This is a genomic window from Flavobacterium hauense, from assembly GCF_054457175.1.
In genome coordinates this window covers 56667-114337 of record NZ_JBTKVX010000011.1, presented here as the reverse complement: position 1 = coordinate 114337, position 57671 = coordinate 56667, and the positions used below count along the sequence as shown (strand labels likewise).

Sequence of the window (57671 nt, the reverse complement as noted above, 5' to 3'; positions counted from 1 at the left end):
TAGTTGCTGTATGAACCTGAACGGCGTATTGCTTTTGTAACGTTACCCGGACCTGCGTTATACGATGCAAGTACAAGATCCCAGTCGCCAAAAATATTGTAAAGGCTTGAAAGGTACTGGCATGCAGCTTCGGTAGCTTTAATAGGGTCGCTTCTTTCGTCTACATAGCTGTTTACCTCAAGGTTATATTGTTTTCCTGTAGGGTACATAAACTGCCAAAGACCTTTAGCACCAACCCTTGACATTGCACGCGGGTTTAATGCCGACTCAATAACCGCAAGGTATTTGATTTCGATAGGCACATTGTATTTAGCAAGGTACTCTTCGAACATTGGGAAATAATATTCTGATATTGCCATTAGTCGCTCGTATGACTTAGGCCTGTTTTTCAGGTACGATTTGATGATGTTCTCAAGGCCTTTGCTATACTCAATGTTGAATGGCGATTTAGCGTCCATTTTAGCAAGCCTTTCTTTAAGAACATCTGTAGAAAGATTGTAATCTACTTCTACATCCGGGTTCACCCTCATAAGGTCTTCCTGCATATTGGCAAAAAGCTCTTTGTTGGTCAGCTCTTTTACCCAAAGGCTGTCTACACATGCCATATCGCTATGACGGATGAAGGATGATTTAATAGAATCTAAGAACGAAATTTTAGTAAGTGGGGCAACCGGTGTAATGTCGGCCTGGGCACTCTCCTGGGCAAACGCCACAAAAGAAAAAAGTGCAAAGACTAATGACAATGTTTTCTTTTTACTCATCTAATTTACTTTTTTAATCAGTTAAATTACAATGCATTACAAAGTAACAAAGTATGATAACTTTAATTTTGGATTTCTATTGCAAACTTTAACACTACTCTCCCTGTATCGCAGCGATACCAGGCAAAGTTCGCCCTTCAAGCATTTCAAGCATGGCACCGCCTCCGGTAGACACATAGCTCATTTTTGGCTCAAGGCCAAACTGCTTAACGGCTGCTACTGAGTCACCTCCACCTACAAGAGAGAAAGCGCCTTTTTCTGTAGCTTCAGCTATAAAATTGCCAAGCTGGATTGTACCATTGGCAAAGTTTTCCATCTCAAATACGCCTAAAGGACCGTTCCAAAGAATGGTTTTAGACTCAAGGATAACTTTCTTGAAGTTTTCCAACGATTTTGGCCCTGCGTCAAGCCCCTGCCATCCGTCAGGAATCGCATCTACATCAACAACCTGTGTTTTAGCATCATTCTTGAAGCCATCAGCAGCAATAACATCTACCGGCAGGTGAATCTGTACGTTCTTCTCTTTGGCTTTTGCCAAAATCTCAAGGGCAAGTTCCTGTTTGTCGTCCTCACATATTGAGTCGCCAATCTTTCCGCCTTGTGCCTTAATAAAAGTGAAGGTCATCCCTCCGCCTATTATCAGGTGGTCTACCTTATCAAGTATGTTTTCTATAACCGTGATCTTAGACGAAACTTTAGATCCGCCCAAAACTGCCGTTACCGGTTTTTCACTGTTTTTCAATACTTTGTTCAGGCTTTCGATCTCCTTAGCAAGAAGCTCGCCAAAAACTTTATTTTCAGGAAAATAGTTTGCAATAATCGTAGTCGAAGCGTGTGCACGGTGTGCCGTACCAAAGGCATCATTCACATAAACATCGCCAAGAGAGGCCAGTTTTTTCGCAAAGCCTTCATCGCCCGCTTCTTCTTCTTTGTAAAAACGAAGGTTTTCAAGCATCAGCACTTCACCCGGTTTCAAATCCTTAGCGGCCTGCTCCACTTCAGCACCTATGCTGTCGTTTACAAATTTTACTTTAACACCCAGTATTTCAGATGTCTTATCTACTATATGCTTCAGGGAATATTTCTCTTCAACGCCTTTTGGCCTGCCTAAATGCGACATAAGGATAACGCTTCCGCCGTCTTTAAGTATCTTATCAATAGTTGGTTTGGCAGCTTCAATTCGGGTAGTATCTGTAACTTTAAAGTTCTCATCAAGAGGTACATTAAAGTCTACACGGATTACAGCTTTTTTGTTCGCAAAATTGATATCGGCAAGAGTTTTCATTAATCGGCTTTTAGTTTTTATTAAATATAGTAGAAAGGCAAATATAGGCCTTTCTGTTAATAAATAGCCAATAATTTGTTTAAAAAGATTTTTATTGTTATTATATAGTTTTGATTTTCAGAATCTTATATAGGTGTTAAAGTTTGTGTTTCAGCATGAAACGGAAGTTTTATGTAACAAAACTTTACTATTAAAATTCACGAAAACGTATTCGCTGGTGATTTATAACGCGATTTATCTTATATTAGTTCTTTGGAAAACGCCTGATTATGAAAATAGTACTTCTGTTATCGAAAAAATCAGGCTGCCAAAAAATTCTTCTTTACATCCTACTATCATTACTAACCATTAATTTTTATTGCATGTAACCATTTCATTTTTATTGTTTAACATAAAACTCCCCCCTAATTTATGAAAACAACTGCATTACTCCTGCTTTTTTGGTTTTCGGCCATAGCTCAGGAAACTCCCACTCCTCAACAGGCAAAAGCATTTCTCGATGCGCACATTAATGCCCAGCTGGATATTAGCGAATACAATAAATCCTATGATCTGCTAAAAGACCATAAACCCGGAGAGATTGTCGTAGACGGGAAGAACATCTACAAAATTATCGAGCCAATAACGGTAACCGGTTACAGCGCAGGATATATTGTTCTTGACACTAAAAAGTTTTCGGAAGAACAGATACAGCAGCTCGCCGATGATATTTTCAGCCAGTATAAAAACGGCATCCCATTTACCGAACTCATTGAAAAATTCAGCATGGATAAGAACCCCAGGGCTGCAGAGTTGAAATTTACTGACGGCCAGATGGTCGCGACATTGGAGAAAGCTGTAAAAGAACATAAAGCCGGAGAGATATTTATCGTTAAAACTCCCGAGAAAGGCTGGTTCCATATCGTTAAGAAAAACGAAGATGACAAGCAGATAAACGCCATTCGTGTTGAACATGCCCTGTATAAAAGTTAAGCCTCAATTAATTACCGTTTTTCTTAAATTAGTTCCGTAAAATTTTTATTATGAAAGCAAAAGCCCTCTTCATCATCTCTCTTTTTTCGCTTTGTGCCTATGCTCAACCTAAAATCCCTACCGAACAGGAAGCCAGGGAATATTTTGAAACTGAACACAAAACAACGTATGTAACGACTTATTTTGAGGAAGATGGCGAATTCTTTGATTTCTATTCCCGAAAAAACCCGGGTGATATTATTATAACCGGAACAGAAATCTATAAAGTTATCGGGACTAAATTTGTAACACTCTATGAGTGCTCCCTGATTATGTTTGATGAGAAGAAACAGTCAGCAGCAGAAATAGAATTACTTCAGAAAACAATTATATCCCAGTATAACTTTGGAGTCCCACTTCAGCAGCTTGGAGAGAAATATGGACTACCCGAAAGCTATGCTCCTGAAATTTCTATAGATTATGAAAATCTATCAGACGGACCGCTAAAAAAGGCATTGGAGGAACATTCACCGAACGAAATTTTTTTGATAAGTTTCTTAAACCAAATCAGTTACCTGATGGTAATAAACAATAACCCCACAAAACAAAAAAGTGTATCAGTACAACAGGCGGTTTATGAATAACAAAATTCAGTTTATGAAACTAATAATCATTTCATTGTTAATTCTATTTTGTTCCTGTTCAAAAGAATCAAATCACATTGAAGAATATGATGTTGATATACAACAGTTAAAGACACTATCTGATAATTTTTATGCCTACAGGGGTGGCAAGGTTTACATTCATGCCGAAAAATATATGATTTGGTTTAATCTTGATTGGAAAGGCGATATTTTGAATGTGTTTACTATCAATGGTGACAGTATTAGAAATGAAATACCCCTTGCCATAGCCAGATATAAAATAGATACTCTTAAACTGAAAAACGATGCACAGCATTTTATCGATTTATCACACGAATTCAGGTTTGGCCATATCCATATAGACCACAAAAATAAAATTGCTTTCTCTCATATTGAAGGTCTTACAGAACAATATGTTATGCCTTTTAATGATAGCATTAAGAATGAATACATTAAAAAACCGAATTTTATGGTTCTGCCAAACGGTTGGTTTGTAAATACAGAAACTACGCATCGGTAATAGAACAGTAGTTTTGCAACTCTGCCATTAATTCCGCTATATTTGCTCTATGCTTTTTTCAGAAATTTTAGGACAGGAACATATTAAGAGCCATTTGACCAAAAGTGCTTCTTCGGCGCGCATCCCACATGCGCAGCTGTTCATAGGCCCCGAAGGCTCAGGTACTTTACTCATGGCGATTGCCTATGCGCAATATATACTTTGTGCAAATACAGGCGGTGAAAATACCGATGGCAATGAAGCCTGTAACCTGAAATTCCGCAACCTGTCGCACCCCGATCTGCATTTTGTATTTCCGGTGTCGTCTAACAGCGAGGTGAAAAGCCATCCCGTGAGTGCCAACTTCCTGAAATCATGGCGCGAGTTTGTCGAAGAAACTCCCTACGGTAGCCTTTTTGACTGGTATAAGAAAATTGATATCCAGAATAAACAAGGTCAGATAGGTGTAGACGAAGCACTTGAGATCGTAAAATCCCTTTCGCTGAAAGCATACGAAGGCGGCTATAAAGTAATGATCATCTGGATGGCCGACAAAATGAATACGGCCACTGCCAACAAACTGCTGAAGCTTTTGGAAGAACCACCCGAAAAAACGGTTTTCATCCTGATTGCCGAAAGCCAGGACGATATACTACAGACGATACTTTCTCGCTGCCAGGTGCTTAACTTTGGGCCGTTGGGCGAAAAAGCAATTATTGATGCACTGGTTTCACGTGAAAACATGGAACCGAAAGCCGCACAAAAAATAGCACACCAGGCACAGGGCAATTACAACAAAGCATTGCATTTATTGCATAAAACAGATGATAACCAACCGTTTGAAGAATGGTTCGTGATGTGGGTTCGTGCTGCGTTCCGTGCCAAAGGAAATGCTGCTGCAATTCAGGATCTTATTGCCTGGAGCGAAGCTATAGCAGCTATTGGACGTGAAGCACAAAAGCAGTTCCTTAATTTTTGCATCGATATGTTCCGCCAAGCGTTATTGTTGAATTACAATGCTAAAGAACTGGTTTTCATGGAACCAACCGTAGAGAAGTTTAAGCTCGAAAATTTTGCGCCTTTTGTAAATGGCAATAATATCAACGAAATATTCAAAGAACTAAGCGATGCTCTGTATCATATTGAGCGTAACGGAAATGCCAAGATCATATTAACCGACTTATCTATAAAACTCACACGATTAATCCATAAAAAATAATACTATGCACACGCACGAAGCAATCATTATCACTTTAATCTTTTTAGGTATAACTTTCATACAATCAGGCTATGACAAAGTAGCTGACTGGAAAGGAAATGTAGAATGGCTTAAAGGCCACTTTGCACAAACGCCTATTAAAAACATGGTTCCGCACTCGCTGTTCTTAATTCTTGTGCTTGAAGTTTTTGCCGGAGCATTCTCGGTAATCGGCGCTATCGAAATGCTGGTAAACGGCGGAACAGAATTTGCCTATTGGGGAAGCCTAATCTCTTGCATTACTTTGCTTTTCCTTCTTTTAGGCCAGCGTATGGCTAAAGAATATGATGGTGCCCGCACTATTGTAATCTATTTTATCCCGGCAGTACTAGTGCTTACCTGGTTATAAGCGATTGTTAGATACTTCGATAATTGGATTGTTAGACAGTCCCATTAAAAATAAAAAAAGCGAACCCTCTGGTTCGCTTTTTTTATTTAATCTTCCCTCAGGCTCGATTTAAACAGCTTAAGTTCACTCCAGCTGAATTCCTCTCCGAACTTTTCTTTGAGGCCACCCAGTGCTTCGCCTTCAAATCCTTTAAATGCGGCCGCAAGAGCAATTATTCTTTCTTGAGGCAATACATCTTCAACTCTCACCTTCCCGGCCTGTATAAGGCCTGCAAAATGGCTCATAATGGTTGTTTCAGTTAGTTTTCGCGTTCTTGCAATGTCTTCTATCGACATTTTCTGTAGCCAAAGCTCATGGGTTTCTTCAAGTGTTGTCTTTTTTGGCTCAGCCGATTTTTTCTTTTTAGGCGCATAACGCTCTGTTTCATAATCTTCTTCCGGTTCCTCCATCAATGTGGCATTGTTCTGGCGCATTGTTCCACGGATAACTTCAAGCTTATTCGATTTATAGGATTGTATTTCAGGTGATACCAGATTCTCGCGGCTGATGGGCTGGCCCTCATTCACTATTTCCATAAGCAGTTTCGATTTCATCAGGCGGATAACTGCTGCTGTCTGATTCTCCTCAAGTTCAGCAAGTTCCTCATAAAACCCTTTGGCTTTGCGAATGCGTTTTACCTCCTCCATTTTTTCATAGAGACCTGACGCAATGCTGTCCATCATCGGAAAAAAATAGTTGTAGGCTGCTGTTACCCTTTCGCTTACAAACTTCATATCGATTTCCGGCTGTCTGAAAAGCCTGTCCAATTGAAGCCTGAATTTATGCGAAGCATCCAGCAGTCCGTGGATGTTATTATCCTGACGGTGCGACCATTCCCTGTATTTTGCTTTAAGCGATTTTGGCCCTTCACTCAGGTAGCTCATCTTGTGGCGCTGCCATTCGGTGGCAAGTTCAGCCCAGTCAAAGCTGTTTTTTAGGAAGTTACCAATAAAACGTTCTGTTTCCTGTTTTAACGAATTTTCAAGTTCGCCTTCTTCTGCCCTGCCCGATGCATAATCTATCACGTCAGCATCGCTCGAAATACCGTTCATTCGTATCGGAGAAAGCAAAACAAGCCCCTCTAACGAACGCAAACGTGAAAGAGCCACATAGGCCTGCCCGGGCATAAAAACCTGCGATACATCAAGCACAGCTTTGTCAAACGTTAGGCCCTGACTTTTGTGAACGGTTATAGCCCATGCTAGCTTCAACGGGTAGTGTACAAACGTGCCCAGAACATCTTCTTTGATCTCTTTGGTAACTTCGTCCACATAATAGCGTACATTCTGCCATTCATACTTTGTGGTTTCGATGGTTTCGTCTTCTTCCGGAAAATGCACAAGTATCTCTTCATCTGATAATGATTTGATTACACCAATTTTTCCGTTGAAATATTTCTTTTCAGGCGAAAGATCGTTCTTGATGAACATAACCTGAGCACCCACTTTAAGCTTCAGTTCCTGTTCTACGGGGTAGATCTTATCGGGGAAATCGCCAACAATTTCCGCGCTATAGGTAAACTGCTTTTCGTCAAGTTCCTCGAGCGAATTGGCGTTCATTGCATCAGCCTTGGCATTATGTGTGGTAAGCGTGATATAACCGGCATGTTTTGTAGAATCAAACTCAGGCTGAACAAACGTGTTTAACACCTTCAGGTCATTTTGAGTTATTACATTGTTTCTCAGATTGTTGAGTACGTCAATAAAAGTGCTGTCAGACTGTCGATAGATCTTATCCAGCTCAATGTACATTGGCGGATCCTGCTGTACCACATGCGAATGGAAAAAGAATTTACCCCTGTAATAATTACGCAGTACTTCCCACTCTTCATTTTTAACCACCGGAGGCAGCTGCAAAAGGTCCCCTATATATAAAACCTGTATCCCGCCAAACGGAAGATTTTTCTTACGAACAGAGCGCAGCATAAAATCCATCGCGTCTAAAAGATCGGCACGGAGCATACTCACTTCGTCAATAACAAGCAGCTCAAGATTATTGATAACCGATTGTTTATCAGCACGCATCCGGAAATGGCGGCGTAGTGTATCCTTGTTTTCAAACCTCACAGTATCAGAAACGTGCGGCGGCTGATTCATATCAGGAATAAAACCTGCAAATGGCAACTGGAACATGGAGTGTATGGTAACCCCCCCTGCATTAAGCGCAGCGATACCTGTAGGTGCAACAACTACAACATTTTTATGCGTGGTCCTAATGATCTCCCTCAGCAAAGTTGTCTTACCCGTGCCGGCCTTACCTGTAAGGAATACAGACCTATTTGTCTGATTAATAAAGCGTAAGGCATAAGAAGCGGCTGTAGAGAGGTTTTCCATTGGGCGAATAATTGAGCGGCGAAAATTACGGATTTTTATGCAGACTTATATCCAAAAAAAATACCCCCGAAAGTTTCAGGGGCATTTAAAATATATCGTGAAAGATTATTTTTTCTCTTCTTTAGCAGGCTCAGTTTTAGGAGCATCTTCTTTCTTAGCTGATCCTTTATAACTGCTGTTCAGTTCTTTAGTGATTTTCTCAGTGATATCATATCCATCTTTAGCATACATGATACTAACTACATCACCCGATCCAAAAATATAATCGTAACCATTTTTCTTGCCATAATCAGCAACAAATTTCTTGATTTTGCTCACAAGGCTGTCATTTTTAGCGCCAAATTCACCCTGAAGTTCTTTAAGCATGGCCTCCTGAGTCATCTGAAGCTCCTGACCTGTTTTCTGTAATTGCTGTTGCCTTAACTGTGCCCATTGCATTCCTTTAGCCTTAGCCTCTTCCGGAAAGCTTGCACGGTCAAGATCAAACTGGTGTGCTTTTGCCTGAAGTTCCTGAGCCATCACTTCTCTCTTAGTATTGCTTTGCGATTCCAGCTCTTTAAATTCTTCAAGATCCTGAACAATTTTATTAGTATCTACATAAGCCGTTTTTATCGCTGCTGCAGATGAGCCTGCTTCTTTGTTACATGAAATTACCGCAAGGGCAAAACCGAATATCAAAAGTGATTTTTTCATTTCCTGATTTTAGAATTATTTTTAAAAATTTTCGTAAAAGTAATAATTAGTTCCCAAGTACCAAAAAAAGCTGATTTTTAGGATTTTTATAACATATAAGTAGAACTTATAGAACCTCAATAAGCCTATAAGAATCCTCAATCAAAACAGGCTTTAAATAAAGCCCTCTGAGGCGCTTTCTGGTTTAGGCAACCCAAAGCCTTGTTAAGCCAAATTATAGGTAAACACACCGCTTTATTTTACTTTTTAAGCGTTTTTATAACATAAATATGCGAAGAATATTCAAAATTTCGTGATGCTTTGATATTAGAACGCAAACCGGTCAAAAAACCATTTATGAAACTCATTTTTCCGGTCTTGTATTTTTCAGACAAAAGGCTCACATAATAACTGTCAAATTTCATCGGGAAAATTTTCACGAGCTCCATACCTTGTCTTCCGAAAAGTAATTTTATAGATGTTTTAGAAAAATGCCAAAGGTGCCTCGGCACATCATACGCTGCCCAGTATTTTCCATAATGTTGTGCGTCGTATGATTTAAAATTTGGAACGGCAACTATAAGCACACCTTCCGGTTTTAATATCCTTTTCAATTCTGCAATTTGTGCTTCAACATCGGGCACGTGTTCAAGTACATGCCACATCGTTATAGCATCAGCTGAGTGATCCGGCATTTTAGAGAGGTCATCTAAAAAATTTACCCCTTTAGATTCGGCAATAGCTTTAGCTTTCGGGCTTGGTTCCAAACCAATAGTATCCCAACCATTTTTTGCCGCCATCACTAAAAAATCACCTGTTCCGGCACCAATATCAAGCAATTTTCCTTTTTTTGGCTGAAATTTGTCAATTAATTTGATTTTATCGCGTAAAGCTTTCTGTTTTACGGTGTGATATAGCCTTTCAAACAGGGAGCGCTTCCCGTCGGTATGCGAAATATAATCATCACTTTCATAATAGCTGCCCAACTTTTCTGGAGCAGGCTGCGGATATGTTTTTAGTAATTCGAGTTCTTCATCAAGCAAAAGTTCAAATTTTTCACCCGAGACAGAATAATCATTTACGGTAATGTAAACGTTGTGTTTTGAGAAATCCATTAATAGTTATAATATTCTTGTTTTAAATCTTTAAGATAATTTGTGATCAGGTTTTTAAAAAGCGAATCATCATCCAGGCAATCGTTGTTGTATTCATCAATAACCGACATTCCTATAAAATTTGCCGAAGACCCTATCACATTTGCATCAGTTTCAAAATTGGTGACCATAAACTGTCCAAGATCATAATATTTCACCAATTCGTCATTAGTGTAAAGAAACACCTTGAAGCGTTTCCCTTCGATATCTACATTGTAAGATATATCACTTGTATAGCCAATATTGTATTTAATAACCAAAAACTGCTGAAAAGGCATTTTTCTTTTATCATTTTCAAAAAAGAAGCAAGTAAGTCCCTTTTCCCGACCTAAAATTTGTTTTCCATTTTCTAAAAGAAGGTAATCACCTACTTCTACACTATGCCTTTGTGTAATACAGCTCGAAAAGAGCATAACAATCAAAAACACAAAAAACCCTTTAGCAAAAAGGGTTTTTATATATTGTTCCACGTGAAACATTTTCATTAGCGTCCCATATGTATTAAGAGCACAGAAATATCACTAGGCGAAACACCGCTAATGCGGGATGCCTGAGAAATAGTAACCGGCCTGATTTTTTTCATTTTTTCGCGAGCCTCGTATGATAATGACTTTATTTTATCATAATCAAAGTTCTCTGGTATTCTTAAATCTTCAAGCCTGTTCAGCTTGTCAGCATTGTTTTTTTCTTTTTCTATGTAACCTGAATATTTAACCTGAATTTCTGCCTGCTCTATTACTTCCCTATCCAGATTATTTTCTTTGACATATTCCTTCACTTTTTCAAATTTAAGAATATCGTTAAGGTCAAGCTGCGGACGGGAAAACACTTTGAACATTTTATCAGGCTGAATTATCGGCGACGATTCCTTTTCAATCAGAATAGGATTCGCTTCAGCAACAGTTACACTTGTTTCCTTAAAGAAATTTACAAACGCATCCGATTCATCTCTTTTCTTCTCCATCTTGCGCAAACGGTCCTCCTTAGCAAGCCCTATTTCATAAGAAAGTGGCGTAAGCCTGAAATCGGCGTTATCCTGACGAAGTAACGTTCTGTATTCGGCGCGGGAGGTAAACATACGATACGGTTCTTCGGTTCCTTTGGTAATAAGGTCGTCAATAAGAACCCCAATATACGCTTCATTACGCTTCAGTACAAAAGGATCTCTTCCTGCAACTTTAAGCGATGCATTTATCCCGGCCATCAATCCTTGCGAAGCTGCTTCTTCGTATCCGGTTGTTCCGTTAATCTGTCCTGCAAAATATAAACCTTCAACAAGCTTTGTTTCCAATGTATGTTTCAACTGCGTTGGCGGGAAATAATCATACTCAATCGCATAACCGGGACGGAAGAATTTTACATTCTCAAAACCTACGACACTGCGTAATGCTTTAAACTGAACATCCTCCGGTAGGGAGGTCGAGAATCCGTTTACATATACTTCTACCGTATCCCATCCTTCCGGCTCAACAAAAAGCTGGTGACGGTCCTTATCGGCAAAACGGTTTATCTTATCTTCTATAGATGGACAATATCTTGGCCCTAAGCTTTTGATACGCCCGTTGAACATTGGTGAACGATCAAATCCTTCACGCAAAACATCGTGAACAAGTCCCGATGTGTAGGTCATATAACAAGAACGCTGATGCACCAAAGGTTTGGTGATATCAGAATAGGAAAACTTATCCGGGTTTACATCACCGGGCTGTTCCTCCATCTTAGAATAATCCAATGAGCGTCCGTCCACACGTGGCGGCGTTCCGGTCTTCATTCTTCCCGAGGTAAATCCGGCACGAACCAAATCTTCAGTTATACCGTAGGCAGCACCTTCTCCTGCCCTTCCTCCACCAAACTGTTTTTCTCCAATATGGATGAGTCCATTCAGGAAAGTCCCATTGGTCAACACAACCGACTTCGCTTTGATTTCAATTCCAAGCGACGTTCTCACACCGGTAACTTTTCCTTCTTCGATAATGATTCCGGAAACCATTTCCTGGTAAAAATCAAGGTTCGGTGTACGCTCCAGCATCAGCCTCCATTCTTCAGCAAAACGCATCCTGTCACTCTGCACACGCGGGCTCCACATTGCGGGGCCTTTCGATTTATTGAGCATCTTGAACTGGATCGCAGTCTTGTCGGAAATGATTCCTGAATACCCCCCGAGCGCATCGATCTCACGCACAATCTGTCCTTTTGCAATTCCCCCCATGGCAGGATTGCACGACATCTGCGCAATGTTTTGCAAACTCATTGTAACGAGCAGCGTTTTCGAACCCATGTTGGCGGCAGCCGCAGCAGCTTCAGAACCTGCGTGCCCAGCACCCACCACTATAACATCATATACCTCGTTAAACATTTTATTTTCTCCTTTGTTCCACGTGGAACGCTAAAATTGCATTATAAAAATTTTGCCAAGCAGTACGTTCCACGTGGAACGTTCAATTAATTCGGCGGTATGTTTTTTGAAACGTTCCACGTGGAACGCTCGTTTTTATAAGATGTTTAACCTACTGTTCCACGTGGAACAGGGCGATTTTTTCATCTTCTTTAGATCGCATAAGAATGGAATCATCTTCAGTTTTATCTTTGAACCCACAGTAATGTAATATCCCATGAGCCATCACACGACGCAGTTCAACATCAAAAGGAACATTAAAATCCTGTGCGTTTTCTTTAACCCTTTCAACAGAAATAAAGATGTCACCGCTAAGAAGATTCCCCATCGTGTAATCAAAACTGATAATATCAGTCAGTGTGTCGTGGTCAAGAAACTCAATGTTTTTCTGTAACAGATATTCATCATCACAGAATATATAATTGATTTCACCCTCTGTCTTCTCTTCAGATTCTATCACTTCAGATATCCATTCTTCGTACCTCGCTTCATCCTGAAGCTCAAAGTCCATTTCGTAATTAAAACTAATCATCCTTTCTGAAATAGGTTTGCACCCTTTGATTAAAATTAGGGCGCAAAGGTAAGCTTTGTCTATTTAATATTTCTACACTATTCAGATATTCTTTCAAAGCATCCGGAATGGTGTTCGCATTACTATTAAACTCTTTCTTATTGGTTTGCGACTGACGCTTATTTTCTTCTCCCTGCTGCTGCATAGCTTTATCCAGCTTCAATAATTCATGCTTAAGTTTCTGCATCCTTTCGGCAGCATCACCTTTGAATCCTTTACTCAAAAGCTGCTTTTCAATCTCCTTCATTTCACGAACTGCATTCTGTCCATTGCCACCCATGCCCTGTTTCTCCATTGCTTTTTGTAATGATTCACGAAGTTGCTGCTGTTCTTTATATATTTCCAAAAGCTTTTCTGCTTCACCTTCCTGGTCGCCATCTTCACCATCTCCTTCACCACCCTGACCTTTTTCTTTGCCTTTCTGCTGACCACCCGACTGTGCTTGTCCCTCTTTGCCTTCACCTTTTTTTCCATCTTTCCCTTCTTTCCCATCCTTCATTTTCTTGGCGAGACTTTCCTGTTTCTGTATAATATCAGGAAGCTGCATATCACCCTTTCCTGACTTGCCCGGCTTAGACTGACCCATACCCGAACCCTTCATTTCCATTTGCATATTGTTAAGCGCATCGCTCAAAAAGTCGGCCAGTTTGTTAGCCGATGTTACAGCATATTGCTGGTTGGAAACACCACGCGGTACCATATTATCTGCAAGGTCTGTTATAGCCTTATCAACATAGTAATGTACATTGCCAACTTCGGCAGTAATCTCTTCCGTAATCTTTGGATTGCGCAGTGACATTGCAAAGATACTGTCGTCAACATGCCTGAACTGCTGCTTAAGATCCTGTTGCCTTTTCAGGTTTTTACTGAATGATGATGAGTGTGTAGTGCTGCCTTTAAATTTGCCCATCACATCTTCCTGAGAGAATGAATAGGCCAACAGGTTATCCAGGATCTGGCGCAGCATCTTTACATCTTCTTCCATTTGTTCCATATCACCACCGGCCATCATCTCCATCATCTGGCCACCCATTTGTTTCATCTTCTGCCCTGCAGATTTCTGCTTTGGCTTCGCTTTTTGCTTACTGTCTTTTTGTTCTTTTTTAAGTTCGTCAGATGCTTTTTGCATATCATCCTCAACACTCTTTTCTTCGTTTTTATCCGTAGGGATATCCATAGGTTTTTTCAGATCGTCATTCTGTTTTTCAAGTTCGCGAAGCTCCTCCTGTATCTGGTCAAATTCCTTATTTATCTCTTCCTGCTTTTCAGCAGAATTCTTTTCACTCTCTGCAAGCTTCTCCTGTTTATCGCCAAGATCTTTAAGTTTGTCAGCAAGCTGTTCAGCTTTCTTTTCTACATAAAAACGCTTCGTCAGTTCTACAAGCTGCTCAAGATTTTTTGTTTGGTTTTTACTGTTTTTCTTAAGTTCGTCAACTTTATCAAACAGTTCTTCCTTCTGTAGTTTATTGGTAAGGTCTTTCAACTGATCCAAAAGCTTTTTGTTTTTCTCAGCTTCTTTTTCATTTTTGTCAAGACGTTTCATAAGCTCTTCTTTAAACTCATCTTTCTTTTCAGGGTTGAATTTTTCAAGATTCTCTTCAAGCTTTTTAGAGAATTCTTTCATCATTTCATCCTGTTGCTGCTGACGGTTTATGAAGTCCTGGATCTTCTTCTGGTCTTTAAAATCCATGTTGTTCTTCTCCTTGCCCATCTTCTGCAGCTTGTCCAGTTCGCTCAGTTGTTTGTCCTGATTCTTGATCGATTTCTCCAGACTATTGATGTTGCTGTTCTGTTCCTGAAGTGCTTCTTCTCGTTTTTCTTCCTGAGTAAGTTCTTTATGTGAAAACACCGATGACTTAGCCGATTTATAATTGTGTACGGCATCATTATCAAAAACCTCAAAATAGTATTCGTAGCGAATACCTTCTTTCAGCGAAAGCCCATCAGGGAAAGTATAGTAAAAACGATCGTACACATCTTTCTTTACAGGCAATGTTCCACGTTTGGCAGCATCGGGATTATCCTGTGGATAGTAAACAATCTGTAGTTTTGTCAAACCGTAATCATCGGATAACTGACCAAGCACAATCTCCTTGTCAAGCTTTAAACTGTCTGGTGCAACAGCTACAGCGATAGTTGGATACTGATCTTTGATCGTTGTAACCTGATATTGCAGTTTTTCGTGGTTTTTGACCTTAATATTTGAAGTAAGTATTTGATAATCTGTATTATGCATTATAATTTTAGACAAAGAGAAGCCATTTTCGTTATTTACAAACGAACTTGCCTGACCTTGGCTCTGCCATTCAATAGCGTTGGTTGCTAACGCCTCTACCCTCCAGGTAACTTTAGTACCTTCGGGAACAACGGCATTCCCTGTTCCACGGATAACTTCAGATTTCTTACCAAGATAAGACGGGAAGGTAAGCACCATCTCGAAGTTTGCAATTGTTGGAACAGCAACAACATTCAGTTCATAAGGCTGAGATATAACATCATTCGCAGTCAGTTCAAATTCAATGTTTTTTGAAGGCTTTTCGAAACGGTATTGGAATACACCCGGCTTAACATTTTCTAAATAATAATTTTCCTTGCCAATGGTTATCATCGCATTTTCCGGAACCACATTTCCCTGTGTTTTTACCTGAAGTAAAAAATCGGTGTCCTGCTGGGCCGTCAACGAATTATTGATGACCACAAATTCAAAGGGTGCCGGTGGTGCGAAATGCTTGCCATAATGCACTACCCTATCCAGGCTTTGTGTGAATACTTCAGCATTACCGCTGATCATAAAAAACAAAATCAACAGTAACGGAATTGCAGCATACGGAATGTATTTTACATTCTTTTTAAAATTTATCGCATTGCTGAAAGGTACAGGCTGAAGGTTATTCGCCTTTTGCTCAATCGATGCTACTAACAATTCCGACTGTTCGCTTTGGGAAGACAGCTGGAGGAAATTGGTAAGCTTGTCATTAATTTCGGCAAAATGCTTACCGATGATGTCGGATGCCTGACGGTAATCGATTCCCTTCTGCAGTTTGAACAATTTAAATACCGGAAACAGGATAAACCTGAACAGAAGAAAAAGTTCAACAGCTATAAAGAGCCAGAACAAAATAGTACGCCCACCCTGCGGCAGCCATAAAAAATATTCTACCAGCAACGTGAAAATAAAATACAGCAGGCCAAGTCCTATAAAAAATATTGTTCCACGTAAAAGTTCGTTGGTATAATACTTCCTTATAAAGGCTTCCAGCTTGGAATAAATAACATTTTTTGCTTCCAAAATCTAGACAATTGTTAATAACTGATAAAAATACAAATTCCGCCGAACTATTAAACGTAAAAAATGCTATAATCTAATGGGTTATCAGCATCTCACACCTCTCAATTGTTAATAACTTCAAATTCCATGTTCAAATTAGCTGTGAAGGAAATTTCATAATTGTATCTTTGCATCTTAAAATTTAAGTAACAATGTCTAAGCAAGTTCGCGTGCGTTTTGCACCAAGCCCAACAGGCCCTTTACACATTGGTGGTGTAAGGACTGCCCTCTTTAATTATTTATTTGCCAAAAAACATGGTGGCGTATTCTACCTTCGTATAGAAGATACAGACCAAAACCGTTATGTTGAAGGTGCAGAAGAATACATTATCGAAGCGCTTAACTGGTGCGGTATTCCGTTTGACGAAGGTGTGGGTAAAGAAGGAAAATTTGGACCTTACCGCCAGAGCGAAAGAAAAGAGATTTATAAACAATATGCACTTAACCTGATTGAAAACGGTTGGGCCTACTATGCTTTCGATACTCCTGAAGCACTTGATGCCTTAAGAGCAACTGCCGAAGCTGAAGGAAAAACATTTATTTACAACCATACTAACCGTGAGAAGCTTGATACATCATTAGTGCTTGCTGCCGATGAAGTTCAGAAAAGAATTGAAAATGGTGAGCATTATGTTATCCGTTTCAAAACTCCGGTTGAGGAGACATTACACCTGAAAGATATTATCCGTGGTGATATTAAGTTTGAAACCAACCTGCTTGACGACAAAGTTCTGTTCAAAAGCGATGGTATGCCTACCTATCACCTGGCCAATATAGTTGATGACCACCTTATGGAAACCAGCCACGTTATCCGTGGTGAAGAGTGGTTGCCTTCCCTGCCCCTGCATGAACTATTGTACAAGGCCTTTGGATGGGAAGCGCCTCAGTTTGCTCACCTTCCGCTTATACTTAAACCGGTAGGTAATGGTAAGCTTTCTAAAAGAGATGGCGATAAATTAGGATTCCCGGTATTCCCGCTTGAGTGGAAAAACCCTGACGGAACCATTTCATCCGGCTACAGGGAGAAAGGTTTCCTTCCTGAAGCTGTGATCAACTTCCTTGCTTTGTTAGGATGGAACCCGGGTACTGACCAGGAACTATTTGACCTTGATGAACTAGTGCAATTATTTGATCTTGAAAGAGTTCATAAAGCAGGTGCTAAATTTGACCCTGAGAAAAACAAATGGTTCAATCACCAGTATTTTGGAAGACAGGATAATGAGGTATTAGCGCAACAACTACAGCATACATTGGTTGAGAAAGGAATCAACAGGCCAATAGAAATGGTTACCGAAGTTGTAGGCCTTGTTAAAGAACGTGCAAGCTTTGCAAGTGAACTTTGGGACCTTACCGACTTCTTCTTTGTTGCTCCAACTTCTTATGACGAGAAAGCAGCAAAAAACTGGAAGCCAGAGACTGCAGAAGTGATGACAAAGCTTATCGATGTTCTTGAAAACATTGCAGATTTCTCTTCAGCTAATATAGAGAGCCTTGTAAAAGCCTGGATGGAACAAAACGAGATAGGAATGGGTAAGGTTATGCAACCACTCCGTTTGAGCCTTGTAGGGGCTGTAAAGGGGCCTCATTTGTTCGATATCATTGCTCTGATAGGTAAAGCTGAAACAATCAGCAGAATACAGAAAGCTATCGCAACTTTATAATAACGAAACCTTCCCTAGCCGGAAGGTTTTTATTTTATATAAAATCGTATCTTAACACCAATCAACAAAACCTTAATTATGGGAACTATTTTTTTAGGCGTAATCCTCTTTTTCGGATTGCTAATTCTTCTTTCATCATTCTTTACCGTTAAACAGCAGACAGCTGTAATAGTAGAACGTTTCGGGAAATTCCTGAGCATACGTCAGGCCGGGCTTCAGTGGAAAATTCCAATTATTGACAAGATTGCCGGAAGGATCAATCTTAAGATACAGCAGCTTGATGTAATCATCGAAACCAAAACCAAAGAGAACGTATTCGTGAAAATGAAAGTTTCGGTTCAGTTTGTAGTTATCCAGCAGAAAGTATACGAAGCGTTTTATAAACTTCAGTATCCTCACGACCAAATCACATCTTATGTATTTGACGTGGTTCGCGCAGAGGTTCCTAAACTGAAACTGGATGATGTTTTTGAACGCAAAGACGATATCGCAGTTGCAGTAAAAAGAGAACTTAACGAAGCAATGACGACTTATGGTTATGATATTATCAACACACTAATAACGGATATCGATCCGGATATCCAGGTTAAGAATGCGATGAACCGAATCAACGCTGCTGACAGGGAAAAATCGGCTGCTGAGTATGAAGCTGAAGCACAAAGAATTCGCATTGTCGCTAAAGCAAAAGCAGAAGCAGAAAGCAAAAGATTACAGGGCCAGGGTATCGCCGATCAGCGTCGTGAGATTGCAAGAGGACTTGTAGAAAGTGTAAATGTACTTAACGAAGTGGGCATCAATTCTCAGGAAGCATCGGCTTTAATTGTTGTTACACAGCATTATGACACCCTACAGGCGATAGGGGCAGATACTAATTCTAACCTTATACTCTTACCAAATTCACCACAGGCAGGAAGCGATATGCTGAACAATATGGTAGCGTCATTTACAGCTTCTAACCAGGTAGGTGAAGCTATAAAACAAGGGAATATGAAAAAAGGAAATGTAAGAAAGAAAAAGGAAGACGATTATCCTTCTTCTCATGAGAGCCATGAACACGAAAATCCTGAAACAGAATAAAAAAGAAAGTCCCGCCAAAATGAGCGGGACTTTTCTTTTAAAATATCTTTTTAAATAGCCAGGTCAAAGCAGCACTCTTTAGTGGCCCGGAAAATGTTCCTAAAACCCCAAGTATCTTTTTAGGGGTCTCCCCTATCATGTTCATTGGCTCAAGGCTTTCCTTTGTGTCTTCAAAGCTCCTTTTAACTTTAGCATAAGCAAGATCTTTCTCTACTTTAAGTATTTCAAGATCTCTGTTTATTTCATCATATGTGGTGTATACTTTCGTGTTCATAATTGCTTAGTATTTCTTTAAAAATATCCTTGAAAACCTTGATAACATTGGGCCTTCAACAATTTTATCCTGTACATAATATACCACAATAGCCATAACGAGATAAATAACTCCCACGATAAGAAAGCCATAGGCAAAATTATCGAGCCAGTATCCTATACCTAATGCTGCGGCAATAGAGAAGAAAATAGTAACGATCATCAACATCACGGCCAAAAGAAATAGCTTTAGCATTGTGGTAGTTGATTTCATCAAAATCTTAAACCCCCAAAGCTTATAATACCTCAGGTTAACATCGATAAGCTTTTTTACTTCCTGTTTAAGATCTTCCGCGTTCTCTTTTATTTCTTCAAATGCCATATAGTAAATTATTTAGCAGACGTAGCTTTTGCGTCTTTTTTAAGCTCTTCAAGTTTTTTTTCAAGCATAGAGATAACATCTTCTGTCTTATGCTCAACATTGGTAACTATATTGTCAAGTGTGCTTTCAAGATCCTGCTTAGCAACACCAAATTTGCTCTTTACTGTTTCAGTAAGGTCATTTAGTTTATTCGTAAGATCATCTTTTTTTGCAAGAGCACCGTCTTTAATTTTTTTTCTTGTTTTAGATCCTTCCTCCGGAGCAAATAAAATTCCTAATGCTGCTCCTACTGCTGCACCTGCAAGTACAGCTACAATTGTTCCTGTTTTACCAGCCATGACATAATTTTTTTTGAATTAATAATTATAAAGATACCGACTTTAACATTTATAGGATGTTAATGTGCCGTTAATTGAAACCTAAAGAGTGTAAAATTGAAATAAGCCGTTTTTAGAGCTTATTACTACTATAAAGGTAAGAATACCTTTCCTAAAAAAAATAATTTGTTATAAATAATCTGACGAGGTCGCTTTTTTAAATATTAATCTATTAAAAAAATTATTACAATAGATATAATAAATAATATAAAATAAAGATGAATTTATAAAATCATATAAATAATAACTATACAAATGATTTTAAAATAAAATTGATAACAATGACAAACAAAATAGATATTATAAATAATATATAAAAATAATTTAAATATAAAAAATAATAGTTTATATTTATAACTATCCTACTATAAAATAAAACATATAATTTTTTAATGAAGTATCAGTTTTATAAATAATAGATAATAAATATAATTATTCTAATTTTAATAATAAATAATTATATATACATGTTTAAGAAAAAATGATACTTAGTATAAATATAATAGATTTTATGAATAATAAATAATATCAACTATTATTAAATTTATAATCAAAAATAACTATTTATGAGATGGGAAAAACGACTAAAATCAAAATAAAGCGATTTAAGAAGTTTTTGTTCACACAAACACACATACACATTGCCTAAAAATTTAAACACATTAAAAAGAATTATATGAGGTCTATTTTTTAAGTTTTTGTCTATATAAAATATTATTTCAATCGATTTTATAAATATTAAAAAAGCTCCAGATAAATCAGGAGCTTCTATAAATAAAATTTATTTTATACTATTCTTTGTTTTCTACTTTAGCCCAGGTGTCACGAAGACCCACAGTTTTGTTGAAAACAATTTTTTCTGCGTTCGTATCCGGGTCAACACAAAAATATCCTAACCTTTGAAACTGGTAACGCTCACCTGGCTCAGCACTTTTCAGGCTTGGTTCAAGGTAACCTTTAATAACCTCCAATGATTTTGGATTAATGTATTCTTTAAAGTCAATTTCTTTGTCAGCATCTGGAGCTTCATGTGTAAATAAACGGTCATAGATCCTTACTTCAGCTTCAACCGCATGCGCTATAGAAACCCAGTGGATGGTACCCTTTATTTTACGTAAGCTTGCTTCAGTTCCGCTACCGCTCTTACTCTCAGTATCATACGTACAGTGAATTTCGGTAATATTTCCATCAGCATCTTTAACAACGCTTTCGCCTTTTATAATGTAAGCATTCTTCAAACGAACTTCTTTTCCTAAAGTAAGACGGAAATATTTGTTGTTCGCTTCCTCTAAAAAGTCATCTCTTTCAATGTAAAGTTCTCTTGAAAAAGGTACCTCCCTGAATCCTGCAGACTCATCTTCAGGATTGTTTTCAGCCTCCATCCACTCTTCTTTTCCTTCAGGATAATTGGTGATGATAAGCTTCACGGGATCAAGAACAGCCATTACCCTTGGAGCAATTTTGTTCAAATCTTCCCTTACGCAAAACTCTAATAATGAAACATCTATAAGGTTTGTACGCTTAGCAATACCAATAGTATCTGCAAAATTACGGATAGATGCAGGAGTATATCCCCTTCTTCTCATACCCGAAATGGTAGACATCCTTGGGTCGTCCCATCCTTTTACATGGTTTTCCTGTACTAACTGAAGAAGCTTTCTTTTACTTACAACAGTGTGGCTAAGGTTACGACGTGCAAACTCACGTTGTTTTGGCCTTACTCTTCCTTCTGTATAGATCTGGTCAAGGAACCAATCATATAATTCCCTGTGCATAAGGAACTCAAGTGTACAAAATGAGTGTGAGATCGTTTCGATATAGTCACTCTCTCCATGTGCCCAGTCATACATTGGGTATATTTTCCACGCATTACCTGTACGGTGATGGTGCTTGTGTAAAATCCTGTACATGATAGGATCACGCATCAGCATATTGCTTGATGTCATGTCTATCTTTGCCCTTAAAACATAAGTTCCTTCTTCGAATTCACCATTTTTCATCCTTTCAAAAAGATCAAGGTTTTCTTCGATAGAACGGTTCCTGAAAGGACTATCGGTACCCTGTTGAGACGGTGTACCTTTTTGTTTTGCCATGTCTTCACTGCTCTGGCTGTCAACATAAGCTTTTCCGTTCTTAATGAACTGAACTGCCCAATCATACAACTCCTGGAAATAGTCAGATGCATAACGCTCTTCTGCCCATTGGTAACCTAACCATTCCACATCTTTTTTGATGGCGTCTACAAATTCCTGCTCTTCTTTGGCAGGGTTTGTATCGTCAAAACGAAGGTTTACAGGCGCATTATACCTAAGTCCAAGTCCAAAATTAAGGCATATTGCACTGGCGTGGCCTACGTGCAGGTAACCATTAGGTTCAGGAGGAAAACGAAAACGTAGTTTATCCTGAGATAAACCTTTTCCTAAATCCTCTTCAATAATCTGCTCAATAAAATTAAGTGATCTTTCTTCAGTCGACATAGCTTTAAATAATAAGAATGCAAATGTAGTTATTTTTTTTATGAGAGCCTGAGTAACTGAGGTACTTAGTAACTGAGTTTTTGAAGCAAAAAACAGGTGAATTTTAGAGCAAAAAAACTTTGTACCTTTGTCAGGAACTAAGGCACTAAGCGCCTCAGAAACTAAGCAAATTCATAAAAATGGACATTATCAAACTAAAAAACATACGTACATTTTCTTATCACGGCTGTCTTGTAGAAGAAAGCAAAATAGGATCTGACTACTCAGTAGATCTTGAAATTAAAGCCGATTTAAAACAATCAATGCAAACTGATGAGCTTGCTGATACAGTAGACTATGTGCATCTCAATAAGATCGTTGCCGAAGAAATGGCAATACGTTCAAAGCTTTTGGAGCATGTTGCAAAACGTATTGTTGACAGGGTATTTAATGAAATCCCAATGGTTATGAATGTAGTGGTTGGCGTATCAAAAATTAACCCTCCAATTGGTGGCGATGTTCAGGCCGTAACTATTGAAATTGAGGAAAACAGAAAATAAAAGACATAAAAAAACCGGGTTAATTCCCGGTTTTTTTATTCTTCTTAGTAGTATACTTTCGGTCTTTATAGAGATCCGATGCTGTGATAACGTGGGCAAGTGCATCTTTTGCCAACTCTTTGTTCAGTGGCACAGGTTCCAGTACCGTATCGTTCTTTATTTTAAACTGAAGCGGCTCCTTTTTAGGCTGCATAATTACCACCTGGTCTCCTACCCTAAAGGCATTTATATCATGGAACTGCATGATAGATCTTCCTGTAGCATCACTCTTTAGTTTCTTCAGGTTACGTCCAGGCATAGGGGTTTGAACATTCATTCCTATCATGTCAAGAATAGTAGGCGCAAGGTCGATCTGGCTGCATAACTTATCATATTTAGAACCTTTTGCAACTCCCGGAGCAATGATCAGTGCCGGTATGTGGAATTTATGGATTGGCACCAAATGTTTACCATAAGTACGGGTATTATGATCGGCTACAACAATGAATAAAGTGTTTTTGAAATAGTCTTCTTTCTTAGCCATTTCAAAAAATTTACCAATAGAAAAATCGGCATATTTCATAGCATTGTTAACCGTATTCTTTTGTTTATCATACAATTGTATCCTTCCATCAGGAAACTCAAAAGGCTCATGATTAGATGTAGAGAACATCAGTGAAAAGAATGGTTTTCCTTTTTTGCTTTTAAAATACTCATTCGCTTTAGTTACAAGATCTTCATCGCTGTAACCCCATGTTCCTTTAAGCGCATATTTATTTCCGTCTTTATCAAAATCTTCCTCATCAATGATATTTTCAAATCCGTTACCATTGAAGAACGAAGCCATATTATCAAAGTTGGCCATACCTCCATAGATAAAGCTGGTATCATAACCTTTGTCTTTAAACAGGTCAGCCAGTGTAAAGAATCCTGATTGTGAGTTGCTTAATTTCACAACACTTTCTGATGGTGAAGGCAGGAATCCGGTAACAACCGCTTCAATTCCTCTAACGCTTCTTGTACCGGTACAGTACAGGTTTGTAAATAGTAGACCTTCTTTAGTAAGTGCATCAAAATTAGGTGTCAGCGGCTTCCCTCCTAAGCTTCCTACATACTCAGCACCAAGGCTTTCCTGAAGGAAGATAACAACATTCATTGGTTGTGCATTAACCGTGTCAGGAGTTTGAGAATGTAATAATGGCAATTCAGCATCGGTAAAATCAGCCGGTTCAGCTGTCATGTACTTTTTCACCCTTGAGTACGCTTCGCTGGCTTCCATCTTCCCATACATCTTGGCAGGGTTATCTTCATTTTTTAGTGAATAGGCTGCAAAAGCAACAGTGTAAAGCGAATTCAGTCCCATGCAATTAGTAAGCTGGTCAAAAGAGAAAACAGCATTACTTCCGTTTACCGGTCTTTTAGACGTTAAGCTACCCCTTGCTCCAAAAAACAATAAAAAAGCCACAGGAAGGAATAAAATCAGCTTTATTTTATATGCTGCCTCTGGTGTAGCAAACAATGATTTCCTTTTTCTTGCCAACAAGAAGATAAATGTACCCATAACCACAAATGTGATTATGATAGAACTCAGGTAGCTTTTAAACAAAGTACCCATAACTTCTTTAGGATAGATAAGGTAATCAAGGAACAACCTGTTTGGCCTTGTATCATACTGCTTGATGAAATCAGAGCTCGAAAGTTCCATTATCAGCAGCAGGCACAGGAAAAGTATGTAATAGATATTTAAAAACCTGTTGATATAATGAAGATGCTTTGAAGGTATAAAAGTTATCAAAAGGAATGGCAGGAAAGACAAATAGCATAAAAGTATCAGGTCAAAACGCAAACCTATCGGGAAAATATACCAGTAATCGGGTGTATCATCTATTCTGTCTTTGAAGATAAAAAATAGAATTATCCTGCTTAATGTTGTAATAACCAACCCTATAAGCATAAAATTGATAATGGATTTCAGGTACGTCAGTTTTTTCATAAAAATTGTGTTAAAAATTTTTTACGAAATTATTAACTAATTATGAATCAAAGCTGAATTATTTAAAAATTAAGCAATTAATAATGAAAATAAAAATTGGTGTAATTTTTCTTGCGTTAGAGTAAAATATATGTAAATTTGCCAACCATATCACTAATGGCATCTTGGCCGAGTGGCTAGGCTCAGGTCTGCAAAACCTGCTACAGCGGTTCGAATCCGCTAGATGCCTCAACAAAAAAGCTTCAGTGAAAACTGAAGCTTTTTTTATATCTTATATTTTTCTATTTATTTTTCTCTGCCTTATCTTCTATCTTTTCAATTGTTTGCTGCATCTCATCCGGAAAAGAACCCTGTACTACCAATGCAACACCAAATACAATAAGGATAATGCTTATAGCCTGCTTGATCTTCATGATGTTTTTTACTGTCAGCCTGCTTCTTAGCTGCTTTGCAAGTGATATCTTACCAAGATCGATAATAAAATAAGTTGCAATTATAGAAACAAAGAATACCAACATTCTTGAAGGTACAAGATCCAGTTTAGGACCCCATGAAATTATGATGGCAAGCCAGAAACCAAGTACCCCAATATTAATGAAATTGAGCAAAAATCCTTTAAAGAAAAGGCTCAGATAGTTCTTTTTGATGATCTCGATCTCATCTTCACCCAGTAATTCTGCTTTGGATGTTTTCTTTACTTTAAAGAAAGAAATTATACCATAGGTTAGCATTACAATACCGCCGAATATGAAAAGTGCAGGTTCATCTTTAATTTTTTCGAGCAATTTATAGCTGCTGAAGTAAGCTATCAGTATAAATAATATATCAGATGAAATAGCACCCAGGTCAAAAGCGATTGCCGCTTTAAATCCTTTTAAAACACTGGTTTCTAATAGCACAAAAAATACCGCTCCCGGCATTATGCTTAATACAAAACCTACCGGTATGGCGCTTAGAATATCCTGTAACATTAACTTAATTTAGGTCATGCAAGTTACTATTTTAAATTTTTAAATGAAAACGTTATCGCTTTACATACACTCCGGTAAACAGTAAACCCGGGCAATGCCGCAACATTACCCGGGTTTATTTACCTAAACAAGAATATAATGACTATTTCACAACTGTAATCTGTGCATCATAACCCTCTACTTTATTTATTTTTTTAGGATTACCATAAATAGTCAGTCGCCCGTCTGAAGCTACAGTAGCATCTACAATTCCTTTTGCTGTTATTGTTGCCCTGGCATCTGAAGCTAAAGCAATTCTCACATCTTCTGTAGCAAGATCTTTTACATCAAACTGCCCGTCTGATGCTACAGCAGCTACCAAAACTTGTGCATTACCGTTAATATGGACCTGAGAATCTGCTCCTGCAGCAACATTAAGATTCTTTACATTCAAATTAAGATTAACCCTGCTATCAGGCGCGGCAGCAAGATTAAAATCTTTTCCTTTTATTTCATCTTTACCTGATACATTGGTATCCGGTCCAGCCGAAATACTTTCAATAGCAGCAGTATAATAAACAGTTAGGGTACCATCGCCATTAATAGCCAGTGCGTTTCCCCCATCCTGAACCTGCAATTCATCCTCTCCATTATGTATAACTGCTTTGTTTTCTGATGATTTTACCAGTGTAACCGTTACATCGCCAGATATCGATAAGGTTTTAAATTCCTTAAGTTCTATAGTTTTTTGTGCCGCTACAAGGTTAAAAACGGCAATAGCGCTAAGTGTAAAAAGTGCTTTCATGATTTTTATTTTAATTGATTGATTAACTTCTTTTATACAAAGACATCCCTATTTTCAGATTGTTACAGTTTCATAAAAAAAGAACCCTGAATAGTATGCTATTCAGGGTTCTTTTATCTTTTATAATCGTAAGCTTATGCTTTCTTTATATTTCCACCTGCAAATGTCTTTTCGTTAACCTGCGGAGGGTTTCCGTAAATAACGATATCTCCTCCTGCCCTTGTTTTTGCTTCTACAAATTCGGTTGCATGTACATCTGCTTCCCCACCGGCATTAATGCTTACGGTAGTTTGTTTTGTTATGAACGATTTACCTTTAAAGATACCCCCTGAAGTAATAACTATCTCCTGGTTATCTGCCGTTCCGCTAATATTCAGTATACCACCCGAGTTTGCTTTTGAACTTAGTTTTTTTACATCAAGATTAAGCTTGATCTCAGCCCCTTCTTTAGCATTTAATATAAAAGCAGTAGCCTTAAAAGTATCCTGAGAAGCTACTCTCGATCCTTCGCTTGCTTCTACCTGGTCAATATTGCCTTTGTAGTATAGTGTAACACTTACATTATCGCCTTTAAGCAGTTTGGTTGTTTTCATCCTTACTTTAAGCTCGTTGTTTTTAGTGACAACTTCTACATTTTCTTTACCTTCACCTTTAATAACTATTTTATTTTCAGCAGCTTTTACCAGTAATACATCAATTTGGTCAAATGCTCTTACGGTAGTAAAGTCTCCAAGGCTTTTAGTTATATCCTGTGCAGATACAAATTGGAACAGCATGATTGCTGCTAATACAATCATTTTTTTCATAATGGTCAATTTTAATTTATCTTTTAAAGACTGCATAAACAGTCCGTTTATTACACTTTATGCCTTTTTTCCCAGAAGCTGGAAGTCAAGCTGTTTCTTAACAAGATCGGCATTTTTTACTTTTACATATACTTCGTCGCCCAGTTGCAGTATGTTGTGGGTAACCTCACCTACAAGTGCATATTGCTTTTCGTCGAAAGTATAGTAATCATCTTTGATCTCACGGATACGGCACATGCCTTCGCATTTGTTAGATACGATCTCTACATAGATACCCCACTCAGTAACGCCAGAGATCACGCCTAAGAACTCTTCATCCTTATGGTCGAGCATATACTTAACCTGCATGTATTTAATGCTGTCACGCTCTGCATTTGCCGCAAGGTTCTCCATACTTGATGAATGTACACATTGTTCTTCCAGTACTTCTTCATCGGCAGACTTGCCTCCATCCAGGTAATACTGAAGCAAACGGTGTGCCATTACATCGGGATATCGTCGGATAGGCGATGTAAAATGCGAGTAATAATCAAATGCAAGTCCATAATGGCCTATGTTATGCGTAGAATATTTCGCCTTACTCATAGTCCTTATTGCCAGCGTATCAACAAGGTTTTGTTCTTTTTTACCCTGTACATCGCTCAATAAATTATTCAGTGATTTAGATACTGTAGACTTGTCCCTGAAATTAATGTTATAACCAAATTTAGAAATAACAGTCTGCAGATTGATAAGCTTGTCTTCATCCGGTTCATCATGAATACGATATACAAATGTTTTCTCCTGTTTACCAATAAACTCAGCTACTTTCCTGTTGGCTAACAACATGAATTCTTCAATAAGATGATTAGAATCTTTTGCTTCTTTAAAGTATACGCCTGTAGGCTCTGCTGCTTCATTAAGATGGAATTTTACTTCAACCTTATCAAAAGAAATAGCACCATTAGACATTCTTTTTCTTCTCAGTATTTTAGCAAGTTCATCCATTTTCAGGGTTGCCTCCTGAATAGGTGAACTAACAGTATACTCCTCCCCTGTCAGTGATATTTCAGCAGGAATAGTATTTCCTTTAGTTTCAATGATATGCTGCGCTTCCTCATAAGCAAAACGCTGATCGGAATAAATAACAGTACGTCCAAACCATTGGTTAACAACTTCTGCTTTATTGTTCAGTTCAAATATGGCAGAGAATGTATATTTCTCTTCATGAGGGCGTAAAGAACACGCAAAGTTTGATAATACTTCAGGAAGCATAGGTACTACCCTGTCTACCAGGTATACTGATGTTGCACGGTTATATGCTTCTTCATCGAGTATGGTACCCGGTTCAAGGTAATAGGAAACGTCAGCAATGTGAACCCCTATCTCATAATTACCATTATCCAGTTTTTGGAATGACAAGGCATCATCAAAATCTTTTGCATCACGGGGGTCAATGGTAAATGTAAGTACATCACGCATATCCCTTCGTTTTGCAATTTCCTCAGGATGAATCGCTGTATCAATTTTTTGTGCAAATACCTCTACATCAACTGGGAAATCATAAGGTAATCCATATTCTGCAAGTATGGCATGAATCTCGGTATTATGTTCTCCGGGTCTTCCTAATACACGTGTTACTTCTCCAAAAGGACTATCTGCTTTAGCCGGCCAGTCATCCAGTTTTACAAGTACAACATCGCCATTCTGGGCATTACCTTCTTTACCTTTAGGGATAAAGATATCGGTATACATCTTAGGGTTGGCAGTAGATACAAAAGAGAAATTCTTCTGGATATCAATAACACCTACAAATTCTGTTTTAGCTCTTTCAAGTATTTCAACTACTTCACCTTCAGGTTTTCTTCCTCTTCTTCGGTTGTATATATATACTTTAACCTTGTCTTTATCAAGGGCTTTATTAAGATTATTGGTAGGAATAAAAACATCTTCTTCCAATTCAGGCGAAACAAAATAAGCTGTTTTCCTGCTGGTCATATCAATGGTTCCTTCTATATAATCTGCTTTGGCAATTACCGTGTACTTGCCTCTTTCAGTCTCTTCGATCTTTTCCTGGGAAGCAAGGATCTTAAGTTCCTTGATTATCTCATTACGGCTTTTGGTATCATTTAATTCCAGTATTGCCGATATCTGTTTATAGTTGAATGATTTATTAGGGTCTTTGGCGAGAATCTTGTAGATTTTACTCGAAAAATCTTTCTCTTTTTTAGGTGACGGGCGTCCGTTCTTCTTGTTCATATATCTTAAAATAATGCTGAAAATTACAAATTACTTATAGATATATCAGCGTTTTAATGAAATAATAACTTTTAAAACTTTAAATTTATAGACATATACGACCGAAACTATCTTATATGAAAGACTTTATAACTGCTGCAGTATTCAACTACCCTCACGAAATAACCATCTTAAAGCACCTGCTCCAGGATGAGGACATCCAATACTACTTCGAAAACGAAACCATTGCCGACCTCATGCCAATGTACTCTTACGCCAACGGTGGCATTAAACTCAAGGTACATCCTGACGATCTCGATACCGTAAAAGAAATAATAACAAGACTTGACACAGGAAATAATTTAAAAATCGTCTGAAGTTGAAAAAGGTTTTCAACACTTATTAAATAAAACAAAAAAAGAAGATTTTAAAAATTTAAATTTTTGATGGTTATGATTGCGTGTTGATATGTGCAATAACTTTTTTCCTGACGGTGAACTTTTCGACTTATACAATTTTATACAAAGCTATCAACAGTGTTAAGTAAATGTAAATTTTTAAAAATCAGTATAGATACAAAATTTCTGTACAGGTTATTAACAATCGTTGATTAGCTTTTTTACCCTGAATTTTTTAATAAGTTTCATTGTTAATATCTGTTAATAACCCGTGTTAATGTTTTGATAACATTCGGTAAAAAAGTAAAAAATAAATTTGGTTTTAATGTTTGGGTTTTGCATTAGTAAAATTTCGCTACCCTTCTAAAAAATTTTGTCTTTTTTGATTTATAGTTATCAACAGAAACTGTTAAAATTCAACACCCTTTAAACACAGCACTTTACAAATATTATCAACATTCTTGTATTTTAACATATTTAGTTATATATTATCTGTGCCGATTTTACCTAAATAATTGATTTTTAAGGGATAGAATTATTTAGGGCTCAATTTTTTTTCCGCGGTGCTTACGCACGAATTTTATTCACCCACGCCGGGCAAAATTACCGCTTCAATCTTATATAAATGTTATTTTCAGCAAATCTGCATTGCAGACCGCAATTATTTATAATTTTGCAGTCTAAACTATTATGTACATGAAAATATCTATCGGCAACGACCATGCAGGGCCTGATTATAAACTAGCTATTGTAAAACACCTTGAAAGTAAAGGTATAGAAGTGATAAACCACGGTACAGACACTTTTGACAGTGTTGACTACCCTGACTTTGTTCACCCGGTAGCCAATGACGTTGAGAACGGTGTGGTAGATTTTGGAATAATCATCTGCGGAAGCGGAAACGGTGTAGCCATGTCGGTTAACAAACACCAAAAGGTAAGAGGAGCGCTTTGCTGGATCAAAGAGATCGCAGTATTGGCACGCCAGCACAACGATGCTAACATCATAAGCCTGCCTGCGCGTTACACATCAATACAGCAGTGTATAGAAATGGTTGATGCTTTCCTTAACACTTCTTTCGAAGGAGGGCGCCACCAGAACAGAGTTGATAAAATAGCTTGTAAATAGTATCACCTAAGAAATATGAGCGGCCATTCCCATTCACATAAACACGTTGTAGAGGGGAAGAACCTGCTCTTCTCTATATTTCTTAACATTATCATAACATCAGCACAGGTTGTCGGCGGGATTATTTCCGGCAGCCTCGCGCTTTTGTCTGACGCATTGCATAACTTCAGCGATGTAATTTCTTTGGTCATCAGCTATGTTGCACACAAACTTTCGCACAGGCAGGCCACACTCAAACAAACTTTCGGACTCAAAAGAGCAGAACTCATTGCAGCTTTTGTCAATGCGCTTACGCTTATCGTGGTCGCTATCATATTGATATATGAAGCCGCATTGCGATTCTTCAATCCTGTAACCATTGCACCCTCGCTGGTAATATGGATGTCTGCATTGGGTATAGTTGCCAACGGACTTAGTGTTGCCTTACTTAAAAAAGACGCCGACCATAACCTGAATATGAAATCGGCATACCTGCACCTGCTTACCGATATGCTGGCTTCCATAGCCGTATTGATAGGAGGGATACTGATGAAGTATTTCCACATCTATTGGGTAGATAACGTGATGACGCTGGCCATTGCAGTATATCTTATTATTGTAGGTTTCGATCTTTTGAAGAAAGCCACCTATATGCTGATGCTTTTCACACCCGAAGAAATAGATATTGAAGAAATCATTGATGAGGTCCACAAAATTTCGGGCTGCGCCCATTTGCACCATATCCACGTCTGGCACCTGAACGAGGAAGAACTCCACCTCGAAGCTCACTTGGACTGCAGCGAAGATATTACGCTATCGCAATTCAACATACTGCTGCACAAAATAGAGGATGTGCTGTTCCATAAATTTGGCATCAACCACGTAAACATCCAACCGGAATTCAAAAAAGAAGATCCGAAGGATTTTATTGTACAGGACTAAGATAAGAGCAGTAGTCAGTATTCAGTAGCAGTTTGCAGTGCCACCCTGTCATTGCGAACGTAGCGCAGCGGAGTGTGGCAATCTATTTGTTATTTCGAATGACGTCGAGAAATCTCATATCAGAAAAATAAAAAAAATCCGGCCTAAGCCGGATATCTAGTTAGAAATACTCACCGCGCGTTTCATATAGCTGTTAGTTTCTACCTGTTTCAGCATAAAATGAGCCACATCGTTGCGGGCAATTTTAAGTGACAATCCTTTGACCTTGCTATCAAAACCTACTTTATAGGCTTCTGTTTTCTCGCCATCGGTAAAGGCACTGGGGCGAACTATGGTATAATCCAGCCTGCTGCCAAAAACATGGCGTTCCTGCATTTCGTGGTCTTTAAAAGCTTTCCTCAGAAATACACCAAAAATGATTTTCCACACCAGGTTGAGATTGCCACGACTGTCACCCAATCCCAATGTCGTTTCGCAAATCAGGCGTTTTACACCATTGTTCTTCATGGCGGAGATGATATTCTTCGTTCCTTCAGAACGCACGGTTCCTTTGTTTCCGTCGCCGATAACACACAGCACAGCATCCTGTCCGGAAATAGCATTATTGACATCTTTAGGGTTAAGGATATCGCCCTGGATAATGGATAATTTCTCATGGCTGATCGCTGAAAGTTTTTGTGGGTTACGCGTAAAAGCGGTTACAGTATAACCCTGTTTTAGAGCCTGTTGCACTAATGGAGTTCCTACACTCCCTGTAGCACCAAAAATGATTAGTTTCATGATGATTGATTTTTTTTGGTAAAACTACTGTGGGTATGCTTCAGGAAATAGAAAAAAAACGACAGTCGCTATTTAGCAAAAGCCTTGGGTGTTTTTCCGGTAAAAGCTTTGAATACTTTTATGAAATGCGACTGGTCTGAAAAACCATTTTCATATACGATATCGGTTAGCTTATCATAATCATTTTCAGTCAACTGCTCCAACGAAGACTGGAACTGTATTATTTTAGCAAACTGCTTGGGAAGCAGCCCGGTTTCAGCGGCAAAACGACGCTCAAAGGTGCGTTTATTAACTCCAATACTATCACATACTTCGGTCATGGAAACCTGTCCGCGATTCTCAATAATGATTAACAGAGCTTCTTTAATCCTGGCATCCAATGACTCCTGCTTTTGTACAAAAACCGAAATGAGGTAATGGGTGATAGTATCAATCTGTTTGTTGATATCACCAGTGGTTTCCAGCTGCACAACAGCATTGGTAACGGCAACATCATTCAGTTCTAGGAGATTGTAACAATTATCGTTAATGCTTTTAGGGTCGATATTAAAAAGGCGACGAAGTATAAAAGGATAGAACTGAAATACGATCATACGGTAAGGTGCATCAAACAACAGCTCGACAGGCTCCAGTGTCTGTCCGTAGATAAAGAAGAAAGGCATATCCTTATTTTGAGGGATAACTTTTAATCCGTTTTCCGACTCAAAGTAGATCAGCCCGGGATAGCCATCGGCAAAAAAGGGCAGCACCGTCTTTTGATTTGCTGTTCCTTCAAAAACCATTACACTCCTTACAAAGAGGGCGATGTCATCATGAGGCTGTAGTTCCTTAAAGTTCATTATATTAGTATGATTCAGTTAATTGATTTTCAAGAATATCGAACACATTCATATCTTCAATCGTGCTGATATCCCATGGTTTTTCGGTTGAGATAGTAACAATTATTCTGTTGTTACTATCTGTATATTCCTTTATAATTTCACAGTTAACGATTCCTTCTACGGGATAAATACTATTCGTATCCAAATTCTCGGTTGTAACAACAGGCACTTTTTCATGAATGATATGCTTTTTATTCCAGGCATCAATAAAAGTACATTCTACAAAACCTGGTTGGTGGGCATCTATAAATTTTGTAATTTTTATTTTAAGGGCTTTCATTCGAAAATTAAATTTAAGCTAAACCTACAAAAAATACGTTGACAAATTTTTCTGCGGGAGGCAAACCTCAAAAAATATTTCTTCATATTTGTATCCCTATTACAATTCCAAATGACAAACCTAGAATACATTGCCGGACAGGTAACTGCCCCAAAAAAAGGCATTGAAGCCACGCTGAAACTTTTAGACGAAGACTGTACCATTCCGTTTATCTCCCGCTACCGTAAAGATGCTACCGGCAATCTTGATGAGGTGGTAATCGAGCAGATCGCGAAGCTGAGCCAGAACTTTACGGCTATTGTAAAGCGTAAGGAAGCCATCCTAAAAAGCATCACCGAACAAAACGCCCTTACGGGCGAACTATCGGCTAAGATAAACGGCAGTTTTGACCTTACCGAACTGGAAGACCTATACCTGCCTTACAAAAAGAAAAAGAAAACCCGTGCCGACGTTGCCCGTGAAAACGGACTCGAGCCATTGGCCAAGATTATCATGTCGCAAAATGCAGACGATATCGACTTTATCGCTTCAAAATACCTGAATGATAAGGTAGCCAATGAAGACGACGCGCTTCAGGGCGCACGTGATATCATTGCCGAGTGGATCAACGAGAATGTATACATCCGTAAATCGCTCCGCCGAATTTTCGGCCGCAAAGCGGCTATAACAACCAAGATCACCAAAGCGGGCAAGGAAGACGAAAAGGCGAAGAAATTCGAACAGTATTTCGACTGGTCCGAAAACCTGACCAAGGCACCATCACACCGACTTCTTGCCATGCTGCGTGCCGAGAATGAAGGTTTCATAAAATTTAAAGTAGAGATAGAGAACGACGAAGCCCTTGATTTAATGGAGCAGTCGGTTATAAAAAATAACCGCGAAACCGCGGGCCAACTACAACTGGCCATACAGGACAGTTATAAGCGCCTGTTGGCTCCGGCAATCAGCAATGAGGTATTACAGGAAGCTAAAGCCAAAGCAGATGCTACAGCGATTCAGGTATTCGCCGGGAACCTAGGGCAGCTGCTGTTAGCGCCGCCATTAGGAGAGAAGCGCATCCTGGCTATTGACCCTGGTTTTAGAAGCGGTTGTAAAATAGTATGCCTTGACGAAAAAGGCGACCTGCTGTACAACGAAACGATTTTCCCGCACGCACCGCAAAACGAATCGGCTATCGCCATGAAGAAGGTACGTTCGATGGTCAATGCCTATAAGATAGATGCTATCTCGATAGGTAACGGTACCGCATCACGTGAAACGGAACATTTCATTAAAAAAATTGCGTTCGATAAGCCACTACAGGTATTTGTGGTAAGCGAGGCGGGTGCATCGGTATATTCGGCATCCAAGATCGCAAGGGATGAATTCCCAAGCTATGATGTAACGGTTAGGGGAGCTGTATCTATCGGCCGCAGGCTGAGTGACCCGTTAGCCGAATTGGTTAAGATCGAACCTAAGGCCATAGGCGTAGGGCAATATCAGCACGATGTTGACCAAAGCGCCCTTAAAGACGAACTGGACACCGTGGTAATGCGCTGCGTGAACTCGGTAGGGGTAAACATCAACACGGCTAGTAAATCGCTTCTGGGCTATGTTTCGGGCATTGGCGAGAAGCTGGCAGAGAACATTGTGGCCTACCGTAGCGAAAACGGTCCGTTTGAAGACCGTAAGCAGCTGAAGAAAGTACCAAGGCTGGGGGAGAAGGCTTATCAGCAGGCGGCGGCATTCGTAAGGATTCCAAATGCAAAGAATCCGCTGGATAATTCTGCTGTACACCCTGAGGCTTATGCTATCGTCGAGAAAATGGCAAAGGATATGAAGCTGAAGACTGCCGACATGGTTTCTAACAAAGAGGCTATTAAAAAGATAAACATTGATACTTATGTTACCCCAGAGATTGGGAAGCTTACGCTTCAGGATATCCTGAAAGAACTCGAAAAACCGGGTCTTGATCCGCGTAAAGCCGCGAAGGTATTTGAGTTCGACCCGAACATCAGAAGTATAACCGATCTGCGCACAGGCATGATATTGCCGGGCATTGTGAATAATATTACCAACTTTGGCTGTTTTGTAGATGTAGGCGTTAAAGAAAGCGGACTGGTGCATATCTCGCAGCTTAAGGAAGGTTTTGTGAGCGATGTAAACGAGGTGGTAAAACTGCATCAGCACGTAACCGTAAAAGTTACAGAGGTAGATGAAGCAAGGAAAAGGATTGCATTGACGATGGTGTTGTAAGTAAGGAGTTGATATTTAATAGTATAAAAACATGTAAGATTATACATTGTAATAAAAAATAAATATCTTAGCAGCTTAACCAAACAACAAAAAATATTAAAATGGGAAAATTTGGAATTTTTGAGATGCTGGGCCTGTTAATGGTGCCTATCCTTATTGTAAGTATTATTGTACTTGTAAGCTACTGGAAACTGTTTGAGAAAGCAGGCAAACCGGGGTGGGCAGTATTGATCCCTATTTACAGCACACTGGTATTGCTTGAGATCATCAGGAAACCATGGTACTGGCTACTGCTGATGATTATACCGGGACTGGGTATTATATGGGGTATATGGGCGCTGAACCTTTTTGTGAAAAGCTTTGGAAAAAGTGAAGGCTTTACCATTGGATGCCTTTTCCTGCCGTATGTGTTTTTCCCTATCCTTGCATTCAGCAAAGACACAAACTACATACATAACATTCCTAATGAGATGAATGCTATTGGCGTAAGCGAAGCATAACATTGTCATAATGAATACTATATAAAACAAAACCCCGATAAGATACTTATCGGGGTTTTTATATACGATCTATAATAATTATAGTTTGTTTTCGTCTTGCGAAGCTGGTTTTTTTGGCGCAGAAGTCTGGTGGTCTTCACCATCTTTAGCAGCGTTTTTGAATTCCTTGATACCTGAGCCAAGCCCTTTCATCAATTCCGGAATTTTTTTACCTCCAAAAAGAAGCAGAACAACAGCAATGATCAAAATTATTTCAAAAGTTCCTAATTTTCCCATGACAACACGTAATTAAATTTCGACAAAGTTAACTATAAATTGATTTACAACAAGTATTTACGGTAAATATTTGGAAATGGTTTGCGTTAAATAAAATAAATCGACAATCAGCCGTTTTGATACCATAATGTTTACCGAGATAGAATAATAAAAGTAGGGCAGTATTAGTATATTTGTCAATTAAAGACGTACCATGAACGCAAAGAGGCTTAAAAGGCAGATAATCAAAAAAAAGCTGTTCAACAAGAACCGCCTGGTGATACTGAATGAAGATACTTTTGAGGAATTATTTTCTTTTAAGCTAAACCTCATGAATGTTTTTGTGGCCATAACAACTATCAGTATTGTTATGATCGCACTTACTACCTATATCATTGCCTTTACCCCGTTAAGGGAGTATATTCCGGGTTATGCCTCTACAAAACTAAAGCGCGAAGCTACTGCAAATGCCATAAAGAGCGATTCCCTGCAGAAAGTGATGAATGAGAATGCCTTTTATCTGGCTTCGATAAAAAAAGTGCTTACCGGAGATCTTGAGCATACTAAGCTAAGCCGCGACTCAATACAGCCGGCAGAGCAAAAAGACCTTAGCAATGTAGATCCGGGGCCATCGGCTGCCGAAAAAAAATTGCGTGATGAGGTTGCCCTCGAAGATAAGTACAACCTCTTTGAACAGGCAAAACCAAAGGTAAGCCTGGTGCTTTTCCCTCCTGTTAAAGGACATATTACTGACCCCTATAGTTCTAAAGACAAACATTTTGCAGTAGATATTGCGGTGGCCAAAGACACGCCTATTAAAGCTGTTGCAGCCGGAACCGTTATACTCGCCGACTGGACACCAACTAATGGTAATGTGGTGATCATTCGCCATAATGACGGAATCATCTCTGTTTATAAGCATGCAGCATCACTGACCAAAGACCAGGGAGATATTGTTAAGTCTGGTGAGGTCGTTGCGATGGCAGGATCTACAGGCACGCAGTCTACAGGTGTGCACCTGCACTTTGAGCTTTGGAAAGACGGATACCCAATTAACCCAACCCAATTTATAGATTTTGAATAATGGATAATTTTATAGCTAACGTATTTCAGATTTCTTTACTATGCGGCATTTGCTTTTTGGCAGGCGCTGCAATAATGTACATTTTTCCGCCAAAGAAAATAAACTGGCTTTATGGATACCGAACCGTAGCTTCGATGAAATCGCAGGACCGATGGGAGTTTGCACAGCGCTATTCGACCCTACAGATGTTTAAGGCATCGGTGTTTATGATCGTAATTTCGTTTACAGGATTTCTTTTTCCAGAGGCTGTAGTGGCCCGCCTTATAGGATCGCTCATTATTACGATTGTAGGAGTATGCTATATGTTCATAACGACGGAAAGAGAATTGAAAAAAAGGTTTACCGAATAAATTTAGATATATGAAAGAATTCCTTTCTCAAATATTTCCAGTCGCATTTCTTTGCGGGATTATTTTCTTTATAGTTTCCGTCATTATGTATTTTTATCCGCCTAAAAAACTGAATGCATGGATAGGCTACCGCACGGCAGCATCTTTAAAGTCTCAGGAGCGTTGGGATTTTGCCCAAAAATTCTCTGCATTGGTACGAATTAAGACTTCTTTGATCCTGATTGCGGTATCGCTTACAGGATATTTTTTTCCCGAAGGCGATTATATTCGCAATTTTGGTTCGCTAGTTTTAATAATTATATGGGTTCGCTACATGACGATAGTTACTGACAGGGAATTGAACAGTCGGTTCAGCACAACAAAATCGTAAGGCATGTCAATTAAATCATTCGCAGCAAAAATATTCGCCGGTATAATCCATAACAGCAATCAAAAGTGGATCAACAATCCTGTGGAGGCACAGCAAAAAGTATTTGCATCGCTTTTGGCAGCAGCCAAAGAAACGCAGTTTGGCAATGACCATAATTTTGGACAAATAAATTCACATGCAGATTTTATTGCAAACGTACCTGTAAGGGATTATGAAGGCCTAAAAAGCTATGTGGACAGAGTTGTGCATGGCGAAGAAAACATTTTATGGCCGGGCAAGCCATTGTATTTTGCGAAGACATCAGGCACCACATCAGGAGCCAAGTATATACCGCTAACAAAGGAATCGATGCCGTTCCATATTCAGGCAGCGCGAAATGCCATACTGGCTTATATCCACGAAACCGGTAAGGCAGCTTTTGTTGACGGTAAAATGATATTTCTTCAGGGAAGCCCTGAGCTTGACGAAAAGTACGGTATAAAATTTGGCCGCCTGAGCGGCATAGTTGCCCATTTTGTTCCGGCCTATCTGCAAAAGAACCGTATGCCCAGCTGGGAAACCAATACCATTGACGACTGGGAAACCAAGGTGGACGCTATTGTTGGTGAAACCTATAATGAGGATATGGCTGTAATATCAGGCATACCGTCGTGGGTACAGATGTATTTTGAGAAACTGCAGCAAAAAGAAGGAAAGAAGGTTGGCGATATATTTAAAAACTTTAACCTCTTTATATATGGAGGTGTGAATTATGAACCCTACAGAGCCAAATTTGAGAACCTTATAGGGCGAAAGGTAGACAGTATCGAACTGTTTCCGGCTTCGGAAGGATTTTTTGCCTACCAGGATTCCCAAACCGAAAAAGGTATGCTGTTGCTGCTCAATTCAGGTATCTTCTATGAATTTATTAAAGCAGACGAATTCTTTACAGAAAACCCGCACCGTTATACCATAGGCGAAGTAGAGCTGAACATAAATTATGTGCTGATCATTTCTACCAATGCCGGGCTATGGGCTTATAACATTGGTGATACCATAGCGTTTACATCGTTAAGCCCTTACAGGGTTATCGTTACCGGAAGGATAAAACATTACATATCTGCATTTGGGGAACACGTGATAGGTAAAGAGGTGGAGAGTGCTCTTAGGGAAGCCATGGAAGGAACGGATGTTAGTGTTAACGAATTTACGGTTGCCCCGGAGATCAATCCCGAAAGCGGCCTGCCGTATCACGAGTGGCTGATTGAATTTGAGAATGAACCACAGGAAATGGAGGCTTTTGCCCTGAGAATAGATGCTGCCATGCGAAAGCAAAATGTATATTATGATGATCTTATTGTGGGCAGCGTGCTGCGCACTGTAGTTATTACGAGGGTGGCCAAAAACGGTTTCCAGGACTATATGAAGTCCATTGGTAAGCTGGGAGGGCAGAACAAGCTGCCGCGACTGGCAAATGACCGAAAAATTGCCGATTTTTTTAATTGATAAAAAGCAGCCATTACGGTTTATTTTCATCAGTATCAGGATACGATTAGATAGAATAGTGTACTAAAAAATAAATCCTACATTTGCCGTAGGTACAAAAAACTATGCAGGGCATTAAAAACATATCGCGATCAAGGGCACAGGAGTCTTCTGCTGCTATAGAGAGGTTGTATATTACCATGAGGCACCTGTTTAACAGGGGCTTTTATAAGCCCATGGGAGTATCGGGTGATACATTGCGCGAAGCATTGCTGTCATTACGCCCTGAAATATACGGTTCTATAGCCGGGGAAAAAGCAGAACTTAATGGTTTACTCTACGTTATTGAACGCCTTCCTGTAGGAATTGAAGAATGCAGGTTTATCAACCTTACATCAGATGAAGGGTACTCTAAATCGCATTTTAAGGCTATTGTACCGCCAAAACGAAAACGCAACTGCTACCGTATAGACGATGAGCAGATGAATGTTGAGATTACACGCGGGAGGTCTGACATTTATGATATTCTTACCCACCTTACATTTATCTATATTGAATCGTACAAGATAAAGGACCGGGTAATTATAGACGATAATGGCGAGATGGCCCGTGACTGGCTTAAGCTGGAACAGGTGATAATAGCCAATGCAAAACTGAACCTTGTAGAAAGGGAACAGGCGATATCTCATACATCGAGTATACTAGGCAGAACCTTTGCCGAGATCACCGATATTTACGATGCCTTTGGCACTGCCGCGCAGCCTGACAGATTTTTGCATGTAATCTACTGGCTGGGCAAGCTGGCGCTTGAAGAAGCTCTTGGCGGGCCTAAACGCACCATAACCTTTAGCCCGATATTGCGCGAAAGGCTGGGACACCACATACATGGAGAGATATGGGCCGATAATATAAAGATGGTACTCAAGCAAAACGGTTTGCTCGAGCGTCCTATACATATCATCAGTGCTAATATGCATAGTGTAATGAATTCGGTCTATGCACCTTATGTGCTAAAGGCTAAATTTAAGGATAAGACCGATTTTTCTATATACGAAGACCTAAGCAAGACCAATAACGGGCCACTTAGGGATAAAGTTGAAGAAGCGGCACTTAAAAACGGTATGATCGCAATGCCTGACACATCGGGCACCAATATAGATGTACAGATTTTTGATACGGCTAAAATAGACTTTTCTAAAACTGCATTTCCTGATGCTAAACCGGGCGATGAGCATCCGGTAATTATAGTGATGGATTATGCTTTTGGTGAACAGGCTTATGAGACCATCGATGAGTTGTTAAAGCCGTTTAAAGAGGGCAAGACGAGAACATTGGTTAATGTAGAGTCGGTTTCCATAATGGGTAAGGCGGGTATTCTTGAGGGTGCTAAAGGCGACATCATGATACCATCGGCTCATATAAATGAGGGTACCGGTGATAATTATCCGTTTAAAAATGAACTTACGCCTGAGATGTTTGCCGGGCAGGGAATACCTGTTTACAGTGGACCAATGGTTACTGTACTGGGAACATCGCTACAAAATAAGGATCTGCTGAGGTTTTTTAACGAATCTACCTGGGGAGTAATTGGCCTTGAGATGGAAGGTGCCTATTACCAAAAGGCAGTACAGTCGGCATCAAAAATCAGGAAAAGCATCAATCCTGAAGTTAAGGTAAGATATGCCTATTATGCATCGGATAATCCGTTGGAAACGGGCAGCACGCTGGCATCAGGCGGTCTTGGTGCAACGGGTGTTAAACCTACTTATATAATTACGATTAAAATTTTAGAACAAATATTCAATTTATACTAAACTATGGCAAACACTACAAGTGCCGATAATCAGGATTTTGATTTAGGGCAATTATCTAAAAAGCTAAAGAACTATTTTTCAAGGTTTGGTGATTCTTTTTTTGACGCTATTCTTTTCATGAAGAGAAATATTGTAATCGTTACAATTCTTTTGGTTACAGGTGTGGCATTAGGTATTTATAAGGATCAGACCTCGAAGCTTTATGAGAATAAAATATTTGTTATTCCAAATTTTGGGAGTGTAGATTATCTGTATGAAGAAGTAGCTAATATATCTACTAAAATTGGCCGACAGGATACAGTTTTTCTTGAAGAATCGGGATTAAAAAATCCTGAAAACTTCGCTAAGATCGAAATTGAACCTGTAGTAGAAATCTATGAGTTTATAGAGGATAAAGATGTTGATGAAGACGACAGAAAGTTTCAGTTATTTAAGCTTATCTCTGAAAACGGGGATATGAAAAAAATCCTGGAATCGCCTACAACGAGCAGACACTATAAAAATCATGTGATTACTATAACTACTGTTGGAAAAACAAAAAGATCAGAAATTGTAGGACCATTGCTTGAGTACTTTAACAAGACTCCTTACTTCTTAAAGATGAAGGAGGAATATGTTAAAAATCTTAATTTAAAAATTGCTGCTAACGATACCATCCTTAAGCAGATTGATGCTGTATTGAATGATTTTTCGCGCAGCAAAAAAAATTCCAACACGTTATACTATAATGATAATACCCAGCTTAATGAAATTCTTAAGTTTAAAAACAAAATTTTAAAAGAACAGGGGCAAAACAGGATAGATGTTGTAAATTTTACAAGCATTGTAAAAGAAGGAGGTTCAATGTTTAACATCACTGCAAAATCTATAGTAGGAGGCAAAATGAAATATATTCTGCCGCTTCTGTTTATTATGATCTTTGTTATGATTGTAAGGTTCAGGAAGTATTACAAAAGACAGGTGGAGAAAAGAAAAACTGCAGCTGCTGCGCAGTAATGCTATATAATAAGTCCTGAATGGAATTATGTGATGATTGAAAAGATAAAAGTTTTTTTACGGTCGCCCGAGAAGAAAGTAGTTTTGAAGAATTTTTTTTCATTATCGATCCTTCAGGGATTAAATCTTGTTTTGCCGCTGATAACCTATCCCTATCTTACAAGGGTGCTGGGTGCAGATGGTATTGGCCTGATTTTTTTTGCTGCTGTATTCATCAATTATTTCCAGGTGCTTACAGAGTATAGCTTTAATATGTCGGCTACCAAGGATATAGCCACAAACGCAGGCAATCAGGAAAAACTGCATGAAATTTTTAACGACGTGCTTTCGACCAAGATCTTTCTTTTGGGAATCAGTTTTATAGGAATGCTGCTCATCGTTTTTTTTATTCCTTACTTCAGAGAAAATAAGCTTATTTATATCCTGACGTTTGGCAATGTAGTGGGGTTGAGTATTTTTCCGTCGTGGTTTTTTCAGGGCATCCAAAAAATGAAATATATAACTTATATAAATTTCTTTTCCAAGATAGTGTTTACAGCGGCCATTTTTGTTTTTGTGAAAACTAAGGATGATATTTTGCTGGCCCCGTTGTTTACTGCCTGTGGGTATATAGTGGCAGGTTTAATATCGTTATTTTATTTGAGACGTTATTTTAAGGTGCCTATAAAAAGACAGTCTTTTAAAAGGGTCAAAGAACAAATAAAGATGGGTAAGTATGTTTTCTTATCAGAGTTTAAGATTACGCTTTTTACCAATACCAATGTTTTGCTCCTTGGATTTTTGGCAGGAAATGGTGCGGTAGGATATTTCTACATTGCAGAAAAACTTGCCAGGGCAATTGGCAATTTATGTACGCCGTTTAGTCTTGCATTATTTCCTTACATGTCTAAAGAAATGCATAAAAATGCTGTTAACGCTTACAGGGATGTACTCAGGATAGTTAAAAACGGAATGTTCCTTTTTATAGTTTTCCTGATACCTGTTTTTATATTTGCTGAAGAGATTATCATTCTACTGTTTGGAGAAAAAATGCATAACAGTATTCTTGTTTTCAGGATATTGCTGTTTATTCCTATCGGCTCTTTCCTCGAAAACATGTTTGGCAAGCAAATTTTGCTCAATATAGGCAGAGACAGATTTTACTTTAATGTTTTTTTGGTAGCTACATTATGTAACATTGGCCTAAACCTTTATTTAACGTCTCACTACAGTTATATAGGTACAGCTGCCGCACTTACCATCACGCAGTTAATTATAGACATTGGACTGTATTATTATGCGAGAAGGGAAATACACAGATTTGCCCGTTTAGAAAATGCAGCCGTTTAATGAGCTAATAAGAGATTAAAATAAGCAAGAATGCTAAAAAAAATATATACTATATTATTTTTCCTGGGATTATTCTTCTTTGCCTTCAATGAATTTGAGGGTATTCCTGCATTGGGAGAATTTCAGAATGAGGCCGGCGCTTTCTTTTTTCTGGCAGGTTTTGTTGTTCTTATAGCCAGTGGAAAAATAGGTGTTCCGATAAAGAATTTTCATTTTCATCTGCTTTTGCTCTTTTTGGCATGGTGTATTATATGTACACTGCTTAATTTTCCGTCGGTTCTTGAAAACTATTTTAAGCAAACAGGAGGGGTTAACCGTTTTATAAGGCAATACTTTTCGCTTTTGCTTTCCTGTATGGTGTTCTTTTTATTGTATTGGAATGTTATAAAGAACATGACTGCCAAAGAAATATTATTACAGATCAGGAAAGTATTTTTTTATTCGCTCATAGTGGCATCGGTATACGGTTTTTTTGAAACATTAGTTACAGTCTTCCATATATCTGCCGCTATGTCTGTTTTAGACTTGTTCAGTTACCTTCCCTTTATTGAAGTAAAAGTGCATCAGGACAGGATATCGTCTATTTCATACGAGCCGCCTTTCCTTGCCATTTATCTTATTACTATAGCGGGGTGGATGTTCAGTTATATTTTGACAGAAAACAAATGGTACAAGTTTTTGCCAACCCTCGCAATTTTGGTATTAACCTATTACTCAGGATCAAGAACAGCATTGCTTGTTATATTTGTTCAGCTTGCTATATTCCTTTCTTTTCTTTACAAAACAGCAAACTATCGTAAATACCTGGGGTATGCCGTTGCATTTATTTTTTTTGGTGCTGTGGTACTGCTCGCGTTTAATGCCGAAAAAGTTATAAAGTCGGTAGGGACAAAACTCGAATCACTTAATTTTAAAGATAATCTAACCAAGAGCGTATCTAATAAATCCCGTTTCGGTATGCAGTATGCATCCCTGAAAGTATGGGAAGAAAATCCTATAGAGGGCGTCGGTTTTGGTCAGCAAACCTATCATAGCAGGCATCATTATCCCGGGTGGGCAACAAGCGACAATTATGAATTCAGGTTGTGGTATATGAATCCTAATGAAAAATCTTTCCCGCCAGGTTACAATCTTTTTACAAGGCTGTTAGCTGAGACGGGAATTGTAGGCACATTACTTTTTATATTCCTTTTATATTTTACAATAAAAGAGTCCAGATTTATGTCACGTTCAAGAACCGACGATGAAAAGATTATAGGTATTATACTTTTAGTATCTTTTTCAGGACTTTCAATTAATTGGTTACAAATTGATTCTTTAAGAATGTATGGGTTTTGGCTTTGTTTGGCAATACTCATTCGATTAAACACTAAAAACAGAACTATTAATGAGCAAATCAGTACTGTTAATTCCCCATTATAATAATCCCGAAGGATTAAACCGTTCCCTTGCCTCCATCGAGGCGTCTGAAAAGATTGATGTACTTATTGTAGATGATGGAAGCAGGAAAGCACTTATAGATGAAAACGTGATCAATAATGCTTTCAAGGCAAAAGGCACTGTAAAATATATATATCTTGAGGTAAATAAAGGCATAGAGCATGCTTTAAATACCGGGCTTGAATATATAGTAGCAAAAGGATATGAGTATGTAGCACGTCTTGATAGCGATGACGTTTGTATAGGTAAAAGATTTGAGATTCAGGAATCTTTTTTAGATACTCATCAGGATATTGCTTTGGTAGGATCAAATGTTATTGCTGTAAGTCCGGAAGGCAAATTCTTGTTTAACATCATAATGCCGCAGAATAGCGATGACATTAGGAACAAGATGTTTTTAAATTCTATGTTCATGCATCCCAGTGTTATGTTTAGGACAGCGATTGTCAAAGAAGAGGGGTTTTATCCGCTAAATTACCCGGCGGCGGAGGATTATGCTTATTTTTTTAAAATTTCTCAAAAATATAAGACAGCAAATATACAGCAGTTTTTAATTAACTACGAAATCAACCCTTCGGGAATATCTATTACCAAGAGAAAACAACAGGTAACCAGCCGTTTAAAAGTTATTCGTGATAATTTTCATTTAGGGTTCTATCCAGTGTATGGGCTTGTAAGAAATACGATAATATATTTAATACCGCAAAAGCTGATAACATTTATAAAAAAAATCAAAAGATCATGAAAAAAATACTTTTAATTTTTACAATATTGTTTTTAAATAATTTCTTGTGTTTCGGGCAGTTAAATTATTCGCTTCCAACCGGATCAAGTAATGCGAATTGGGAGCTTGTTTTTGATGATGAGTTCAACTGGACCAGTGTTGCGGCAATGAAAGATCCTGTAAACGGTAAATGGGATTTGGTAGGATCGCCTTCAATAGGGCATTTGGGTAGTCGGGCATACGAGTCAGAAAATAATATAACTTTTTCGAACAGTATCATGACATTAAGTGTAAAAAAAGAAACAAAAAATATATTTCTTGGCAACGCTTTTGAACCCAACCTGAGCCCAGATTATTGGTTGACTTGGTTTCCTTGCAATGTAGACAATACTAGTGGTTTTGGCTGCAGCTCTCCCTTAGGAGGAGATACCAGTATATTAACCGAGGAGCAAAGATTAGCCTATTTTAAATATTATATTAAACAAAATATTAAATGGCATGGATTGGGTGTTACTGATTCTGAAGTTGATGCCATACAGGCTAATCAAGTTGGCACATTTGCTACAACTGATTTTGGATCAAATAGCGACATCAAAAACCTACATTGGAAGTTTACTAAGCCGCCTATGCTGTCAAGCAAACAGAAACTTAGATTTGGTTATTATGAAATAAAATGCAGAATTACCAACGCACCAACCGGTAAAAATTATCATGGATTTGGATCTAATTTTTGGTTATATTCTGCATCCGGTTGTACTGGAACCTGTTATTCTGAAATTGACATATTTGAAAGCCATAACAAGGGGACTTCATCAGGTGAGTATTTTACAGGCGGAGAGCAGAAATATAAGGTAAACCTATACTTTGGAAAATGTAATGATTATCTTTTACCTCATGATGATCTTTATAGTAAAGCAGACGAGCCCCTTAGTATTGGGAACGGATGGCATACTTATGGGTGCTATTGGAGTGGTAATGAAATGGTTTTTTACAAAGATGGAGTTAAGGTAAAAACGGTAAATAGACACACTAATATTTCGGGGAATAATAAGATTGATTTTATACATGAATTGAAAGGCATGAATATTATTTTGAATATCGGATCTTTCATTTATAATGAAGAGGCAGAGTTATTAAATAACCAATTTCCATATAATTTTGAAATTGATTATGTAAAAGTATACAAGCCTAAATTTTTAGATATGAGTAGTGTTACTGAATGCAGTTTATATCCTTATTGGCAGGAAAATGGATTTAAAACTCTTTCAGGTATAAATGATGGCGATTTATGTAATAATAATCCGGCTGTGAATGATAAGACTTTTGTTACAGATGTTAACGGAGATGGAAAGGAAGAGCTAATCTTAATTAATTCGGAATATTGCACAAGTTCCGGTAGCATAAGAGTTATAGATGTACAAAATGGCCAAACTATTTTTACCATTCCTGTAGGTAAATTAGACGGATGGCTTGATGAAGGAGATCGTTCGTACTTAGCAGATATTGACGGTGATGGAATAAAAGAACTGGTACTAATGAACTTTCAGACTACAGGAAGTAGCAGACCTGACTTATTAGCTGTTGATTTAAGTAATGGAGCATTTAAAAAATATCTGAGCCCAACTGAGTTTGGAGCGACTCTTGAAGGTTGGGTTGATGGTCAGGACAGAATGTTTTTTGGAGATACAAATGGGGATAATAAAGATGAACTGATTTTTTTTAATAGAGATGTAGCAGGTACAGCTATAAGGGTAATGGATATTGCGACTACGCAAACACTATTTTCAATGCCTCATGGAACTTTTTCCGGATGGATAGATGATAATGATAAAATGTTTGTAGCAGATACAAATGGAGATAATAAAGATGAGCTAATACTGATCAATTCATCTTATTCAGGAGGGGCTGTAAGGGTGGTTGAACTTACGGGAAGCGGAAACACTCTTTTTTCTAAATCACATTCTGCCGGAACAGCGACTTTTAGTAACTGGCTTGATGCAAATGACAGGATTATCATTACAGACGTTAATAATAATGGCGCGGCTGATATGGTCATGGTGAATACAAACACAACAGGTAATAGTCTTAGAGCTATTAACCTGACTGGATCTGGGACAGATATTTATAATATTACAAATAGTAGTTTTAGTGGTTGGCTTGAGAGTTGTGATAGGATATTTGTTGCAGATGTTACGGGAGATGCAAAAAAAGAATTTATCCTTGCAAATACCTCTTCTGCTTCTGGTGGAGCAATAAGGGTTTTTGATCCATTTACAAACACATCCCCTTTTTGCGCCACATATGCAACATCTGGAGGATGTAATACTAATGCTTCAGGAACTTTTTCAGGTTGGTTAGACAGTAATGATAAACTTTGTATCGGTAAATTCAAATCGGCAAAAACAGACGTGTTATTTATTAATACCTCTTACACAGGTGGAGCCTTAAGAGCAATGGATCTTACAACAGGTCTTTCTTTTGGTAATCAGCCACATGGAACTTTTCAGGGATGGATTGATGGATTTGATGAAAATTCGAATTCAAACTGCAATTCTATTTCAATGAAAACCTCGGATATATCTAATGATATTGAAATTGACGAGGGTGCATTAAAAATATCGATTACTCCCAACCCTGTTATTGACAATATGACTATAAATAATCCTAAAATTATATTCGAAGAATTTAGCTTATTTGACATGAATGGGAATGAGATTTTAAAAGATAAACTTACAGAAGAGGTATATAATTTAAATATTTCATTTTTATCATCAGGAGTTTATATAATGGAGTTTAGAAATCTTAAAAGTCAACAGACCATTACTAAGAAAATTATTAAAAAATAATAAACTTTTGAAGATGCAGCTTAATAAAGCATACGATTACCTCTTTGCACTATTGCTGGTTGTACTGCCGTTATCTAAGGCGGCACCTAATATTGTGATTGCTGTCATTGCCATAAGCTTTATTGTTGGTATTAAAGGCGTAGACTTCAGACGCCTTAAAAGCTTGCCGTTTATATTGCTTTATGGATTCTTATGTTATTTTTTTATTAAAGCGGCAATTACCGGGAGCCTGTTTGCCGAATGGAACATCTACAAAAAATACATTATACTTTTTTTTATACCGGTATTATTCCTGAAAGTAAGGAATGTACAGGTCGTTAAGGCAGGTGTAGTAGTGGGTACCATGCTGCTTGTAGCAGGGACGTTTGTGCTGGTAGGTCGTTATTATATCTCTCATGGCGTGCTTCCGTTTGGCATAGGGGAGGTCGTTAATACCCTGATACTGCTCGAAAGGCCTTATGCCGGTTTTTTTGCGGTTGCGGGGACAATTTTCTCTCTGGATCTTATAAAGTACTATCCGCGCCATAAAAAGCTGCTTATAGCCTGTAGCATTGTATCGGTGGCCTTTATCTTGCTGATTGCGGCAAGGATATCTTTCCTTAGCCTGATCGTACTGACATTGTTGTATATACTTTTTTATCTTCCGGTTACAAGAAAGATCAGGCTGGTGCTTATTATAGCATTCATTTCACTCACGGCAGCCATATTCTTTTTTAATAAAAATATTGCCGACCGTTTCTTCTTAAAAGAGTCGATGCAGGTTGCAATGGATTATGAGCCAAGGTTAATAATATGGCCCTGTGCCTATGAGCTTTCGCAACGCGACGATTTTAATCCCGTAACCGGTTATCCTGATAACACGATAGTCGAGGATCGGTATGTAGACTGCTATACGGAAACAATAACGGACAATCAGGATAAGAACGAGTACTACAGGGCCGAAAGATTCAACTCACACAACCAGTTCATCGATTTTTACCTTACAACGGGACTGATAGGCATACTGCTGTTTGGCGGTTTCATAATCGCTTTATTTTTGCAGGTTAAGGGCGACTTTGCCTATACAGCTATCATTATAGCTATGCTGCTGTTCATGCTGGTAGAGAACGTGTTGCACAGACAAATGGGTAGTTACTTTTTTAGTATCTTTGGCGCTTTGCTATTGATGAGAAAAATACCGGTAAATGAAAATTAAAGTTATGCATGTACTGCATGCTGTTGGGGGAGTCGATGTGGCAGTAAGGCTGATAGTAGACAATATCAGTTCAGATAACTTTGAGACCGTGATAATTCAGGGTTTTAATGACAACAACAATCCTTTTCTGGACAATAAGGGCAATGCTGTAAAAAGTTATAAAATCCCTTTTTTCAGGGAAATATCTTTGATAAAAGACATTAAGGCGATAGTTAACACGTGCAAAATTATCCGTAAGGAAAAACCCCATGTTATCCACGCACACAGCGCCAAAGGAGGGGTTATAGGGAGGGTTGCCGGGCTGTTAAGCGGTACACCTTCGGTCTACACGCCGCACGCCTTTTCTTACCTCAGTACAAACAATAGCAAGAAGCGTAAAATTTATCTGGCGATAGAGAAATTTTTCAGGAGCACTAACGGAAGCATAGTGGCTACTTCAGAATCTGAAAAGCAAAGAGCTATAACAGAAGTAGGCTTCAGCCCAGAAAAAGTATTGCTTTATAATAATAGCATAAAGCCGATAACCACCATTCAGCCGCTTTCGATAGCTAAAACATGGCCTGACGAGTACATTTGTACCGTAGGCAGGCCTTCATATCAAAAGAATACCGATTTACTCATAAGAACGATAGGTGAGATTAAAAAAAGACACGACATACATCTTGTGCTAATGGGTGTGGGTTATCACTCTGAAGATCTTGATGTCATTACTAAGCTTATAGCTGACTTAGGGCTTGAAAAGAATATTACCATGTTACCGTGGACAGCGCGTGAAGATGTGTTTAACATTGTAAAAAACGCGAAGGTATATGTTTCAGCATCACGATATGAAGGATTACCCTATTCGGTGATAGAAGCCATAGCACTGAGCAAGGCATGTGTAGTGAGCGATTGCGATGGTAACAGGGATTTGATTATCGATAATGTAAACGGATTTGTAATTAAGGAAGAGAGTCCGGAGTTGTATGCCAATAAGATCATTAATCTTCTTGATGATAAGGAACTTAATGCTACTTTTTCGCAAAATGCGATTTCTTTTTTCTCGAAACATTTTGATGTAAATAAAAACATTGTCCACCTGGAGTCCATATACAGAAATGCGGCAGCAAAAAAACAGGCACAAATCATATAAAAAATGACAGCAAATTATAAATCGACAAACAGTTTTTTATTAAGACGGATAGGGCTTGCGCCCAGTAAAAAGTTATTGTCGTTTTTCATAGTTTTCATATTTACAACCCTGCCATTTGGCTATGCCTACAATAGCCTTGCGATAGTACTTTTTGTATTATATTCGTTCCTTTCTTACCGAAAGCAGGATGTTGCAGGCAAATATATCCTGTTGATCCCTATTCTCCTCTATTTGCTCATGGTTATCTCGTTTACCTGGTCTATAGATACAAAAGCTACCATAAAGGCACTGAGTAAAGAAGCGGCGTTGTTCTTTATTCCTATAGCATTCTTCTTCAACAGGAAGATTCTGAATATAAGCAGGCGATCAATATTAAAGAGCATCAGCATTATAATGTGTTTTTTTGCTCTGTTTTACTTTATAAGAGCTGCGGTAAGATTTATTGAAACGGCCGATGAAAATGTGTTTTTTCATAATGAGCTTGCGACGCCGCAGGTATCAGCATTATATCTTTCGGCGATCTTTTCTGTAGCCTATTTTTACTTCCTGTCGGTCAAGAACAAACGTTTTTTTGACTATTTTGGGTTGGTTATCATTTCGGCAATGCTAAGCCTGCTATTGGTGAAAACAATTATTGCGATTGATATTTTGCTTACGGTGGTCTATGTGGCTTTTTTTTCGAGGGTATCAGGAAAATCCAAAATTGTAAGAACATTGTTTTTTCTGGCGCTTACAGCCGGATTTATTTATGCTTCTAAAAAAAGCGACATATTTCCTGCGGAATACACCTCAAAAATTCCTGAGATGGAAATGGTGGCAAAAGCAAATCTGCCATTGCATAATGTAACAGTGCAGGAAGCATGGTCTAAAGAAAGGTTTAACGAAAATGATTATTTTAATGGCACTGCTTTTAGGGTATACCAGGCGCGAATCTTTAAAGAGCTGCTGCAGGAAGACCCTATGGTATGGGTAGGTTATGGACTTAATGCTTCGATGAAGAAAATAGAAGAAAAATCGGCCGAGCATAACGTTTTTGAGGGCGGGTACCTTAATCACAGGTATGCACGCCAAAACTATCATAATCAGTATTTAGAGGTCTTTTCAGATCTTGGTGTTGCAGGACTCCTTTTACTGCTTGTAATGCTGTTTATAAACCTTAAAAATTCGTTTGCGGCAAAAGATTTTGTTCATATTGCTTTTGCAATTCTTATGATAGCCTTACTTTTGACGGAATCTTTTTTATGGAGGCAGAGAGGTATAGTTCTTTTTATATTGTTATACTGCCTTTTTAATATAAAACTGCCGGAACGGTCTGAAAAATCAATATAATGAAAAGAATACTCATAACAGGAGCAGCGGGTTTTTTGGGATCACACTTATGTGACAGGTTTATAAAAGAAGGTTACTTTGTTATAGGCATGGATAACCTGATAACAGGTGATCTTAAAAATATTGAGCATCTTTTTAAACTTGCTAATTTTGAGTTTTATCACCATGATGTTACAAAATTTGTAAACATACCCGGAGACCTGGACTATATATTGCATTTTGCATCGCCCGCAAGCCCTATAGATTATTTGAAGATACCTATCCAGACACTTAAGGTGGGCTCTTTGGGCACGCACAACCTTCTTGGATTGGCAAGGGTTAAAAAAGCACGCATACTTATCGCATCGACATCTGAAGTATATGGAGATCCATTGGTGCATCCACAGTCTGAAGATTATTACGGTAATGTAAATACCATTGGCCCACGCGGCGTGTATGACGAAGCAAAGCGTTTTCAGGAATCGATAACCATGGCATATCACACCTTTCACGGTGTTGAAACCAGGATAGTAAGAATATTTAATACCTATGGCCCAAGAATGAGGCTGAACGATGGCCGTGTTATTCCGGCATTCATCGGGCAGGCACTTAGAGGCGAAGACCTTACCATCTTTGGAGACGGTATGCAGACACGTTCTTTTTGCTACATAGACGATCAGGTCGAAGGTATATTCAGGTTGTTGCATTCAGACTATATTTATCCGGTAAACATTGGTAATCCGGATGAGATTACTATAAAAGATTTTGCCGAGGAGATCATTAAGCTTACAGGGACAGACCAAACGGTAGTATACCGCCCTCTGCCTGTAAACGACCCTCTTCAGCGCCAGCCGGATATCACCAAAGCAAAAGAACTATTAGGCTGGGAGCCAAAAATAGGCCGTGCCGAAGGGATGAAGATAACTTACGAGTATTTTAAATCGCTTTCGCATGAGGAACTCCTTAAAGAGGAACATAAAGATTTTTCAGATTATATTCGATAATAATGAGTTCATCAGGCAGGGGAAGATATTCTAAATTTTTAAGACCCATCAGCATCGTCTTTGATCTGACGATAGTGCTTGGGCTTCCATTTTATTTTTTCAGGGATCTCAATGTAAATTATCTGCATTTTGGTGCTTACGCAGCAATATCATGGAGCCTTGTGGCTTATTTTTCGGCATTTTATGAAACATATCGTTATACACCCGAAACAAAAATACTGTCGAGGCTTGTAAAGCAGGCGTTGGTTTACCTACTTACTGTAATAGCATTTTTTCCATTTGCGAAATATGTTGCCTTTGAAAGTGAGCCAATACTTCTTTATGGATTTACCGTTTTTTTAAGCGTAACAATCTTTAAATTTGCAATGTTCCTGTACCTTAAAAAATACAGGCTTGGTGGAAGCAATATTAGAAAAACCATTATTATAGGATACACTCCGGAATCGTTACGGCTGAAAGATTTTTTTGAAAACAATCCTGATTACGGCTATAAGTTCATGGGCTTCTTTTCAGACAGGCGACATGATAATGTTGCCATGACAGGGAAAGTAGCGGAAATTGAGGGGTTCATTACAGAAAATGCCGTAGATGAAATATACTGTTCGCTAAATGAGGTAAGCAATCTAAAGGTAAGGGAACTGGTAGCATTTTGTGATGCCAATGATAAAACACTAAAGTTCATTCCGGATACCAAACAGATTTTTTCCAGAAACCTTGTAATAGATTATTATGAGTCTTTTCCGGTATTATCTTTACGCAAAACGCCGCTGCACGAGCCCGTGGCTATTTTTGTAAAGCGAATTTTTGATATAGGCTTTGCGTTTTTGGTAACATTGCTGGTGTTGTCCTGGCTAACGCCAATAATGGCGCTGCTTATAAGGCTTGAGTCCAGAGGGCCGGTGTTTTATAAACAGATAAGGGCCGGAATTAACGAAAAAGAGTTTTCGTGCTATAAATTCAGGTCAATGCAGATAAACGACCAAATGGATAAGCTGGCTGTAAAAAATGACCCAAGGGTTACAAAAGTGGGCAAATTTATCAGGAAGACAAGTATAGACGAGCTGCCACAGTTCCTGAATGTGCTAAAGGGTGATATGTCGGTGGTAGGGCCCAGGCCGCACATCTACTCCATTAATCACCGCTATAGCGTTAAGATTAAAAAATATGGGGCAAGGCATACTGTAAAGCCCGGAATTACGGGACTGGCGCAGGTAAAAGGCTTCAGGGGCGAGATTACCGGCGATGAAGACATGATAAACCGTATCAGATATGACGTTTTCTATATAGAGAACTGGTCGATACTATTAGATATAAAGATAATTTTACAAACTGTTGTGGGCATGTTTGGCGATGAAAAGGCCTATTAGACAACAAAATAATCTAAGCATATGAAAATTTTATTACTAGGATCAGGAGGAAGAGAGCATGCACTGGCATGGAAAATGCTGCAAAGCCCACTTTGCGATAAATTATTTGTTGCTCCTGGAAATGCCGGTACTGCCGGTATTGCGGTAAACGTAAACATGAATCCACTGGATTTTGAATCGATAAAAAGCTTTGTACTTCAGGAAGAAGTAAATATGGTTGTGGTAGGTCCTGAAGATCCGTTAGTAAAAGGGATCTATGACTTCTTTAAGAAAGATGCCGACTTAAAAGATATTCCGGTTATTGGCCCGTCTAAAGTAGGCGCGCAGCTGGAAGGGAGTAAGGAATTTGCAAAGCAGTTCATGGTAAAGAACAATATTCCTACTCCTGCTTATGAGAGTTTTACTAAAGAAAGCGTAGAGGAGGGCTGTACATTCCTTACCACGCTTAAAGCGCCTTATGTATTAAAAGCAGATGGACTTGCTGCGGGTAAAGGAGTTCTTGTTATCCAGGATCTTGAGGAGGCTCAGGATGAGCTTAGAAATATGCTTGTGGGCGAAAAATTTGGCCAGGCAAGTACTAAAGTTGTTATAGAAGAATTTCTTGATGGTATTGAACTTAGTTGCTTTGTAATTACTGACGGAAAGAACTATAAGATATTGCCTACGGCAAAAGATTACAAGCGCATTGGCGAAGGAGATACAGGTCTTAACACGGGAGGTATGGGTGCCGTATCGCCGGTTCCGTTTGCTGATGCTGCGTTCATGGAAAAAATAGAGACTCGTATCGTTAAGCCAACGATTGAAGGGCTTAAGAACGCTAATATAGACTACAAAGGCTTTATATTTATTGGCCTGTTTAATGTAGGCGGAGAACCGCTTGTTATTGAGTATAACGTAAGGATGGGTGACCCGGAAACCGAAGTGGTAATCCCGAGGCTAAAATCTGACCTTGTAGAGGTATTTAATGCGGTGGCTGCTCAGGAGCTTGATAAAGTCGATTTTGAGATCGATGAGAGATCGGCGACAACCATCATGGTAGTGTCGGGCGGATATCCTGAAGATTATGATAAAGGGATGGTAATATCGGGTCTTGAAAATGTAGAGGGTTCTATCGCTTTCCATGCCGGAACAAAACTGGACAACGGAAACGTGGTAACCAGCGGAGGCCGTGTAATAGCAGTAACTTCTTATGGGAATGACTTTAAAGAGGCCATAAAAAAATCTTACCAAAACATAGATAAACTAAGCTTTGATAAGATGTATTTTAGAAAAGATATCGGCTTTGACTTATGATAAGAAAGAGTGAGCCGTAGTATCCTGATCGTCTTCGTTGTTTTGCTTGAATATTTTAAGCTGTTTTAGCCAGTACATTGTAGCTGCACAACAGATAAGGATAAAGATCCATGTTATGATGTTTGCCAGCCACCAGTTATCTAGCTCAAGGCTGCGGAAAAAGTTTAATGGCAAAAACAGGATGTCTGTAAACAGGTAGCCTATCGCTTCGAAAAATGCTTTCATTTTTAAACAAGTATTATATTTACTGTCACAAAAGTATAAAATATTCACATGCTAGCAAGTGTTTTTAATAAATCCAGACCTGTAAATTACGTTTTAATAGGCGCGGTCCTTATTTTAAGTTACTTTTTGTACTTATATAAAGACCCGGCCTGGACACAAAACTACCTGCTGATGGCACAAAAGGCGGGGCTTCTGCTGCTTTTGGCAGGAGCGCTGTTCCTTACAAATTTTATTACGCGACGTAATGTGCTGAGCAAGGCAAATACCTATGCCATGTTCCTTTTTATGGTGTTTTTGATATTATTTCCCACTACGCTGGTCAATATCAACATCATTATTTCCAACTTTTTTCTTTTGCTGGCACTACGCAGGCTAATATCGCTGCAGTCGCTCATCACGCCAAAAGAAAAGATATTCGATGCCTCCTTCTGGATATTTGCTGCGGCAATATTCCACTTTTGGTGCATTGCCTACATAGGCCTTGTGTTCATATCGATTATCTTTCACGTGTCGCGTGATTACAGAAACTGGCTGATACCTTTTATCGCATTTTTTGCGGTATCGGTGCTGTACCTTATGGTTGGGCTTATTGTGGGAG

Annotated in this window: 53 protein-coding genes and 1 tRNA gene (2 of these 54 cut by a window edge); 31 read left to right on the top strand and 23 right to left on the bottom strand. The window is 38.6% G+C overall.

Annotated features, from left to right (window positions below; translation table 11 throughout):
• On the bottom strand, positions 1–761 hold the start of the coding sequence (locus tag ACX0HA_RS10005; RefSeq protein ID WP_458845137.1) for a LysM peptidoglycan-binding domain-containing protein. Its footprint begins 1012 nt before the window's first position; only the first 761 of its 1773 coding nucleotides appear in the window; the start codon lies at positions 759–761; the stop codon falls past the left edge of the window.
• 94 nt (positions 762–855) lie between these two features.
• On the bottom strand, positions 856–2046 hold the full coding sequence (locus ACX0HA_RS10000) for a phosphoglycerate kinase (RefSeq protein WP_458845136.1): 1191 nt from the start codon (positions 2044–2046) through the stop codon (positions 856–858).
• Between the two features lie 411 nt (positions 2047–2457).
• Between ACX0HA_RS10000 and ACX0HA_RS09995 the strand changes: the two genes are divergently transcribed.
• From ACX0HA_RS09995 to ACX0HA_RS09975, 5 genes are read left to right on the top strand one after another with little or no spacing between them, the layout of a single operon-like run.
• Positions 2458–3018, top strand: a complete 561-nt coding sequence (locus ACX0HA_RS09995; protein WP_458845135.1) for a peptidylprolyl isomerase — start codon at positions 2458–2460, stop codon at positions 3016–3018.
• Between the two features lie 50 nt (positions 3019–3068).
• On the top strand, positions 3069–3641 hold the full coding sequence (locus ACX0HA_RS09990; protein WP_458845134.1) for a hypothetical protein: 573 nt from the start codon (positions 3069–3071) through the stop codon (positions 3639–3641).
• 13 nt (positions 3642–3654) lie between these two features.
• Positions 3655–4161 carry a hypothetical protein gene (locus tag ACX0HA_RS09985; protein ID WP_458845133.1) on the top strand — a complete coding sequence of 169 codons (507 nt, stop codon included), beginning with the start codon at positions 3655–3657 and terminating at the stop codon, positions 4159–4161.
• 49 nt (positions 4162–4210) lie between these two features.
• Positions 4211–5359, top strand: a complete 1149-nt coding sequence (locus tag ACX0HA_RS09980) for a DNA polymerase III subunit (protein ID WP_458845132.1) — start codon at positions 4211–4213, stop codon at positions 5357–5359.
• 4 nt (positions 5360–5363) lie between these two features.
• The gene (locus ACX0HA_RS09975; protein ID WP_458845131.1) at positions 5364–5747 is read left to right on the top strand and encodes a DoxX family protein; all 384 of its coding nucleotides are present in this window, start codon (positions 5364–5366) and stop codon (positions 5745–5747) included.
• 86 nt (positions 5748–5833) lie between these two features.
• Here the strand turns inward: ACX0HA_RS09975 and ACX0HA_RS09970 are convergent, their stop codons facing one another.
• From ACX0HA_RS09970 to ACX0HA_RS09940, 7 genes are all read right to left on the bottom strand, one after another.
• Complete coding sequence (locus tag ACX0HA_RS09970) at positions 5834–8119, bottom strand: helix-turn-helix domain-containing protein (RefSeq protein ID WP_458845130.1); 2286 nt, start codon at positions 8117–8119, stop codon at positions 5834–5836.
• A gap of 105 nt (positions 8120–8224) precedes the next feature.
• Positions 8225–8812, bottom strand: a complete 588-nt coding sequence (locus tag ACX0HA_RS09965) for an OmpH/Skp family outer membrane protein (protein ID WP_458845129.1) — start codon at positions 8810–8812, stop codon at positions 8225–8227.
• Positions 8813–9051: 239 nt separating this feature from the next.
• On the bottom strand, positions 9052–9906 hold the full coding sequence (locus ACX0HA_RS09960; protein WP_458845128.1) for a class I SAM-dependent methyltransferase: 855 nt from the start codon (positions 9904–9906) through the stop codon (positions 9052–9054).
• Positions 9906–10430: a hypothetical protein gene (locus ACX0HA_RS09955; protein ID WP_458845127.1), complete on the bottom strand. Its 525-nt coding sequence runs from the start codon at positions 10428–10430 to the stop codon at positions 9906–9908. Before ACX0HA_RS09955 ends, ACX0HA_RS09960 begins: the two co-directional genes overlap by 1 nt.
• Positions 10430–12301, bottom strand: coding sequence for a tRNA uridine-5-carboxymethylaminomethyl(34) synthesis enzyme MnmG (gene mnmG, locus ACX0HA_RS09950; RefSeq protein WP_458845126.1), 1872 nt, complete (start codon positions 12299–12301; stop codon positions 10430–10432). Before mnmG ends, ACX0HA_RS09955 begins: the two co-directional genes overlap by 1 nt.
• Positions 12302–12452: 151 nt before the next feature.
• On the bottom strand, positions 12453–12872 hold the full coding sequence (gene ybeY / locus ACX0HA_RS09945; protein WP_458845125.1) for an rRNA maturation RNase YbeY: 420 nt from the start codon (positions 12870–12872) through the stop codon (positions 12453–12455).
• Entirely contained in the window at positions 12865–16200 is a 3336-nt protein-coding gene (locus ACX0HA_RS09940; protein WP_458845124.1) for a DUF4175 family protein, read from the bottom strand. Before ACX0HA_RS09940 ends, ybeY begins: the two co-directional genes overlap by 8 nt.
• A gap of 191 nt (positions 16201–16391) precedes the next feature.
• Between ACX0HA_RS09940 and gltX the strand changes: the two genes are divergently transcribed.
• Both gltX and ACX0HA_RS09930 read left to right on the top strand, forming a co-directional pair.
• The gene (gene gltX, locus ACX0HA_RS09935) at positions 16392–17900 is read left to right on the top strand and encodes a glutamate--tRNA ligase (protein WP_458845123.1); all 1509 of its coding nucleotides are present in this window, start codon (positions 16392–16394) and stop codon (positions 17898–17900) included.
• Between the two features lie 78 nt (positions 17901–17978).
• Positions 17979–18977: an SPFH domain-containing protein gene (locus ACX0HA_RS09930; RefSeq protein ID WP_458845122.1), complete on the top strand. Its 999-nt coding sequence runs from the start codon at positions 17979–17981 to the stop codon at positions 18975–18977.
• A gap of 37 nt (positions 18978–19014) precedes the next feature.
• On the opposite strand, the gene ACX0HA_RS09925 is transcribed toward ACX0HA_RS09930, so the two are convergent.
• From ACX0HA_RS09925 to ACX0HA_RS09910, 4 genes are all read right to left on the bottom strand, one after another.
• Complete coding sequence (locus tag ACX0HA_RS09925; RefSeq protein WP_458845121.1) at positions 19015–19251, bottom strand: DUF6327 family protein; 237 nt, start codon at positions 19249–19251, stop codon at positions 19015–19017.
• Positions 19252–19257: 6 nt separating this feature from the next.
• A complete protein-coding gene (locus tag ACX0HA_RS09920; protein WP_458845120.1) occupies positions 19258–19611 on the bottom strand; it encodes a competence protein in 354 nt (117 codons plus the stop codon).
• An 8-nt stretch (positions 19612–19619) separates the two neighbouring features.
• A complete protein-coding gene (locus ACX0HA_RS09915; protein WP_458845119.1) occupies positions 19620–19949 on the bottom strand; it encodes a YtxH domain-containing protein in 330 nt (109 codons plus the stop codon).
• A gap of 830 nt (positions 19950–20779) precedes the next feature.
• Positions 20780–22465, bottom strand: a complete 1686-nt coding sequence (locus ACX0HA_RS09910; protein ID WP_458845118.1) for a glutamine--tRNA ligase/YqeY domain fusion protein — start codon at positions 22463–22465, stop codon at positions 20780–20782.
• Between the two features lie 179 nt (positions 22466–22644).
• Here ACX0HA_RS09910 and folB point away from each other — a divergent pair, with 179 nt between their 5' ends.
• On the top strand, positions 22645–23004 hold the full coding sequence (gene folB, locus ACX0HA_RS09905) for a dihydroneopterin aldolase (RefSeq protein WP_458845117.1): 360 nt from the start codon (positions 22645–22647) through the stop codon (positions 23002–23004).
• 19 nt (positions 23005–23023) lie between these two features.
• On the opposite strand, the gene ACX0HA_RS09900 is transcribed toward folB, so the two are convergent.
• Positions 23024–24976, bottom strand: coding sequence for an LTA synthase family protein (locus ACX0HA_RS09900; protein ID WP_458845116.1), 1953 nt, complete (start codon positions 24974–24976; stop codon positions 23024–23026).
• A gap of 158 nt (positions 24977–25134) precedes the next feature.
• On the opposite strand from ACX0HA_RS09900, the gene ACX0HA_RS09895 reads away from it, so the two are divergent.
• A tRNA-Cys gene (locus ACX0HA_RS09895) sits at positions 25135–25205 on the top strand.
• Positions 25206–25257: 52 nt separating this feature from the next.
• On the opposite strand, the gene ACX0HA_RS09890 is transcribed toward ACX0HA_RS09895, so the two are convergent.
• The 4 genes from ACX0HA_RS09890 to rnr all read right to left on the bottom strand — a co-directional run bounded on the left by ACX0HA_RS09890 (position 25258) and on the right by rnr (position 29775).
• Positions 25258–25947, bottom strand: coding sequence for a LysE family translocator (locus tag ACX0HA_RS09890; RefSeq protein ID WP_458845115.1), 690 nt, complete (start codon positions 25945–25947; stop codon positions 25258–25260).
• A 142-nt stretch (positions 25948–26089) separates the two neighbouring features.
• Positions 26090–26731, bottom strand: coding sequence for a GIN domain-containing protein (locus ACX0HA_RS09885; RefSeq protein ID WP_458845114.1), 642 nt, complete (start codon positions 26729–26731; stop codon positions 26090–26092).
• Positions 26732–26865: 134 nt separating this feature from the next.
• Positions 26866–27537 (bottom strand): head GIN domain-containing protein, encoded by a 672-nt coding sequence (locus ACX0HA_RS09880; protein ID WP_458845113.1) that lies wholly within the window; start codon positions 27535–27537, stop codon positions 26866–26868.
• A 57-nt stretch (positions 27538–27594) separates the two neighbouring features.
• The gene (gene rnr, locus ACX0HA_RS09875) at positions 27595–29775 is read right to left on the bottom strand and encodes a ribonuclease R (RefSeq protein WP_458845112.1); all 2181 of its coding nucleotides are present in this window, start codon (positions 29773–29775) and stop codon (positions 27595–27597) included.
• A gap of 116 nt (positions 29776–29891) precedes the next feature.
• Between rnr and ACX0HA_RS09870 the strand changes: the two genes are divergently transcribed.
• The 3 genes from ACX0HA_RS09870 (at position 29892) to ACX0HA_RS09860 (ending at position 32201) form a co-directional block, all read left to right on the top strand.
• The gene (locus ACX0HA_RS09870; protein ID WP_458845111.1) at positions 29892–30131 is read left to right on the top strand and encodes a putative signal transducing protein; all 240 of its coding nucleotides are present in this window, start codon (positions 29892–29894) and stop codon (positions 30129–30131) included.
• A gap of 717 nt (positions 30132–30848) precedes the next feature.
• Entirely contained in the window at positions 30849–31280 is a 432-nt protein-coding gene (locus ACX0HA_RS09865) for an RpiB/LacA/LacB family sugar-phosphate isomerase (RefSeq protein ID WP_458845110.1), read from the top strand.
• A 15-nt stretch (positions 31281–31295) separates the two neighbouring features.
• Positions 31296–32201, top strand: coding sequence for a cation diffusion facilitator family transporter (locus ACX0HA_RS09860; protein WP_458845109.1), 906 nt, complete (start codon positions 31296–31298; stop codon positions 32199–32201).
• 156 nt (positions 32202–32357) lie between these two features.
• Here the strand turns inward: ACX0HA_RS09860 and ACX0HA_RS09855 are convergent, their stop codons facing one another.
• From ACX0HA_RS09855 to ACX0HA_RS09845, 3 genes are all read right to left on the bottom strand, one after another.
• Entirely contained in the window at positions 32358–32981 is a 624-nt protein-coding gene (locus tag ACX0HA_RS09855) for an NAD(P)-dependent oxidoreductase (protein ID WP_458845108.1), read from the bottom strand.
• A 68-nt stretch (positions 32982–33049) separates the two neighbouring features.
• The gene (locus ACX0HA_RS09850; protein WP_458845107.1) at positions 33050–33820 is read right to left on the bottom strand and encodes a helix-turn-helix domain-containing protein; all 771 of its coding nucleotides are present in this window, start codon (positions 33818–33820) and stop codon (positions 33050–33052) included.
• A 4-nt stretch (positions 33821–33824) separates the two neighbouring features.
• Positions 33825–34142: a hypothetical protein gene (locus ACX0HA_RS09845; RefSeq protein ID WP_458845106.1), complete on the bottom strand. Its 318-nt coding sequence runs from the start codon at positions 34140–34142 to the stop codon at positions 33825–33827.
• A 111-nt stretch (positions 34143–34253) separates the two neighbouring features.
• Here ACX0HA_RS09845 and ACX0HA_RS09840 point away from each other — a divergent pair, with 111 nt between their 5' ends.
• The gene (locus tag ACX0HA_RS09840; protein ID WP_458845105.1) at positions 34254–36377 is read left to right on the top strand and encodes a Tex family protein; all 2124 of its coding nucleotides are present in this window, start codon (positions 34254–34256) and stop codon (positions 36375–36377) included.
• 101 nt (positions 36378–36478) lie between these two features.
• A complete protein-coding gene (locus ACX0HA_RS09835) occupies positions 36479–36877 on the top strand; it encodes a DUF5684 domain-containing protein (protein ID WP_458845104.1) in 399 nt (132 codons plus the stop codon).
• Between the two features lie 78 nt (positions 36878–36955).
• Here ACX0HA_RS09835 and ACX0HA_RS09830 read toward each other — a convergent pair whose 3' ends face one another.
• Complete coding sequence (locus ACX0HA_RS09830; protein ID WP_458845103.1) at positions 36956–37153, bottom strand: Sec-independent protein translocase subunit TatA/TatB; 198 nt, start codon at positions 37151–37153, stop codon at positions 36956–36958.
• 193 nt (positions 37154–37346) lie between these two features.
• Here ACX0HA_RS09830 and ACX0HA_RS09825 point away from each other — a divergent pair, with 193 nt between their 5' ends.
• The 16 genes from ACX0HA_RS09825 to purD all read left to right on the top strand — a co-directional run bounded on the left by ACX0HA_RS09825 (position 37347) and on the right by purD (position 56848).
• On the top strand, positions 37347–38216 hold the full coding sequence (locus tag ACX0HA_RS09825) for a M23 family metallopeptidase (protein ID WP_458845102.1): 870 nt from the start codon (positions 37347–37349) through the stop codon (positions 38214–38216).
• Positions 38216–38566: an SdpI family protein gene (locus tag ACX0HA_RS09820; RefSeq protein ID WP_458845101.1), complete on the top strand. Its 351-nt coding sequence runs from the start codon at positions 38216–38218 to the stop codon at positions 38564–38566. The genes ACX0HA_RS09825 and ACX0HA_RS09820 overlap by 1 nt, the downstream gene beginning before the upstream one ends.
• A 10-nt stretch (positions 38567–38576) precedes the next feature.
• Positions 38577–38936: an SdpI family protein gene (locus ACX0HA_RS09815; protein WP_458845100.1), complete on the top strand. Its 360-nt coding sequence runs from the start codon at positions 38577–38579 to the stop codon at positions 38934–38936.
• Between the two features lie 3 nt (positions 38937–38939).
• Positions 38940–40421 carry a GH3 family domain-containing protein gene (locus ACX0HA_RS09810; RefSeq protein WP_458845099.1) on the top strand — a complete coding sequence of 494 codons (1482 nt, stop codon included), beginning with the start codon at positions 38940–38942 and terminating at the stop codon, positions 40419–40421.
• 104 nt (positions 40422–40525) lie between these two features.
• Positions 40526–42214, top strand: a complete 1689-nt coding sequence (locus tag ACX0HA_RS09805) for a DUF6909 family protein (protein WP_458845098.1) — start codon at positions 40526–40528, stop codon at positions 42212–42214.
• Between the two features lie 3 nt (positions 42215–42217).
• Positions 42218–43210 (top strand): hypothetical protein, encoded by a 993-nt coding sequence (locus tag ACX0HA_RS09800; RefSeq protein WP_458845097.1) that lies wholly within the window; start codon positions 42218–42220, stop codon positions 43208–43210.
• An 84-nt stretch (positions 43211–43294) separates the two neighbouring features.
• On the top strand, positions 43295–44539 hold the full coding sequence (locus ACX0HA_RS09795; protein WP_458845096.1) for a flippase: 1245 nt from the start codon (positions 43295–43297) through the stop codon (positions 44537–44539).
• A gap of 30 nt (positions 44540–44569) precedes the next feature.
• Positions 44570–45961 carry an O-antigen ligase family protein gene (locus ACX0HA_RS09790; protein ID WP_458845095.1) on the top strand — a complete coding sequence of 464 codons (1392 nt, stop codon included), beginning with the start codon at positions 44570–44572 and terminating at the stop codon, positions 45959–45961.
• Complete coding sequence (locus ACX0HA_RS09785; RefSeq protein ID WP_458845094.1) at positions 45927–46724, top strand: glycosyltransferase; 798 nt, start codon at positions 45927–45929, stop codon at positions 46722–46724. Before ACX0HA_RS09790 ends, ACX0HA_RS09785 begins: the two co-directional genes overlap by 35 nt.
• A complete protein-coding gene (locus tag ACX0HA_RS09780) occupies positions 46721–49549 on the top strand; it encodes a family 16 glycosylhydrolase (protein ID WP_458845093.1) in 2829 nt (942 codons plus the stop codon). Before ACX0HA_RS09785 ends, ACX0HA_RS09780 begins: the two co-directional genes overlap by 4 nt.
• A 13-nt stretch (positions 49550–49562) precedes the next feature.
• A complete protein-coding gene (locus ACX0HA_RS09775; protein WP_458845092.1) occupies positions 49563–50744 on the top strand; it encodes an O-antigen ligase family protein in 1182 nt (393 codons plus the stop codon).
• Positions 50734–51876: a glycosyltransferase gene (locus ACX0HA_RS09770; RefSeq protein WP_458845091.1), complete on the top strand. Its 1143-nt coding sequence runs from the start codon at positions 50734–50736 to the stop codon at positions 51874–51876. Before ACX0HA_RS09775 ends, ACX0HA_RS09770 begins: the two co-directional genes overlap by 11 nt.
• 3 nt (positions 51877–51879) lie before the next feature.
• Positions 51880–53205 (top strand): hypothetical protein, encoded by a 1326-nt coding sequence (locus tag ACX0HA_RS09765; protein ID WP_458845090.1) that lies wholly within the window; start codon positions 51880–51882, stop codon positions 53203–53205.
• Positions 53205–54188, top strand: a complete 984-nt coding sequence (locus ACX0HA_RS09760) for a UDP-glucuronic acid decarboxylase family protein (protein WP_458845089.1) — start codon at positions 53205–53207, stop codon at positions 54186–54188. Before ACX0HA_RS09765 ends, ACX0HA_RS09760 begins: the two co-directional genes overlap by 1 nt.
• Positions 54189–54190: 2 nt before the next feature.
• Positions 54191–55555, top strand: coding sequence for an undecaprenyl-phosphate glucose phosphotransferase (locus tag ACX0HA_RS09755; RefSeq protein WP_458845088.1), 1365 nt, complete (start codon positions 54191–54193; stop codon positions 55553–55555).
• A 21-nt stretch (positions 55556–55576) separates the two neighbouring features.
• Positions 55577–56848, top strand: coding sequence for a phosphoribosylamine--glycine ligase (purD, locus tag ACX0HA_RS09750; protein WP_458845087.1), 1272 nt, complete (start codon positions 55577–55579; stop codon positions 56846–56848).
• Here the strand turns inward: purD and ACX0HA_RS09745 are convergent.
• Positions 56843–57073 (bottom strand): DUF6341 family protein, encoded by a 231-nt coding sequence (locus tag ACX0HA_RS09745; RefSeq protein ID WP_458845086.1) that lies wholly within the window; start codon positions 57071–57073, stop codon positions 56843–56845. The two genes, purD and ACX0HA_RS09745, sit on opposite strands and share 6 nt — an antisense overlap.
• Before the next feature lie 171 nt (positions 57074–57244).
• Here ACX0HA_RS09745 and ACX0HA_RS09740 point away from each other — a divergent pair, with 171 nt between their 5' ends.
• Positions 57245–57671 carry the 5' portion of a DUF6427 family protein gene (locus tag ACX0HA_RS09740; RefSeq protein ID WP_458845085.1) on the top strand. 380 nt of this gene lie beyond the right edge of the window, so the window shows 427 of its 807 coding nt (coding positions 1–427); it begins with the start codon at positions 57245–57247; its stop codon lies off the right edge, out of view.

What these genes read in the sequence shown, in the direction of transcription:
- ACX0HA_RS09880 (WP_458845113.1), bottom strand. Translation starts at nt 27,537, where the DNA reads ATGAAAAAAATGATTGTATTAGCAGCAATCATGCTGTTCCAATTTGTA.
- ACX0HA_RS09865 (WP_458845110.1), top strand. Translation starts at nt 30,849, where the DNA reads ATGAAAATATCTATCGGCAACGACCATGCAGGGCCTGATTATAAACTA.
- ACX0HA_RS09885 (WP_458845114.1), bottom strand. Translation starts at nt 26,731, where the DNA reads ATGAAAGCACTTTTTACACTTAGCGCTATTGCCGTTTTTAACCTTGTA.
- ACX0HA_RS09780 (WP_458845093.1), top strand. Translation starts at nt 46,721, where the DNA reads ATGAAAAAAATACTTTTAATTTTTACAATATTGTTTTTAAATAATTTC.
- ACX0HA_RS09770 (WP_458845091.1), top strand. Translation starts at nt 50,734, where the DNA reads ATGAAAATTAAAGTTATGCATGTACTGCATGCTGTTGGGGGAGTCGAT.
- ACX0HA_RS09790 (WP_458845095.1), top strand. Translation starts at nt 44,570, where the DNA reads ATGCTAAAAAAAATATATACTATATTATTTTTCCTGGGATTATTCTTC.
- ACX0HA_RS09745 (WP_458845086.1), bottom strand. Translation starts at nt 57,073, where the DNA reads ATGAAAGCATTTTTCGAAGCGATAGGCTACCTGTTTACAGACATCCTG.
- folB (WP_458845117.1), top strand. Translation starts at nt 22,645, where the DNA reads ATGGACATTATCAAACTAAAAAACATACGTACATTTTCTTATCACGGC.
- ACX0HA_RS09975 (WP_458845131.1), top strand. Translation starts at nt 5,364, where the DNA reads ATGCACACGCACGAAGCAATCATTATCACTTTAATCTTTTTAGGTATA.
- ACX0HA_RS09930 (WP_458845122.1), top strand. Translation starts at nt 17,979, where the DNA reads ATGGGAACTATTTTTTTAGGCGTAATCCTCTTTTTCGGATTGCTAATT.
- gltX (WP_458845123.1), top strand. Translation starts at nt 16,392, where the DNA reads ATGTCTAAGCAAGTTCGCGTGCGTTTTGCACCAAGCCCAACAGGCCCT.
- ACX0HA_RS09920 (WP_458845120.1), bottom strand. Translation starts at nt 19,611, where the DNA reads ATGGCATTTGAAGAAATAAAAGAGAACGCGGAAGATCTTAAACAGGAA.
- ACX0HA_RS09995 (WP_458845135.1), top strand. Translation starts at nt 2,458, where the DNA reads ATGAAAACAACTGCATTACTCCTGCTTTTTTGGTTTTCGGCCATAGCT.
- ACX0HA_RS09955 (WP_458845127.1), bottom strand. Translation starts at nt 10,430, where the DNA reads ATGAAAATGTTTCACGTGGAACAATATATAAAAACCCTTTTTGCTAAA.
- ACX0HA_RS09915 (WP_458845119.1), bottom strand. Translation starts at nt 19,949, where the DNA reads ATGGCTGGTAAAACAGGAACAATTGTAGCTGTACTTGCAGGTGCAGCA.
- ACX0HA_RS09925 (WP_458845121.1), bottom strand. Translation starts at nt 19,251, where the DNA reads ATGAACACGAAAGTATACACCACATATGATGAAATAAACAGAGATCTT.
- ACX0HA_RS09870 (WP_458845111.1), top strand. Translation starts at nt 29,892, where the DNA reads ATGAAAGACTTTATAACTGCTGCAGTATTCAACTACCCTCACGAAATA.
- ACX0HA_RS09760 (WP_458845089.1), top strand. Translation starts at nt 53,205, where the DNA reads ATGAAAAGAATACTCATAACAGGAGCAGCGGGTTTTTTGGGATCACAC.
- ACX0HA_RS09830 (WP_458845103.1), bottom strand. Translation starts at nt 37,153, where the DNA reads ATGGGAAAATTAGGAACTTTTGAAATAATTTTGATCATTGCTGTTGTT.
- ACX0HA_RS09900 (WP_458845116.1), bottom strand. Translation starts at nt 24,976, where the DNA reads ATGAAAAAACTGACGTACCTGAAATCCATTATCAATTTTATGCTTATA.
- ACX0HA_RS09840 (WP_458845105.1), top strand. Translation starts at nt 34,254, where the DNA reads ATGACAAACCTAGAATACATTGCCGGACAGGTAACTGCCCCAAAAAAA.
- ACX0HA_RS09990 (WP_458845134.1), top strand. Translation starts at nt 3,069, where the DNA reads ATGAAAGCAAAAGCCCTCTTCATCATCTCTCTTTTTTCGCTTTGTGCC.
- ACX0HA_RS09855 (WP_458845108.1), bottom strand. Translation starts at nt 32,981, where the DNA reads ATGAAACTAATCATTTTTGGTGCTACAGGGAGTGTAGGAACTCCATTA.
- ACX0HA_RS09815 (WP_458845100.1), top strand. Translation starts at nt 38,577, where the DNA reads ATGAAAGAATTCCTTTCTCAAATATTTCCAGTCGCATTTCTTTGCGGG.
- ACX0HA_RS09910 (WP_458845118.1), bottom strand. Translation starts at nt 22,465, where the DNA reads ATGTCGACTGAAGAAAGATCACTTAATTTTATTGAGCAGATTATTGAA.
- ACX0HA_RS09810 (WP_458845099.1), top strand. Translation starts at nt 38,940, where the DNA reads ATGTCAATTAAATCATTCGCAGCAAAAATATTCGCCGGTATAATCCAT.
- purD (WP_458845087.1), top strand. Translation starts at nt 55,577, where the DNA reads ATGAAAATTTTATTACTAGGATCAGGAGGAAGAGAGCATGCACTGGCA.
- rnr (WP_458845112.1), bottom strand. Translation starts at nt 29,775, where the DNA reads ATGAACAAGAAGAACGGACGCCCGTCACCTAAAAAAGAGAAAGATTTT.
- ACX0HA_RS09800 (WP_458845097.1), top strand. Translation starts at nt 42,218, where the DNA reads ATGGCAAACACTACAAGTGCCGATAATCAGGATTTTGATTTAGGGCAA.
- ACX0HA_RS09980 (WP_458845132.1), top strand. Translation starts at nt 4,211, where the DNA reads ATGCTTTTTTCAGAAATTTTAGGACAGGAACATATTAAGAGCCATTTG.
- ACX0HA_RS09765 (WP_458845090.1), top strand. Translation starts at nt 51,880, where the DNA reads ATGACAGCAAATTATAAATCGACAAACAGTTTTTTATTAAGACGGATA.
- ACX0HA_RS09850 (WP_458845107.1), bottom strand. Translation starts at nt 33,820, where the DNA reads ATGAACTTTAAGGAACTACAGCCTCATGATGACATCGCCCTCTTTGTA.
- ACX0HA_RS09860 (WP_458845109.1), top strand. Translation starts at nt 31,296, where the DNA reads ATGAGCGGCCATTCCCATTCACATAAACACGTTGTAGAGGGGAAGAAC.
- ACX0HA_RS09825 (WP_458845102.1), top strand. Translation starts at nt 37,347, where the DNA reads ATGAACGCAAAGAGGCTTAAAAGGCAGATAATCAAAAAAAAGCTGTTC.
- ACX0HA_RS09755 (WP_458845088.1), top strand. Translation starts at nt 54,191, where the DNA reads ATGAGTTCATCAGGCAGGGGAAGATATTCTAAATTTTTAAGACCCATC.
- ACX0HA_RS09820 (WP_458845101.1), top strand. Translation starts at nt 38,216, where the DNA reads ATGGATAATTTTATAGCTAACGTATTTCAGATTTCTTTACTATGCGGC.
- ACX0HA_RS10000 (WP_458845136.1), bottom strand. Translation starts at nt 2,046, where the DNA reads ATGAAAACTCTTGCCGATATCAATTTTGCGAACAAAAAAGCTGTAATC.
- ACX0HA_RS09960 (WP_458845128.1), bottom strand. Translation starts at nt 9,906, where the DNA reads ATGGATTTCTCAAAACACAACGTTTACATTACCGTAAATGATTATTCT.
- ACX0HA_RS09965 (WP_458845129.1), bottom strand. Translation starts at nt 8,812, where the DNA reads ATGAAAAAATCACTTTTGATATTCGGTTTTGCCCTTGCGGTAATTTCA.
- ACX0HA_RS09845 (WP_458845106.1), bottom strand. Translation starts at nt 34,142, where the DNA reads ATGAAAGCCCTTAAAATAAAAATTACAAAATTTATAGATGCCCACCAA.
- ACX0HA_RS09775 (WP_458845092.1), top strand. Translation starts at nt 49,563, where the DNA reads ATGCAGCTTAATAAAGCATACGATTACCTCTTTGCACTATTGCTGGTT.
- ACX0HA_RS09835 (WP_458845104.1), top strand. Translation starts at nt 36,479, where the DNA reads ATGGGAAAATTTGGAATTTTTGAGATGCTGGGCCTGTTAATGGTGCCT.
- mnmG (WP_458845126.1), bottom strand. Translation starts at nt 12,301, where the DNA reads ATGTTTAACGAGGTATATGATGTTATAGTGGTGGGTGCTGGGCACGCA.
- ACX0HA_RS09890 (WP_458845115.1), bottom strand. Translation starts at nt 25,947, where the DNA reads ATGTTACAGGATATTCTAAGCGCCATACCGGTAGGTTTTGTATTAAGC.
- ACX0HA_RS09785 (WP_458845094.1), top strand. Translation starts at nt 45,927, where the DNA reads ATGAGCAAATCAGTACTGTTAATTCCCCATTATAATAATCCCGAAGGA.
- ACX0HA_RS09805 (WP_458845098.1), top strand. Translation starts at nt 40,526, where the DNA reads ATGCAGGGCATTAAAAACATATCGCGATCAAGGGCACAGGAGTCTTCT.
- ACX0HA_RS09970 (WP_458845130.1), bottom strand. Translation starts at nt 8,119, where the DNA reads ATGGAAAACCTCTCTACAGCCGCTTCTTATGCCTTACGCTTTATTAAT.
- ybeY (WP_458845125.1), bottom strand. Translation starts at nt 12,872, where the DNA reads ATGATTAGTTTTAATTACGAAATGGACTTTGAGCTTCAGGATGAAGCG.
- ACX0HA_RS09985 (WP_458845133.1), top strand. Translation starts at nt 3,655, where the DNA reads ATGAAACTAATAATCATTTCATTGTTAATTCTATTTTGTTCCTGTTCA.